Below are 57,671 nucleotides of genomic sequence, written 5' to 3' on the forward strand. Positions count from 1 at the left end.
GAAGATGCTTCGGCTGAGTTAACCGACCCTGATGATATCGATGCACTGATGGATTCAATGGCCGCCGCAGCGCCAAAACCTGAACCTGAGCCAGTAGAAGATGCTTCGGCTGAGTTAACCGACCCTGATGATATCGATGCACTGATGGATTCAATGGCCACCGCAGCGCCAAAATCTGAACCAGAGCCAGTAGAAGATGCTTCGGCTGAGTTAACCGACCCTGATGATATCGATGCACTGATGGATTCAATGGCCGCCGCAGCGCCAAAACCTGAACCTGAGCCAGTAGAAGATGCTTCGGCTGAGTTAACCGACCCCGATGATATCGATGCACTGATGGATTCAATGGCCACCGCAGCGCCAAAACCTGAGCCTGAGCCAGTAGAAGATGCTTCGGCTGAGCTAACCGACCCCGATGATATCGATGCACTGATGGATTCAATGGCCGCCGCAGCGCCAAAACCAGAGCCTGAGCTAGAACCAGAGCCAGTAGAGGATGCAACTGATAATAGCACTGCAGAGTTAACTGACCCAGACGACATCGACGCACTTATGGATTCAATGGTTAAAGAAAGTGCCGTTGCTGAATTAAATGAACAAGCTGAAAATTTTGAAATATCAGATCCTGATGACATCGACGCCTTGCTAGATTCAATGTCAGCCCCAGAGCAGATGACAAAACCTATCACTGCCGATGATATCATTGATCCTCTTGATGAAATGGCTGCTGATAACTTAGATGAAAATATAGCGTTAACTGACCCTGATGATATTGATAGTTTATTAGGTGATATTCAGGGTGATGAAACTGCAGATGACACTGAGACCACAGAAGATGAAAATAAAGCGCTTATCGATAATTTTACCAATGAATACGTAGCGCCATTTTTATCGGTAGATTTTAGTGAGCTACTTAAAGATGACACCGAAGAATTAGTTGATGATACTCATGCAAGTCATGACGAAAGTATAAACGAAAAAAATAGCAATAAAAATAATGACTTGTCAGATGATTTAGACATAGATGCACTTTTAGCTGAGGTGGCTGAGGGTGACAACTCAAACGCTGATGATTTAGATATTGGTGACGATATACTTATTGATGGACAAGTTAATGAACTAGCGGCAGAAGAAGCAACTGATTATACCGATAGTGATGTATTAGCTGATTTATTAGCCGATGAAAACACCTCTGACGATGATGACAATAGTGAGATTGATGAGATTGAAGCACTCGATAATGTTGACTTTGATGACTTATTGGCAAACATAGCAGAAGAAAATCAGACAACACTTTCAGATGATCTCGACTTTTCAACTGACTTCAATGCTGATGACATTGACTTAGACGCTACTGATACCGATGATGAGATTAACATTGAAGGCGACAGCGAAGATGATTTCGATGTTGACTTAGATGATGTGTTAGATATTGGTGATGACCTCGATAGTGATAATAATTTAAATGTTGATTTTGACAATGATGATGAAGATGATTTTGTCTCTGTTGACTCTTTATTATCAGATAGTTTAAGCGACACAGAAGACGAAGAGCCCTACAATAAAACTGACTTTAATGTCGGGCTTAATGAGTTCCCTGAGTTTTCTGGTGATAACGCCGCAGAAGAAGAAGATGATAACGGTATTGCAGCTAAATTAGATTTAGCGAAAGTTTATATTGAAATAGGAGATAACGAAAACGCCGAAGTAATATTACAAGACGTAGTAGCAAAGGGCGATGCCCAGCAACAATTTGATGCTCAGCAACTACTTGATAATATTAGCTAATCAAGAGACGTTATTTCATTCTATAAAAGCCACTATTGTGGCTTTTTTTATATAATAGAAATAGGCGCAATAATAGAAAACGCCGAAGTAATATTACAAGATGTAGTAGCAAAGGGCGATGCCCAGCAACAATTTGATGCTCAGCAACTACTTGATAATATTAGCTAATCGATAGACGTTATCTTCATTCTATAAAAGCCACTGTTGTGGCTTTTTTTATATAAAAGAATTTTTTATATAATAGAAATAGGCGCAATAATAGAAAACGCCGAAGTAATATTACAAGATGTAGTAGCAAAGGGCGATGCTCAGCAACTGCCCAATTATATGAGTTAATCAATCACAATTACTTTAGCTTTTATAAAAGCCATTATTGGGGTTTTTTTATATAATCAAAGAACCTGATTGGCATAAACCCTAAAATATTGGATAATGCGCGCATTATAATCGGGAGTTATTGATGCGTTACGCTTTAGGTATTGAATACGATGGAAGCCGTTATCACGGTTGGCAACGACAAAAAAATGCGGTCAGTGTTCAGCAAAATGTAGAAAAAGCTTTATCAAAAATTGCTGATGAAAAAATTGAAGTTATTTGTGCGGGCAGAACTGATACGGGTGTTAGTGCGACCAACCAAGTTATTCACTTTGAAACGGACAAAGTGCGTAAAGATGTTGCTTGGACACTGGGCGTAAATACCAATCTACCTAGTGATATTGCTGTGTCTTGGGTGAAGCAAGTTGACGACAGTTTTCATGCTCGATTTAGCGCCACAGCACGTCGTTATCGCTATGTTATTAATAACAATCGTTTAAGATCTGCAATTTTAAGCCAAGGAATAACCTGCTGTCATTATCCACTTGATGAAAAGTTAATGCATCAAGCGGCACAGTCTTTATTGGGTAAACATGACTTTACTTCCTTTCGCACCGTTCATTGTCAGTCGCATTCTCCGGTTAGAACATTGATTCATTGCAATGTTTCACGCCAAGGTGATTTTGTTATTATTGATGTTAAAGGCAATGCTTTTTTACATCATATGGTGAGAAATATTGCGGGTAGTTTAATGCGTATAGGCCAACAATTAGAAACAGTAGCGTGGTTGGGGGAAGTTCTTGAAGCTAAAAATCGTTGTGTAGCTGGCATGATGGCATCTGCTGCAGGTTTGTATTTTGTTGGTGTTGACTACCCACAAGAGTTCAATATTCCAAAACCTCCGCTGGGGCCACTGTTTTTACTTTAAGATAAATAGTGACAGAATGAGTAATTACAAACTGCTAATTCCAACAAAACAGACCAGTTTTTTGTATTCATAGTAGTGCTAAATGTGCTTTAATTGTCGGTTATAGTTAGATTAATTCAAAAAATTAACAATTTGCTGATAGGTTTGAAACCAATATTGGCAAGTTTTCCTATGTTCCCATGGACATATTAGGTAAAAGAAGGCAAAAATAAATTATGAGCTGGATAGAAAAAATTCTCCCAAAAGCAAAAACCACCCAAAAACGTAATATCCCTGAAGGCGTTTGGAGCAAGTGTACTTCTTGTAATGCAGTACTTTATAAAGCAGAACTCGATAGATTATTATCTGTTTGTCCAAAATGTGATCACCATATGCGTATCTCAGCACGCAAACGTATTGATTGCTTTTTAGATGCAAATAATCGCGCTGAATTAGGTGAAGAGTTTGAAGCACAGGATATTTTAAAGTTCAAAGATTCAAAACGTTATAAAGACCGCTTAAGCGCTGCACAAAAAAGTACCGGTGAAAAAGATGCACTGGTTGTGATGAAAGGTGAACTTAATGGTATGCCTATCGTTGCTGCTGCGTTTGAGTTTGCTTTTCTAGGTGGTTCAATGGCTTCAGTTGTTGGCGCTCGTTTTGTTAAAGGTGTTGAATACTGCCTTGAGCATAACCTACCACTTGTTTGTTTTTCTGCAAGTGGCGGAGCACGTATGCAAGAAGCATTATTTTCATTAATGCAAATGGCAAAAACGAGTGCAGCATTAGCAAAAATGAGCGAAAAAGGTTTACCTTACGTTTCGGTATTAACTGACCCTACGATGGGTGGCGTATCTGCAAGTTTAGCTATGCTCGGCGATATTAACGTTGCAGAGCCTAAAGCGTTAATTGGCTTTGCGGGTCCACGTGTTATTGAACAAACTGTTCGAGAAAAGTTACCTGAAGGTTTTCAGCGTAGTGAATTTTTAAAAGAAAAGGGTGCTATTGATATTATTGTTGACCGACGTGAAATGCGTAGCACGCTTTCTCGTATGTTAGCTAAATTCATGGGACATCCAAGCCTTAACGCTTCTTAACTAAAGCTTCACAACAACACTATGCCAACAAACAACAAAAGCCATTTTGCTAGTAAGTCGCTAGCTCAATGGCTTTCTTATTTAGAAACAATACATTTAACTGAGATCGACTTGGGGCTGACACGCATTTCGCATGTGGCTAAGCGATTAAATATTGATCTCAGTTTTGCCCAAGTGATCACGGTTGCAGGAACTAATGGTAAAGGCACGACCTGTGCTTTTATTGAAAATGCTTTGCTCGGTGATGATAAAACAGTGGCGGTTTATTCTTCACCACATATTGAAAAGTTCAATGAACGCTTACGTATTAATAATATTGACGTTGACAGTCAATCATTAATCAACGCCTTTGAGCAAATAGAGCAACAGCGTGGTGATATTTCACTAACCTATTATGAATACACAACATTAGCCGCATTTTTAGTTTTAATGGAAAGAAAACCTGCTTTTATTATTTTGGAAGTAGGTTTAGGTGGGCGTTTAGATGCCACAAACTTAATTGACGCTGATATTGCCGTCATAACCACGATAGACTTAGACCATCAAGCGTACCTAGGTGATAATCGCGAAAGTATTGGCTTTGAAAAAGCGGGTATCATGCGTGCGAATCAAAAAGTTGTTATTGGTGATACCGATTGTCCTATATCGGTACTTGCCCATGCTAAAAAACTTAAAGCCGTGGTCAGTCTGCGAGGCGATGATTTCTCTATTGAACAGCACAAAGTACCCACTTGTTACTCCTTGTGGTGTTGGACATTTGGCGAGTACCAAATCAATGGTTTAAATAAGCCTTTTATACCTCAAGATAATGTAGCAACGGCACTAACGGTATTGGCTTTACTTAATGATTGTTCTGTTGTTTTTAATACTGAAAGTGTAAATGCCTTAATAAACCAAACAAAAGTTGCCGGTCGAACTGAGCTTGTCAGTAAAAAATCGTTAAACAGTCCGGTGCTACTTGATGTTGGTCATAATCCTCAAGCAGCACGTTATTTAGTTGAGTATTTAAAGTCGCAAAAGTATGACAAGCTTTATGCGGTTACCGGTATGTTAAAAGACAAAGATATTGCTAACACCTTTGGACCATTATCTGCACTGGTTGATCAATGGTATTTAGGCAGTTTATCTATGCCTCGTGGAGCTACTGCAAAGGAATTAGCCGAAAAATTGTTATTAAATGAAGATTCAGCTAATTGTTTTGACAATATCACTGAGGCATTTAGAATGGCTAACAAAAATTCAACAGCAACAGATTTGATCTTAGTGTTTGGATCATTTTACACCGTAGCTGAAGTCCGACGTTTATTGCTGTAGTTTTTATTAACTGCAGCCTGGGAGTTCCATTTGTCTACACCTTTTCAAAACCGCTTAGTTGGCACCATTATTGTGGCTGCGGTTGCTATTATTATTTTGCCAGACTTACTAGACGGTAATAAAAAGACCTATCAAGATGAGTTTGAACAAATTCCACCTCCGCCTAAGGTCGAGTTTGTTAAGAGCACACCAAGCTTTCCTGAAGATAAAATTGTTATAAATACTGACGAAATACTGAGTGATGAAGCGGCATTAGATGACGATGTCTCTTCGACTGAACAAGCAATAAAAGATACGGCTGAAACAGAGAGTGACCCGGGTTTAAATAACGCTGTGGCGACGAAAGAAGACGATAAAGCGTTAACTGAGCAAGTAGTAGATAATATTTTGCCAGAAAAATCAGTGTTGCAACAAGCATGGGTAGTACAGCTGGGCAGTTTTCGTCATAAAAAAAATGTTGCACAATTATTACTCAAGCTTAAAGATAATGGCTATACCGCTTTCACAAAACCGATAAAAACAAAAAACGGCCCATTAATTAAAGTTTTCATTGGCCCTGAACTGATCAAAAACTCATTGATAAAAAAAATCCCAGCATTGAAAAAATTAACCGGTGTTGAAGGTAAAATTGCTCGTTTTTACCCAACAAAATAATAAGTTATAACCACTGCTCAATAATACGGTGTAAAAAGTAGTTAAGCACTTTCAATGGCAATGGCTATTTTAAATAAAACATTGGTAAAATAAGGGGCGTTTCTGTTAGAATGCGCGCCTTATTATGCTGGTAAATATTCATTGGTAACGATTAATTTATGGTTTGGATAGACTATGCCATTTTGGCAATTGTAGGCATTTCAACATTAATTAGCTTGGTTCGCGGCTTTGTCAAAGAAGCAGTTTCGCTAGTTATCTGGATCAGTGCCTTCTTTATTGCCAGCCACTTCTATGTAAATCTTGCTAGTTTATTGACAAACATTTCCGATCAAGTCCTACGTAATGCCGCGGCAATTGCTATTCTTTTTATTACCACGTTAATTCTTGGCGCTATGGTAAATTATCTTATTGGTCAATTGGTCAGTAAAACAGGCTTGTCTGGAACCGATCGCCTGCTAGGGCTAGTTTTTGGTGCATTACGTGGCGTGTTAGTTACCAGCGCATTATTATTCTTTATGGATGCATTTACGCCAGCGTCATCAACCGCATGGTGGGCAAGTTCTCAACTCATCCCCGAGTTTACACTCATTGTTGAATGGTTTTTCGAATACCTAAAGAATTCATCAAGCTTTTTGAAATAACGTTATTTTAGTGCCATGAAAATGGGGCTGATGTTCATTAGTATAATTTTTATTTACTTAGCGTTTATGTTATTAAAACGCCCTTAAACTTAGTTCTGTGGAGAATAAACGCATGTGTGGTATTGTTGGCATTGTTGGTAAAACATCGGTAGGTCAAGCATTATATGACGGATTAACTGTACTTCAACATCGTGGTCAAGACGCTGCTGGTATTGTGACTATTCACAACAATACCTTTAGACTACGTAAAGGAAATGGTTTAGTAAAAGACGTGTTTCATACGCGTCATATGTTGCGATTACAAGGTAACATGGGTATTGGTCATATTAGATACCCAACCGCAGGTACTTCAAGTTCTTCAGAAGCTCAGCCATTTTATGCCAATGCTCCTTTTGGTATTTCTCTTGCACACAATGGTAATTTAACCAACGCGATTGAATTAAAAGAGTGGTTATTTAATGTCGCACGTCGTCATGTAAATACCACATCTGATTCTGAATTGTTACTCAACATTCTCGGTCATGAATTACAATTGACTGAAAATTTGAAATTAACACCTGATGATATTTTTACTGCAATATCTAATGTACATGAGCGTATTCGTGGTGCCTATGCAACGGTTGCTTTGATTATTGGCCATGGCATGGTGGCGTTTCGTGATCCTAATGGCATCCGTCCTCTAGTATTTGGTAAGCGTGAAACGGCTACGGGTATCGAATATATGATTGCTTCTGAGTCGGTAGCGCTTGATGCAAACGACTTTGAATTTGTCCGTGATGTTGCACCTGGCGAAGCTATTTATTTCACTGAAGATGGACAAATTCATAGCCAGCAATGTGCAAAGAACCCAACATACAACCCGTGTATTTTTGAATATGTTTATTTTGCGCGTCCTGATTCAGCGATTGATAAAATTTCTGTTTACGGCTCTCGTGTTGAAATGGGCAAAAAATTGGGTGATAAAATAGCAAAAGAATGGGAAGACGTAGAGATCGACGTTGTTATCCCTATTCCAGAAACATCATGTGATACTGCTTTAGAAATTGCTCGACACCTTGGCATCCCATACCGTCAAGGTTTTGTGAAAAACCGCTATATTGGCCGTACCTTTATTATGCCGGGTCAAGAGCAGCGTAAGAAATCAGTTCGCCGTAAACTTAATGCGATAACAACAGAGTTTGCTGGTAAAAATGTATTGTTAGTCGATGACTCTATTGTAAGGGGTACTACTTCTGGACAAATCATTGAAATGGCTCGCTCTGCGGGGGCAAAAAATGTTTATTTTGCCTCAGCCGCTCCAGAAATTCGTTTTCCTAATGTTTATGGTATTGATATGCCAAGTGCCAATGAGCTCATTGCTCATGGCCGTGAATTAGACGATATTTGCCAATTAATTGGTGCAGATAAACTTATTTTTCAAACCTTGGAAGATTTAGTTAGTGCTGTGGGCAGTGTAAACCCTGAAATCAAACAATTCGAGACATCTGTGTTCGATGGTCAATATATAACTAAAGACATTACTCAGGGCTATTTAGAGCGTTTAGATGCGATGAGAAATAATGAAAATAAAGAAGACTCAGATAAAAATGCTGATTCAATTATCGATATGCACAATGAAGGTGCTGAATAGCGTCAGGCTTGTCTAAACGACAGTATAGAAAAATAAAGTAAAATAAAAGCCCGCTTAGTTTATCACTAAGCGGGCTTTTTTATCATCAAATGCTAAAGATACATATTTATAATAAATGACTTATCGACTTAAATTTATAATAAAAGCGTTAAGATATATGTTCAGAGCCAAAGCCCATACCTAACATAATAGCGCTAAATGCCATTAAAGAGACTAAAAGAACTAATCCGCAAGTAACTACAGAGCTTGAATAAATAAAGCCTTTTTCTTCTGGAATATTCATCATGATGGGTACGCCAGAGTAAAGTAAATAGACAGAATAACAAAGTGCGGCTAGTCCCGCTAAAGCAACAAACCATAAAACAGGAAATAATGCAGTTACGCCAACCATTAATAACGGTGTTGCTGTGTAAGCGGCTAATTCTAAAGACTGGGTAAAATCTGGCTTAGCATCAAAAGTTTTTGCCATCCATTGAATTAAAAAAGCTAAACCAATAACACCAAAGATTAAACCAAAATACATGCCGACAGACATGGTCATTGCGCTTGCCTGAGTTAATTTTATTGGATCACCTACGCCTATTGTCCAACCAATATGAGCGGCGGCAAAATAACTACAAATGGCAGGTATTAACGCTATGGTTAAAATATGAACCATGCTGTACATTAAGCTTTCGTGGCGCCTTTCAATTGTGTGCCACTCTTTCTTAGGGTCAGTATACAATCCCCATATATGATTTAATATCATAATAAAATCCTCTCGCTGTCCCCAAAATTACATTTATTGCTTTTTATTTTTTATTAATAAATGTCTGTGTCGATCAATGTTTTTATTATTGATAGCTTATTTATGTAAGATGGCGAAGCTTTCGTCAAGAGATGAATAGCAATTAAGCTAAATTAAATGCAAATAACTTCTTTTTATACCGAAAATAACAAATGTTTATATAGTGATATATTATTTTGTTCTTTCAAAGAAAAGTGTGGGCTATTAAAAATGTCAGTTTTAATGGAAAATCAGGCGACTTTTATTCTAACAATATTCATGACTTCTATCTCAAAGCCAGCAATCATTTCAGTGCTTGTGTAATAGGTCATATTCACTTGTTGTTTGCTAAGCGATTTATAAGCTTTTTTCCGCTTATATTTGAATGGAACATCACAGCCTTTTATCATTACCGTATTAATAAACCACTCATCTTGTTCGCGTTGAACATGAGAGACGACAGTAACATTTTCACTATGAACAAGTTTGTCATGTTTTTTTAAGAGACTGTTTACTGTTTTCTTTTTCATCTTTATTACCTTGAAGAGACGTTGTAATGCTCGGACCTAAAAGAGCAGCGCCATTGATATTGGCTTTTTATTAAGAAGACAAACTATTCTAAACTTTATTATATCTTTTCGCAAAATAGTCAATTAAGACAGTACATCATTAAAGTATTAGCCTAGTAAGGGGGGATATTAGCTAACTTATTAGGAGATTTTTTTTAAATTTAGCTATACTAGCTACTCTTAAGTTTGTATAACTCATCGTAATAGGGTGTTTGCAGTAATGAGCAAATCAATTCTTTTCCATACTATTTATCCACATAAAACCAGTAAAGTATGGGTTGTTTTTGTCCATGGTGCTGGCGGTAGTTCGGCAATTTGGTTTCGTCAGATCAGAGATTATCAAAAAACTTATAATGTGCTCTTACTTGATCTTCGTGGCCACGGAAAGTCCAGCCATCTGGTACAAACCTTTGTTGATAGTAATTACTCCTTTAATAAAGTCTCTGAAGATATCATCGATGTTTTAGATCACAACAATATTACATGTGCACATTTTGTTGGTATTTCTTTAGGAACTATTATCATTCGTAACATAGCTGAAATTGCGCCTCAATATGTATCAAGTATGGTTCTAGGTGGTGCTATCACTCGTTTTAATGCTCGTAGTAATATATTGGTTTATTTGGGAAATACCTTTAAGCATTTTCTACCATATATGTGGTTGTATCGTTTATTTGCTTTTATTATGATGCCGAAAAAGCGCCATAAGGAATCTCGACACTTATTTGTTCGTGAAGCTAAACGTTTGTGCCAGAAAGAATTTATTCGTTGGTTTAAGTTAGCAATGGACGTGAACCCCTTGATGCGTTATTTCAAAGAGAAAGAAATTGATATACCTATCCTTTATATTATGGGCAAGGAAGACCATATGTTTTTGGGACCGGTTATGGAAATGGTTAAGCAACATAAAAACAGTTTATTACACACCATTCATAAATGTGGTCATGTCTGCAATGTTGAGAACCCAGAACTCTTTAATCAACATTCGTTAGAGTTTATCGCTCAACAACACTAATTTTATAGATATATCACCCTTGAGAACAAAGTTATGTTTGTTCTTTTATCAATATTAGTCAATAGCGGTTAAATAAAGCTGGTTTGGTTACGACCGTTGTCCTTTGATTTATACATGGCTACATCTGCTCTTTTGAGAAATAAACCAACATCATCTGGCTTAGTTAATTGGGTGGCTCCCATGCTTACGGTGATCTTTACCTTTTTATTATCAATAATAAGAAAAGCATTATCAACAGCCGCGCGGATGCGCTCAGCAACAATTAAAGCGAAGTCGATGTTGGTAGCGGGAAGAATGAACGCAAACTCTTCGCCGCCAATTCGCCCCATCAGATCATTCTCTCTCAGTGCCAATTGGCTTACGTTGCAAATAATTTTTAAGACTTCATCGCCAACCGAATGACCATAGGTATCATTAAATACTTTAAAATAATCTACATCTAACATTAATAAACACAGTGGAAATTGATAACGATGGGATCGCTCTAATTCAAGCTGCAAAGATTTCATAAAGGCACGTCTGTTAGCAATGCCAACTAACTCATCCGTTGTCGCCATTTTTTTTAATTTATTAATGTCTTGTTCTATATGGTTAGCCATTTTATTTAAATTTTTGCTCAGTGAGCCAATTTCATTTTTTACGATGACCTTGCTACGTGCTTGGTAATTTCCTTCAGCTATATTTTGTGCATCGTGAACCAGTGAAAATATAGGCAGAACAATCTTATTTCTGACATAAAAAGTGATAATTAACGCCATAAGTGTTGAAATAACCAATAATAAAATGACGTACCATAAATATTTTTTTTGCTTAATGTTAAACTCATCAGCCTCGACAATTAACCTAGTCTCCACAGCATCGATAAATTTTTGAATAGGTTGCATAATGGCAATTTTTTCTTGCTGGTATTGATGTGAAAATAATAGCTTAATAGCAAAAGCCCTATCAGGCTCTCCTTTAAGGGTAAACGTACCTTTACCATCATTGTAGAGTCCTTTCATTAACGCAAAAGCCTGTTTTTCGATGCTCATTAAATTATCTGAGCGGTTTTGGGACTGTTGCAGTAGTAATAACTCACTTTCTGTAAAGCCCATATTTCCCATAAGAGTCTTTAATGGGACTTGTATGCCTAATTTATCTGAAGTAAACCGTTCTGGTGTAAGTGACGTATACCAGTAAGTGGGAGGGTATTTTTTTGGTCGAGGAGAATCTCCGTTACGTATTGCAATGATGTCAAAATAATACTCTTTATAAATCTCATCCCCGGTAACCACATAGGTGCGTGCCATACGTGTTAGGTCATCTGAACTTTGGCGTAGCTCATTAGCAATGGTTAACGAATATATATGGTGCTTTTCATCTTTAATTGCTTGCAGATCAAAAATACCAATAATATGAAAGAAAACATAACCCCACATGCTTAATATGACGATAAAGCATAAAAAACCGATTTTATTGCCAGTGGAAATATTCATCTACAACCTATTGGTTTGATATTAGCTATGCAATATCAAACAGTTGATAATATTTACTCATTTCATTCATTAACGTCTAACCATGAAATAAAAATTTTACAGACAGTTTTATTAAGTGTTGAGTTTACCCAAACGAGTATCCTTATAGATTTATAAATCTATAAGGTATGATATATGTGATATCGCTATTTTAAAGCTTACTTTGAGTATAGACACTTCTGATCATCTTGTGTAAATAAGTGATAATTCTTGATATAGCTATGATAAATAGACACTAATTTAGTACCCCTAGCTTAGTTATTTACGATATTTCGACCACAACACTATTAGCGCTTACCTTATTTTTTATAATGTAAAACACGAGGGATGAGTTAATGGAGCTGTAAAAAAATTATTTATATTGTTAATTACTCACTGAATGTCGGCTAAATGAAATTATTACTCATAATTATCTCGCTGAATGAAGAGGTGATTTTTAGGGGATTAAATACTTTTTTGGTGATTTTGTAGTGTTTTTACCATGATATTCTACGTAATAATAAGGAGTTACCGTGATTTGCGTGAAGGACTTATCTTTTAGCCGTAATGATGGCGGCAACAAACAAAATATTTTAAATAAACTCGATTTATTTGTACCTGCAGCACAGCACCTCGCGTTACTTGGTGATAGTGGTTCAGGTAAAACAACCTTTTTACATATTTTAGCGGGACTCTTGCAAGCAGATAGTGGCTCGGTAAGTATTAACAATCAAGAGCTTTCATCACTGAATGAAACAGAACTTGCGCTTTATCGTCGTAAAATAGGGCTAATATTTCAGCATTACCAATTGCTTGACTGTTTAACCGTAAAGCAAAATATTCTCTTTCAACACAAACTCAATTACCCCAAAAAACCAGCGGATGAATTTGACTATATCGTCAATAAACTAGGGCTCGAAAGTAAGCTCGATTCACTGCCAGAAAAACTCTCAGGTGGAGAACAACAAAGAGTTGGCATCGCAAGAGCGTTACTCAACAAACCTCAGATAATTTTTGCAGATGAACCAACAGGTAACTTAGATCGGCAGCGCTCGCACCAAGTCGTTAAACTTCTTACTGAGTTATGCAGTGAGCAAAAAATCAATTTGGTGATGGTGACTCACAGTCATCAATTAACCGATTACTTTGACCATGTAAAAGTACTTAGAGATGGTCATTTTGAATAATTTGACCAATGAAATTAAACTTATTATCGCCACTCATTTAGCCTTCTATCGAAGACATCCTTGGTTAATGGCGTTATTTTTTCTAGGTTTTAGTCTAGGTAGTGCACTATTAACCGCAATTTCTGGCCTTAATCAAGAGGCTAATACACGCTATCAAAATTCTTCCGCATTAATCAATAACCCCGTTACACATTTAATTAAGCCATTAACAGGAAAGTACTTTATTGATGGCAATATATGGCTCACTTTACGACAACATGGCTTTATCAATACTCAACCCGTTTTACGAGGTCAATTAAAAACCAACAACGGAGAAACACTTGCCATTCAGGGTGTGGATACTCTGCTGTGGTTAAACCGTGCGCAATACCAACAAAGTGATGAAAATGTTAATAAAACAGCTCAACGCTTTTCCCTTTCTACCTTATTAGTTGACTCGAAATTTGCAAATCGCATCGTGACAAAAACAGGTGAACCAATAAATTTTTCGCTGCAAAACGATCAGCATCAACCTGAAGTTGTATTAGCTGACAATATTGGACTTTGGGCGATCACCGATATCGCCAATGCTGATTATTTATTAGCAGCTAAAGGGCAACTCAGCTTTATTGAGCTCTCGCATGTTAGCGAGCAGCAATTAATAAAAATAGCACAGCTAATTGCTGGGCAAGCACAGTTGATTGATGCAGAGCAACAATCGTTCGATGTTTTATCTGAAGCCTTCTTTTTTAATCTGACCGCACTTGCCATGCTTGGTTATATTGTTGCGGCATTTTTGAGTTTTAATGCGATAAAACTGACGTTAACTGCGCGACAAAAATTAATAGAGCAAATGCAGCTATTAGGTTGCATTAAGTTAAGTGTTCAACTAAGTCTTGTCATTGAACTTATTATTGTTAGTGTTTGCACTGCTTTATTAGGTACATTAGGTGGTTATTTAATTGCTAATGCATTAGTGCTTGATGTTAACAGCACTTTAGTTGGCTTGTATCAACTCGATAAAGCGCTTGTGATCAATTGGCAATGGTCAAATGTCTTATTAGGCTTTACCCTTAATATTTCGGCTTTGGGGGTAATACTTTTGGCGCAAGCCAAGCAAGTTGCCCAAAAAAGTCAATTGATGTTCTATAGTTTGTTGGTCAGTACATTAGTGGCAGTCATAGGGTTACTCTATTATGCGACTAATGAGTATCAAGCCTTGCTGCTGTGTTTTGCGCTTTTAATGTTGTTTATTTTACTTGTGCCTAAAGTACTGTCTCTCTTGGTTTCATTACCGTTGACAATCACAAATCCATTAACACAATGGCTTCATGCCGATACCCGACTTCATGTAAAAGACCTTCATATTGCTATTATTGCAATTCTAGTGGCGCTTGGCAGTGCTATCGGCATGCAAATTATGGTAAAAAGCTTTAGCCATACGTTAAATGCCCATCTTGAAAAGCAATTAAGTGCAGATATTTATTTACGTTCAGATAAACTCGATAATACTTTAAGGCAAGCGCTCACTAACTTACCTGAAGTTGAGAAGTTGAGTATCTATATGCAAAGTGATGGTGATGTAAATAAAGTACCTGCGAATCTTGCAAGCTTTGGTAATAGCTTTGAACATTATCAACATATTTCGCTGACTTCTGGCTCAGCCATTAATGTAGAAAATTTTTATGGTCAAGGTTGCTTGGCTAACGAACAAAGTAAAATTAAGTTTAATTATTCATTAAATGACGTGATGGTATTTAAGCAAAATTCAACTAAATTTACTTGTCGTATAACAGGGTTCTTTTATGATTATGGTAACCCAAGAATATCGTTACTTACGTTAGAGGAACGCCAGAAAACAGCAGCACTAAACCGTGATGTTTTTGGTTATTCAATACGGCTAAAGAGTCGTACTTCCGTTGCTGTTTTTAGCGAGCGTTTAATGGGCGAATTTAAACAAGACAGTACAAAAATTTTAGCCAATAAAAGATTTAAAGAAATAGCTAATGCCTTGTTTGAAGATACGTTTGTAGTGACCAAAGCACTCAATAGTTTTATTCTCGCTATTGCATTGTTAAGTTTGTGTACCAGCCTATTAAGTTTAAGTGTTAATCAATTAAAGCAATTAACCATATTACGTAATTTAGGCGTAACACAAGGGCAATTATTAACCATGAAACTGCTACAAACAGCAGGCGTGGTTGTGTTTACTGCGTTGTTTGCTATTCCGCTTGGCTTCGCACTGGGCTTTGCGTTATTAAAGTTTGTCATGCCAATTGCCTTTGGCTGGACTATTCACTTTAGTTTAGATTTAAGCAGTTTATTAATAACGTGCTTAACGCTAGTTGGAGTCTCTGTTTTATGTGCCTATTTACCGATCCGAAAATTAACTAACTTAGCGACTAAGGAGTCATAATCGCGTGATAAAAAGACAAGCTTTGACCGGGGTATTATTGACTCCGTTTGTTTTTGTACGATGTACGCTTGTGCTGTTAATTTTTGTGCTGTCTGCGTGTCAACCGACTGAGCAAAAAACAGCATCATCTAAATTACAAGTGGCTATTGGCAAACCGGTAATACAGGGCACTCCTCTTATCTTTCCCGCTGATCATGGTATTCATGCTGGACAAGGTATTGAGTGGTGGTATGTAACGGCTAATTTGCAAAGTGACACTGGCGAGACTTTTGGGGTTCAATGGACATTATTTCGCACACTAATGCCAGGTAACCTTGAGTCACAATGGTGGGATAACAATCTTTACTTTGCTCATTTTGCCATACAACACCAACAAGATCATATTGCGTTTGAACGGTTTTCACGAGCAAGGCAAGCTAAGGTCATTAGCTCGCCGTTTGATGCCAGTATTGATGATTGGCAGTTGAGCAGTATCAACAACGAATTTTTGCCACTCAATTTAACAGCAGCACATGAAAACTATGAAATAGCATTAACACTAAGCGACAGCCCAATAGCCTTGCATGGCGACAAGGGCTATAGCCAAAAAACACAAAGTGGTCATGCGTCTTATTACTTTAGTTATCCCTTTTTAAAGGTAAAAGGCCGTCTAACTTTTGCGGGTAACACCTATAACGTTTCGGGGAATGCATGGTATGACAGAGAGTGGTCGGCGAGTTTACTCGACAAAAATCAACTCGGTTGGGATTGGTTCAGTATTGTTGACACTCAATCAGCCACTCAATCAGAGAAGCAAGGGCTCATGCTCTTTTGTATTCGAGGTAATGATAATAATTATGAGTATTGTAGTGGTACTGAGATAGCCCCCAATGGCGAAACAACACCGCTTTTTAAAGAAGATATTAAGCTGTCTGTTATTGAAACCGTGACATTAAATAACCACGATTATCCTAGTAAATGGCAAGTTGAATTAACGAATAGACCAATCATTATTATTGAAAGTATTACCAAAGATTCACGTAATCAATTAACAATCCCTTACTGGGAAGGACGCGTAAAAGCAACGGGTGGTTTTATTGGTATTGGCTATGCCGAAATTACTGGCCACTAATTATTCATTATTAAGTTGTTATTTTATTTTGCAAACCCTGGTCAAAATGACTAATAAAAGCAGTCATGCGTAAGTTATATGCAAAAATTGCCATCATCATTACCTGATAATATTACTTTTTTTACTCTCTAAAAGGGGACTGAGTGAGATAATGTGTTTCATAAAACCCCTTACTTTGTGGTCTTCGCGTTTAAATTAGCATAGACAATACTCAATTATTATTGGATCGTTAACTTTCTCTGAAAATAGCCGCGCAATTATTAATAAGGGTATGATAAAATTGATATCAATCTAGTGTATATAGTGAAGAATTTCACCAAATGTCGACTACAAAATTATTATCTCCAATATTGTCATTCTTAAAGTGTGAAACACCACAAGCATGGCTTGATGAAGCCGTTAAGCCTGAAAATTTACCCGTGCTATTAATTGATCACCTGGTGTGTGAATTAAAAGCAGCTCAGTCCGCTATGTTTTTGATCCGAAAATATGCAGTTGATAAAGAAAGCGGTGATGCTTTGTTGGCATGGCTGCAGCCATTCGAGCAATTAATCTATAAGAGGCAAGGGGATTGGCGCTCATTACCGTCGAAAAACAAGTTAACTAAAGCCATATTACCCAAGTCAGGTTCAGCACATGGGCAAGGCCTTATCGACAAAATGGTCTTACTGATCAAAGAAGAGCTACATCATTTTTACCAAGTATTAGAAATGATGGATGAGTATGGTATTGAATATCAAAGTATTACGCCGTGCCGATACGCGAAAGGCTTACTTCGTCATGTAAAATCTTTTGAACCTGATGCTATGGTTGATAAGTTAATTATCGGTGCCTTTATCGAAGCTAGGTCGTGTGAACGTTTTGCTAAAATAGCCCCTCATGTTGATAAGCGTCTGGGTGATTTTTATATATCATTACTACGCTCCGAAGCTCGCCATTATCAAGATTACTTATCATTAGCGACAGAGATTGCTGGAACCGATATTTCTGAACGAATAAAATATTTTGCTGATATCGAAGCGACGTTAATTATTAGTGCAGATGAAGACTTTAAGTTTCATAGTGGCTTACCTGCAGCGACTCTTTAAGCTTAGTTAGCTTTTTCAAGTTAAGCTGCAGTATTGGCGCTTGCTAATACACAACGATTTCTGCCTGAATTTTTTGCTTGGTACAACGCTTGGTCGGCATTATTAAATAATGTTGCCCATGTCATGTTATTGTGTAATTCGGCAACCCCAATAGATACAGTAATAGGCGGAAGCTGAGTATTACTTTGACGTTGCACTAATTTTAATTTCGCAATAGCCAAACGTATTTTTTCAGCCATCGTATGAGCAAATTGTTGCGACTTATTTGATAATACCACCACGAACTCTTCACCGCCGTAGCGCACAGGAATGTCATCAGGTGTGACGTGTTCTTTGATGATTTTTGCCACCAACTGAATCACTTTATCGCCAACACTGTGTCCAAAAGAATCATTCACTTTTTTGAAGTGATCAATATCGATAACTAATGATGAATGAATGTTATCAAGTGATAGTGCCTGTAATTTTTTATCACAGCCTCGACGGTTTAATAATCCTGTTAAGGTATCAATTAGGGCTTCTTGACGAGATTCTTCTAACTTCAGTTTTAACTGTGATACTTCTTCAGATGCTTTATATAGCTCAGTAGATAAAGACTCATGTTGAGCTGTCGATTGCCCTATAGCATTAAGTAAAAAAGTAGTAATGTTTTGGAGAGGCTTTTCTACACTTAGCTGACCAAGCGTTTTTTCTATTTTATTGAGATGACTTATTACTGCTTGTCCGCTTGAAACTTGGTTATCAAGTTGCGCTAAGGTACTGTTCAGTGTTTCGCCAAAAGGTGTAAAGATATTATCTTCAATATTTTGGCTGTTTGAAAGAAACTCACTAAACAATGCGTCGATAAAAATAGCGTCGAGTGGCTTTTTGCTGCTTAATTGCCCATCTATTTTTTTTATGAGTGACACGTTTTCTTTTGAAAAATAACAGTAGGCAACAGCGTAATGGCTCGGTATGGGCGCAATTAGATGCAAAAGCATAAATTCTTTAGCTTGTTCTGCGACTTTCATCGCTTGATCAAAACTTCCCTGCATCGTAATTCTCTTTATTATTTTTCTACATAATAACAGTTAATTAAAAGAAAACTCAATGGAAAATGCGACACAATAGCCGGTTTAATCATTTTTTTTGTCGTGATATTACTTATTTATAACAGCAGTATTTAATTTATTGAGAAAATAAGTTTAAGGCGTTTTAAAGGCTTGAGAAAGTAACTCTATACTGTCTTTTGTTACCTTTAACCATGCGCCTTGCTCATACCAATCACCCAAAACAATGCGCTGAGCAGGTAGGTTATTGGCTTGGATATGATGAATGTTAGGGCGGTGAGTATGTCCATGAATAAGTAACTGACAATGATGTAATTCAAGCTTGTCAACAACCTCTGTCTCGGTGACATCCATTATTTCTTGTGACTTCATTGCCGTTGCACTGGCGCTTTTTAAGCGATAATTTTCAGCAATATTCTTACGTACAAACAGTGGTAAGTTTTTAATCATCGTTTGCCACCACCAAGAACGAGATTTCTTTCTAAAGGCTTGGTAAGCGATATCACGTGTACATAAAGTGTCACCATGCATAATAACGACGGGTTTACCATAGAGATCAATAACATCCACTTCAGGTAATAACGTCATGCCACAAGCTTTGGCATAGCGCTTCCCTAAGAGAAAGTCTCGGTTACCATGAATATAATAAATACGAGTACCTAGCATGCTTAATGCTTTTAGCGCGAGGGCTACTTCGACGACAAAAGGATTTTTATCATCATCACCAATCCAGTATTCAAATAAGTCACCTAATATATATAGTGTTTCGGCGTTAGGGGCATCTTTTTCAAGGAATGACAAAAAACAGGCCGTTATATCGGGCCTGTTTTGCGCTAAATGCAAATCAGCAATAAAGTAGGTTACTGATTTGTTGTTTATTGCGTTAGTCACTAATTTTTATTATTCAACAATCGCTGATTCAATAATGATTTCTTCTGTTGGAACATCGTCATGAAAACCCATACGGCCAGTTTCAACCAGAGTCATTTTATCAACAATGTCCATGCCTTCAACAACTTCAGCAAATACACAATAACCCCAACCTTGCACAGATTCGTTTTTAAAATTTAAAAAATCGTTGTCGCTTAAGTTGATAAAAAACTGAGCTGAAGCTGAATGTGGCTCTTGTGTTCTTGCCATCGCTAAAGTGCCACGCTTATTTTCTAAGCCATTACTTGCTTCGTTTTGAATGGTTTCACGAGAATCTTTTTCTTCTAAGCCAGAAGCAAAACCACCGCCTTGTGCCATAAAACCTTTAATGACACGATGAAAAATAGTGCCGTTGTAAAAACCGTCTTCAACATACTGTTGAAAGTTTTTTGCTGTAAGAGGTGCTTTATCAAAATTTAATTCAATTTTGATATCGCCTAAGTTTGTTTTTAAAATGATCATTTTATTTACTCTTCAATTTCGATGTGGGAATTGTAAACGAAAGCACAGAACTGTAAAGCAAACTTATGGATAATGTGTAGGTAAATAATGACCCTAGCGCTTTGTTCGGGTACAATTATCGAAAATTGATATAATTTTTATTAACTATTAATTACCCCTATTTTAATCGTGATCGGAGCCAGAAAATCTTATGTTACAGATATACAATACATTGACCCGCCAGAAGGAAGTTTTTACCCCAATTGAAGCAGGTAAAGTCGGTTTGTATGTGTGTGGTTGTACGGTTTACGATTTATGTCATATCGGTCATGGACGTACTTATATTAGCTTTGACAACATTGCTAGATACCTAAGGTTTTCTGGTTATGACGTAAATTATGTCCGTAATATCACCGATGTTGAAGATAAAATAATTAAGCGGGCACAAGAAAATAACGAAACACCAGATGAGCTTACCGAGCGTACTATTGCATTAATGCATGAAGACTTTGATAGTTTGAATATTGAACGACCAGATATAGAACCAAGAGTAACGACGCACATGGACGAAATTATTGCCATGATCGTCACACTTGTCGAAAAAGAGCATGCCTATGTCGCCACTAGTGGCGATGTGTTGTTTGCTGTGTCGAGCTTTGCAGACTATGGCAAACTCAGCGGTCAAAATTTAGAGCAATTACAAGCCGGCTCTCGTGTAGAAGTCGATGAAAGTAAAAGGTCACCACTGGATTTTGTTTTGTGGAAGTCAGCTAAACCAGGCGATCCAAGTTGGGAATCACCTTGGGGAGCAGGGCGTCCTGGTTGGCATATTGAATGTTCAGCGATGAGCGCTAAAGAACTAGGTCATCATTTTGATATTCACGGTGGAGGCTCAGATTTACAGTTTCCACACCATGAGAATGAAGTAGCACAGAGTTGTTGTGCGCTTGATTCCCCTTACGTGAATTATTGGATCCATACTGGTATGGTGCAAGTTGACCAAGAAAAAATGTCAAAGTCACTCAATAATTTTTTCACTATTCGTGATGTGCTAAGCCAGTATGACTCAGAAACTGTTCGGTTCTTCTTAACCTCTGGACATTATCGTAGTCAGCTAAACTATTCTACAGATAATTTAGAACAGGCACGCTCTGCTCTAGAGCGTATTTACACGGCTTTGCGTGATGTTGAGGTGCTTGCTGATTTTTCACTAGATAAGGATGACACGTTTGTTGCTCAATTTATTAAAGTAATGAATGACGACTTTAATACACCACAAGCGTTAGCGGTATTATTTGATTTAGCCAAAGAGTTAAATGTCGCTAAAAATGAAAGCAGTGATAAGGCGCCCTATTTAGCCGCGACGCTTAAAGGTTTGGGAGAATTGATTGGTTTATTACAATTATCTCCAGCAAGTTTTTTACAAGGAAAAGGTGACAGCGATGAAGTCGCTGAAGTTGAAGCGTTAATAAAACAACGTAATGATGCGAGAGCAAGTAAAAACTGGTTATTAGCTGATGAAGCTCGAGATAAATTAGCGGCGATGAATATTATCGTTGAAGACAGTGCTGGCAAAACCACTTGGCGTAAAAGCTAATTTATAGACGGTTAACAGCCAGTTGATAAAAAATGACACCTCAATAACACATTGTTATTGAGGTTTTTTGTTTTAAAAGTCATGTTACTTTTTAAATTAGATGATCTACGAAATACAATAATGTGTTAATTACTGATTGTTTGCTGTCCAGCGTTTAATTATTTTAGCAATTTCGCCACTTTGTTTTAATTTGGTAATAGCTTTATTAATAAGATTAAGGGTTTCAATAGTGCAGGATTCACGGCTTAACATAATATGAATATTATCTTGGTATATTTTTAATGAGTGCATTTCAAACTCATCTTGCAAAAAATATTTTTCAGAGAACACTTTCATCGTTACAGGGTCGACCAAAAATCCGTCGATGTGACCTTTTAGCAATAGATTTACATTTTGCTCTAAGTCGATAACGTTATTAATATGGCTTTGAAAGTCTTTGGTTGTAATAAGTTTTTGAAATTCCTCACCATAAAAATATCCCCCTTCAACACCAATCATATAATTAGAATTAGCCAGATCAGCTAATGTCTCGAGCTTAATTTTATCAGCCATGCCTTTTTTGACAAAAAGATTAACTTTCTCAAGACGATAAGGTAGAGAGAAATAGGCGTTTTCTTCTCGTTCAAGCGTATAGGATGCACCCATCGCCATATCCATTTTGCCTGTTTTTATGTATTGTAAATGTCTTTTCCAAGGCAGTTCAGTGAAGGTTACCTTGAAATTAGTTTCTTTAATAATAGTATTGAAAATATCGAAATCTAAACCAACAAGTTCTTGTTTTTTATTGTGATATTGATAGGGATACCATAACTCCCAACCAACCGCATAATCTCTTGAAGGAGCAGTGTGAGCAGGACTATTTACAATCAATAATAGAACTAAGAGTATATATTTTTTCATTCTCTTTCTTCCATGCATCAGCTAATTAATGAATCGAGATCCTGATATTAAGGTTAACTTTATTTGCCTAGAAGTGGATTGTAGACAAATTTATATCATCATACTGCACTATCAATGGTACCAACAGCAACAATTTGTTACATCTACATTGACATAAGCTTAATTTAAAAGCAAAAAGTGCAGTTGCTGTCGATAAAAATAAATTAATATTGGCGTTGAAACTATTAATTATCCGCTAGATAAACAGTAATACGGCTAGATTTAGCTGGCCCTGTTGTTGTTCGCTGCTTAACAGCTAACGCGTTAACTTTATTATTGCTAAAGTGAATTTAGCTGAATATCACCGCCGTTTCCGTGGCGTTCTAACGCCTTATTATTTGATACTTTCCTATCAGTTACATAAACCGAAGATGTTGCACTTGCAATATCTCCGGTTTGCACTAATCTATCATTAACGATTAGTTTAACGATTAGTTTAACGATTAGTTTAACGATACTTGGAGATAGTTATGGCGTTAGTTGAGCCACTTACTGGCGATGAAAATGAAGACATTACTGAGCTTGCCCGTTTCTTTAATGAAACGTTAGGTTTTTGTCCGAATAGTGTACTGACCATGCAACGGCGCCCAGCTATAGCTAAGGCGTTTATTAGTTTAAATATTGCTGTAATGGCAAATGAAGGTAGAGTAACCGCTGAACAAAAACGTTTGGTGGGTTATATAACCAGTGCTAATACAGGTTGTCGCTATTGCGAGGCACATACAATTTTAGCGGCAGAGCGCTATGGTGGAACTGACCAAAGGTTAGCTGATATTTGGTCTTTTCGAACAAGTGATAGCTACAGTAAAGCAGAGAAAGCAGCGTTTGAATTTGCGCTTGCGGCTTCAAGTGTACCCAATGCCGTTGACGATAGTATATCTGGCGAACTACATAAATACTGGGATAACGGTGAAATTGTTGAAATCCTTAGCGTTATATCTTTATTTGGCTTTTTAAATCGTTGGAATGACTCTATGGGGACAACCATGGAAACAGGGGCTGTTGATGCAGGTAATCGACTATTGAACGAGTCAACATGGACTCAAGGTAAGCATACTTAAGGTTATTGGTGAAAACCAATAGTGATTTTCTATTGGTTTTCTATTAGGAAATGTCCCAAGCGACGGGTGTTTATCTTATGTTTTTGTCGTTGTAACTGTCTTTTTCTATGGGAACTTTGTACTTGTCGTCTAATTTTATTGTTCATTTTGACTCTCTTTGAAGTTATCTACTTACTTAGTATTGCTTAACTATGTTTCACTTTGATGACAACGTAAAAGTTATGGAGTGAAACAACAGCTAACTTCACATTAACACAGATTATCAACTTAAGTTATTCTATTATAGCGATGGCTTGCGTTTCCACCGGTTCAGGAAGAACATATTCTCTTGATTTATTATCCATCCAAGTCAAGGTATCGTAGTAACGTCTGATGTTTTCAACATAATTTACCGCTTCATCACCACGGGCATAACCGTATCGAGTTGGCTTGTAATATTTTTTTTGTTTAAGTAATGGTAAGCGATCTTTAACCTCTACCCAGCGGTCGGGATCGCCACCTTGTTTTTCTGTTATTTTTCGTGCGTCATTTAAATGGCCTAAACCAATATTATATGAGGCAAGTGCAAACCACAAACGATCGGGGAAAGGTACTCTATCGGGCATTCTATCGATCATTTGTTTAAAGTATTTAGCGCCACCACGAATACTTTGTTCAGCATCTAAGCGACTTTTAATACCCATTTGCTTAGCCGTTGGCAAAGTTAACATCATCATACCACGCACACCCGTATAAGAGCGGGCGTGAGGTTCCCAATGAGATTCTTGATAACTAATCGCGGCCAATAATCGCCAGTCAATCTCTTGGCTATACTTTTCAAAGAGCGGTTGGTATTGAGGCAGTTTACCTTCAACCGCTTTAATAAACATTCGGGTATCAACATAATTAAACTCTTCAACATGACCATAATATTTGTCATTAAGTGCTAATAATGTACCGTCGTGATGTACTTTGCCAAAAAATTCAACAAGACTGGCATAGATTGATTGGTCATTATTTTTTCTAACTGCCCAAGCCAAAGGTTGTGGTTTTTTTATGGTAAAGCCAATGCTGATTTCAGGATAATAGCGGCGATTAACTGCTAGGGTATTGCTGTCGATAATGGTGTAGTCAATTTCTTCTGATAATACTTTCAGTAATAATTCTTCGCTATCGAATTCATCACTGATTTGCCAAGTTAACTCACGATGGCTATTTTTTAATTGGATAAGATTTTCTTCATGGCTTGAATGCGCCATGATCAATAAATTCCCCGTTAAATCTTCTATGTCACGAGGTCGAATGCCGCCCTGTTTAAAAACGAGTTTTTGGCTGATATCATCATAACTAGGAGAGAAATTATATTTTTGACGTCTTTTATCGGTCACCGCTAAGCCTGCTGCTAATATATCAACTTGGCCGCTGTCTAATTTATCAAAAAGTTCTTCAAGGCTATAGCTAGGCACTACTTTTAATTCAACACCTAATGAGTCTGCATAATTTTTTACCAGCTCATATTCAAAACCTGCAGCGTCTTCAGCTTCTAGATAATAACTGGTTAAGCCATAAATAGTACCGACCTTAATATAGCCACGCTCAATTATTCGCTGCAAACTGGCATTATCTTCTGTTGGCTGACAGCCGAATAGCAAAAAAGTACTCAAGAAGAATATGCTTACAAACTTGCTGATTTTTTTAACTATTTTAAAATTTATCTTAATCATATAAGGTCATTGTGGCGTGATTCCAGCTTTATTCAAAGCACTTTTTATCAATTATCAAGATTAACTGTTTAAGTTAATCTTTTAACGCTTATCAAAACCCTTTATATAAACTATAATATGCGCGATTTTTCTTCCATTATTTTAACTGCGAAAACGCAACTAAAATAAAACTAAACTGGTGATTACGTTTATGACGATGTTGATGAAAACCCTTCGCGGCGCTCCTGCTCTTTCAGACTTTCGAGTTAAAAAGTTATTGGCTCAATGCGCTGAATTAGAACTTCCTGTGACAGATATTTATGCTGAATTCACACACTTTGCACATATTTCAGCTGATCTTAGCGACGAAGAGTTTCAAGTTTTACAGCAACTTCTTAAGTATGGACCAAACATTGAAGAACATGAACCTGTTGGTCAATTTTTATTAGTTACTCCGCGTCCGGGTACTATTTCTCCTTGGTCTTCAAAATCAACAGATATTGCTCATAATTGTGGTCTAGCGAAAGTTAACCGTTTAGAACGAGGTATTGCTTATTATATTACCAGCAAACCTTTGGATGCAAAGCTGCAGGCTCAACTCAATCATTTAATTTCAGATCGAATGATGGAAACGGTCTTTACTGAGATGTCAGCAACGACTGCGCTTTTTGCGACGGCTGAACCTAGTGAATTAACCGTTATAGATATTGAAAATGGTGGTAAAAACGCATTAATGGCTGCTAACGTCGAATTAGGCTTAGCGCTAGCAGAAGATGAAGTAAATTATTTATTCGAAAACTTTACCAAGTTAGGTAGAAACCCACACGACATCGAACTCTACATGTTTGCTCAAGCAAACTCTGAACATTGTCGTCATAAAATATTCAATGCTGACTGGACTATTGATGGTGTTAAACAGCCGAAGTCGCTGTTTAAAATGATCCGTAATACCCATGAAATAAACCCTGACTTTGTCTTAAGTGCCTATAAAGATAATGCTGCCGTTATGGTCGGTAATAAAGGTGGTCGTTTCTTCCCTAATCCAGCAACCAACGTTTATAGTTATCATCACGAAGACATTCAAATTTTAATGAAAGTTGAAACGCATAATCATCCAACAGCTATTTCTCCTTACCCTGGAGCAGCAACAGGCTCAGGTGGTGAAATTCGTGATGAAGGCGCGACAGGCATTGGTTCCAAGCCCAAAGCAGGTTTAGTGGGCTTTTCAGTATCAAATTTACGCATTCCTAATTTTGTTCAACCCTGGGAAACTGATTTTGGTAAACCAGATCGTATCGTTTCAGCATTAGACATTATGTTGGAAGGTCCTTTAGGCGGAGCGGCATTTAATAATGAATTTGGCCGTCCAGCTATTTTAGGTTATTTCCGTACTTACGAAGAAGAAGTTAACTCGTTTAATGGCTCAGAGGTTCGTGGTTACCATAAACCCATCATGCTAGCCGGTGGTTTGGGTAATATTCGTGACGAACACGTACAAAAGCGTGAAATTATTGTTGGTGCTCACTTAATCGCACTTGGTGGTCCGGCAATGAATATCGGTTTAGGTGGCGGAGCAGCATCATCAATGGCTTCTGGCCAATCAGCCGAGAACCTCGACTTTGCTTCTGTGCAACGTGAAAATCCTGAAATGGAACGTCGTTGCCAAGAAGTTATCGATAAGTGTTGGCAGCTTGGCGAAGACAACCCTATCGCTTTTATTCATGATGTTGGCGCAGGTGGTTTATCTAATGCATTCCCTGAATTAGTGTCTGATGGCGGTCGTGGCGGTGTTTTTGAACTGCGTAATGTTCCTAATGATGAACGCAGCATGGCTCCTCATGAAATCTGGTGTAACGAATCTCAAGAACGTTATGTTATTGCAGTATCAGACAAGAATTTAGCAACGTTTGAACAAATATGTCTTCGTGAACGCGCACCATTCTCAGTGGTAGGGCGTGCAACCGAAGAGGAACACTTAACGGTTACTGATGCACATTTTTCTGGTAATGCTAAATGCGATACCCCGATTGATTTGCCGCTTGAAGTCTTATTAGGCAAAACGCCTAAAATATTTAAAGATGTCGCCACAGCTAAAGCAGCGGGTGATGTGTTCTCTTTAACGGATATTACCTTAGCGGATGCCGCGGACCGCATATTGTCATTACCGACAGTTGCAGAAAAAACGTTCCTGATCACCATTGGCGATCGCTCGGTAACAGGTATGGTTAATCGTGATCAAATGGTTGGCCCTTGGCAAGTACCTGTCGCCGATTGTGGTGTAACCGCCTCTGCGCTTGACTCTTACCATGGCGAAGCGATGTCTTTGGGTGAACGTACACCGGTCGCATTATTAAACTTTGGCGCTTCTGCTCGTTTAGCGGTCGCTGAATCACTAACTAATATTGCCGGTACAGATATCGGTGATTTAAACCGTATTAAATTGTCTGCTAACTGGATGTCACCCGCAGGTCACCCAGGTGAAGATGCTGGTTTATACGAAGCGGTTAAAGCCATCGGCGAAGAACTTTGTCCTGCGCTTGGCTTAACTATTCCGGTTGGCAAAGACTCAATGTCAATGAAAACCAAATGGGAAGATAACGGCGAAGAAAAATCAGTCACTTCACCTATGTCATTAATCATTACTGCTTTTGGTGTTGTTGAAGATATTCGAAAAACAGTCACCCCTGAGTTAAGAATAGATCAAGGCGAGACTCGAATTCTAGCTATTGATTTATCAAAAGGTAAAAAGCGCTTAGGTGGCTCATGTTTAGCACAGGTTTATAAGCACTTGGGTAATGAAACCCCCGATGTAGATTGTCCTGAAACCTTAAAAGGCTTCTTTAATGCTATGCAAACCTTGGTTCGTGATGAAAAGCTTATTGCTTATCACGATATTTCTGATGGTGGTTTATTCACAACTGTCGTTGAAATGGCTTTTGCTGGTCACACCGGTGTTGATATTGATCTAACAAAATTAAGCTCAGTTTCAGGTAATGACATTGACGTATTGTTTAATGAAGAGCTCGGTGCTGTTATTCAAATTCGTGAAAGCGATGTCGCAGCGATTGATGCTATTTTAGCGGCTCATGGAATTTTAGATTGTTGTACTGATATCGGCCGCATTAATAACGAAGATACGCTTCGCTTTAGCCGTGATGGCAAGGTAGTACTTGAAAATTCTCGTACTTACTATCGTACCGTCTGGGCACAAACCACCTACAGAATGCAGTCACTGCGTGATAACCCTGAATGTGCTCAACAAGAACATGATGTTAAGTACGATACCGAAGACCCAGGTTTACATGCTGAGCTTACTTTTGATATTAATGAGGATATTGTTGCTAAGTTAATTGCACAAGATTCATTGCAGGGCACTAACCCTAAAATTGCGATATTGCGTGAGCAGGGCGTTAACTCTCATGTTGAAATGGCGGCCGCTTTTGACCGTGCTGGTTTTGTTGCCATTGACGTGCATATGTCTGATATTTTATCAGGGCGTGCCGATTTAGCTGACTTTAACGGTTTAGTCGCTTGTGGTGGTTTCTCTTACGGCGATGTATTAGGTGCTGGCGAAGGTTGGGCAAAATCTATCTTGTTTAACAAAGATGCTAAAGCCATGTTCAAAGCCTTTTTCGAACGCCAAGATACTTTTACTTTAGGTGTTTGTAATGGTTGTCAGATGTTATCTAACCTGAAAGAAATTATTCCAGGTTCAGCAGCGTGGCCACATTTTGTACAAAACAAATCTGAACGTTTTGAAGCACGTTTCTCATTAGTTGAAATTCAAGAAAGCCCTTCAGTATTATTTAAAGGCATGTCAGGTTCTCGTATGCCGATTGCTGTTTCTCATGGTGAAGGTCATGCAGAGTTTAGTTCTGAAGAAGCCATTGGCGCAGCCAATGATTCTGGCACGGTTTCAATGCGTTATGTTGATAACTATGGTCAAGTTACTGAAACTTACCCAGCTAACCCGAACGGCTCGCCAGACGGTATTACCGCCCTAACCACAACAGACGGCCGTGTTACTATTATGATGCCACACCCTGAGCGTGTTTTTAGAACGGTTGCAAACTCATGGCACCCAGATGAATGGCAAGAAGACTCACCTTGGGTACGCATGTTCCGTAATGCGCGTGCTTTTATTGGTTAATTTTTTTTAGTGTGTCTAGTTAAAAATAAAGCACTTAACCATTTAATACCGTTCACTTAAGGTGAACGGTATTTTTTTGTCTAAAATTATTTTAATCAGAAAATTATTTATAGGGTTGTTTTAATAAGAAAATAATTTTTGCTCAGTGGTGTGGTTTATTTGCATGGTTATTAGATTGCTTTAATGCTAACAAGTCACAATGTAAGTTATTTAAAACATAATCAAGCGTGTGACCTTTAATTCTAGATAACCATCCTTGGTGTTCCCCATATCCCATAACCACAACATTCGCATTATATTTATTTGCTAAAGATGGAATAATATCATCGGCTAATCCTTCCTCAACGTGTAAATTTTCACCTTTAAAATGATAGGGTTTAACGAATGATGTTAGATGATCTAAATGATTTTTAGATTGTTTCATTGACTTCATTGGCTGAAAGGAAACACTGCAACTTTCTAAATAACAATTAAACAAATGAATATCACTCATTAATAGTTTTGCTAAATCAGATGATTTTTCAATAATTTCATTATTAAATGTTTTATGCGTTACGGTATTTTCCTCTGTTTCAATAGCCGCTAGTACATTGCCATTATTTAACCATTGATGGTCACCAACGAATAAAACTGACGTATCTGAAACACGTAATAAATGCGTATACTCTGCTTGTTCAAACGTCCAAAGGTGTGGTGCTTTTTTTAGGTTTTCTGCTACCACCAAGTCATACTGATTTTCCTTTAGTTGCTTTTTTAGCGTGATAAATTGATCGCGCTCCTCGCGTATTTTATAGTTAATAGAAATACCTTCTTGTTTGGCAAGATGAATTAAGCTATTAATTTTTTCTTCATTATCTAACTCAGTCGTTGTTTTATGATTAAGCCAGCGTTGATAGCGAGAAGGTTTTTCTTTTGTTGCTAAAACAGTGACGCGAGCGTGATTATTTTTAGCCAAAAGTATCGATTTTTTTAGTGAAATTAAATCGCTCGTTCTAGGTTTAACTAGCGTTAATATATTTGAGAAGCTATCCATGGAAGTGTCTCCAGTTACTTTAAAAGCAAATAATTAAATATAGTTTATTTATGAAAATAGGTTATGTAGCCACAAGACTTATTTAAACTTAAAAAGGAAGGATTTATAATAAAATAATCATAAAAAGTAGAACATATATACAGATTTTAATTGTTGATTTTAGTTTATTGAAAATATTAGCGTTAATTGTAAAATTAATTATAAAGCGTAATTTTACTTAACTGCTTTGATTTCAATTTATTTAACTTATCGACAATAGTGTAAAAATATAGGTACGGAAAATAGCATGCTGACTATAATTGTTGTTGCACTTGCAATATCTGTACAGTGTTATATCCTGCTAGCTATTGGTATTAAATAAAATGGATAAATCTCGATGCAAGATCATGACTCAAGCCCGCTCACCGATTACATTGAATACCCTGTTGAAGAAATGCGCTTGCGTTCTGAAAACTTCTACTTGGATATAAAGCGTCGCCATAGCATTCGCAATTTTAGCGATCGCCCTGTGCCTAAAGAGATTATAGAAAACTGTATAAAAGCGGCTGCAACGGCGCCGAGTGGTGCTAATCATCAACCTTGGCACTTTGTCGCTGTACATAGTAGCGATATAAAAAAGAAAATTAGAGAACAGGCTGAATTTCATGAACGAGGCTTTTATGAAGGCCGAGCAGGTGAAGAGTGGCTAGGTGCTTTAAAAGCGCTCGGCACAGATGCTAATAAACCTTACTTAGAAAATGCACCATGGCTTATCGCCATATTCAGCCAAAAGAAAGGAGGCATAAGTTCAACAGAGAAAAACACTAACTATTATGTTCATGAATCTGTTGGGATCGCGACGGGCTTTTTAATTAATGCCTTACATACCTCTGGTTTAGTGACGCTAACCCATACACCAAAACCTATGTCTTTTTTAAGTAAAGTGTGTGGACGTCCAGAAAATGATCGCGCTTATATGTTACTTATTACCGGCTATCCAAGCGAAGATGCTACTGTGCCTGAGCATGCTTTAGTTAAAAAACCACTGAATGAAATTGCGACTTTTTTGTAGTCCTTATTTTAAAACCCCGAGGTACTCTCATTACTATATCTGCCAGAAATAAAGCGTTTAGACTAACGAAAGAAATAGCTGAACCCTTAGATTTAACCAAGCACTTACCGTTTAGAGTCGCGGTTGTTAGCAATTTACTCGCTTTAAATCGTGACTGGAAAATTCGTGAACTCTGTGATCTAGAACCCAGAGAAATGCGCGTTTTATTAAATATTGGCTCATACATGCCGATTAAATCAGCGGACATTGCTTATCAATCTCGTATTGATTCTTATAATGTTAGTCGTGCAGTAAAAGCATTAGATAAAAAAGGTTTAATCGACATTCGTCGAGATGAAAAAAGTAAAAACATTAAAATTTTAGCCCTAAATGACCAAGGTAAGGCATTATATCAACAGCTTACTACCGCGATGGAGTTGCGTTCAAAAGAGCTTGAAAGTGTTTTAACCGCTGATGAAACTAGTGCTTTTTATAATACGCTCAGTAAAATTGAAGATAAAGTTGAACAATTACTAGCGAAACAAGCACTCACTAAAATAGCACAAGGTGAAGATGCTCCTGGCGATCAAAAAGAATTAATTCGTTGGTACAAAAAAGGGCGAAGTGGTGATGTGGGTTAAATAGCGCTGATGTAAAATTTTTACCCGTTCAACATAAATTTCAGTTTCAGGGAAAGGGGGCACGCCGTTATACCTTTTAACAGCACCTTCGCCTGCGTTATAGGCCGCTGAAACTAACGTAATATTACCACCGTACTTTCTTATTAAACGTGCTAAATGTTTACTGCCTGCGCTAATATTTTGTTTAGCATCGAATGAATTCCTAACGCCTAACGCTTTAGCTGTTGCCGGCATTAACTGCATGAGCCCTTGTGCGCCAGTTTTAGACAAAGCTTGTGGGTCAAAGTGTGATTCGGCATGAATGACCGCAAGAATAAGGGCAGGGTCAATTTTATAAAGCTTTGCCTGTTGATTGATGGTTGATCTGAAGTGATCAATAAATAAACGCGTGTTATGCCAGTTAACCATAGCGTTAAGTTTACAGGCAAAGCAACCTATGCTGACCTGTTGATAACTTGAGGTACTAGGGGGAATATCAGAAAAAGAGCTGATGCCTTTTTCTGATTGATATTGGTAAACTCTCACACTATCTTCTGCAATGACATGATGAGTGAAGCACATAAATAGGAACAATAAGCCACAAGATAATTTCAATAAAACGCTCTAGATTGAAGTAACAATAATACTGAGTATAGCGCTTATTTTTGTACTAACTTCGCTTGCTGTTTTAGCGCTTTTTTCTCAGCTCGGCGGCGTTTAAAAAAAGCAGACAGTAATTGGCTACATTCTTCTGCCATTATGCCACAAGACAGCACAATTTGATGATTATGCTTTTCATCAGACAATAAATTAAAGGCACTACCTGCAGCGCCTGTTTTTAAGTCTGGCGTCGCGTACACCACGCGTTTAATTCGGCTATGTACCAATAAACCAGCACACATTGGGCAAGGCTCCAATGTTACATAGAGCGTACAGTCGAGCAGACGGTAGTTTTGTAAAGCTAAGCCAGCTCGGCGTATCGCAACCATTTCAGCGTGGGCTGATGGGTCGTTAAGTGTAATCGACTGATTGTAGCCTTCACTTATCACTTGATTATTAGCGACAACCACAGCACCAACGGGGATTTCGTTAATCGCTTCTGCTTGTTGGGCAAGCTCAAAAGCTCGTTGCATAAACACTTGGTCTAATGCTTGTTGTGCTTCACTATCCATCACTATAAAAACATCTCGAGTAAGTCATTTAAATAGCGATGACCTAATTTACTGACTTGCCAAGTGCCATCAGTGTTTTCTTGCATCAATTGTTTTTGTTTAGCGACTTGCAATGTCGGCAAGACAGTTTCAATTGATAAGCCTGTTCTTTGTTGATATTCCGTTAAGCTAAAACGTTCATGTAAGCGCAGTCTGTTCATCATATATTCAAAAGGTAATTCTTGTGCACTGACTTCAACTAAATGATCTAAGTGTGGACGACTCTCGTCTAAGTAACCTTTAGGGTGTTTTACTTTGATGGTACGGAAAATTTTACCATTAAGTGGATCTGTTATTTTGCCATGTGAGCCACAGCCAATGCCCAGATAATCACCAAACTGCCAGTAATTGATATTATGCTGACATTCAAAGCCGGGTTTACTGTAAGCCGATATTTCGTATTGCTGATAACCCGCGGCAGCTAATAAGGCGATACCTTGATCTTGAATATCCCAAAGTACTTCGTCTTCAGGCAACTTAGGCGGGCGAGAATGAAAAGCGGTATTGGGTTCTATTGTTAACTGATACCAAGATAAATGAGTTGGATTCAGTGAAATAGCGGTGGTTAAATCATCAAGGGCGTTAGCAATGTTTTGCTGTGGTAAGCCATGCATTAAGTCAAGATTAAAGGTTTTTATACCACAAGAATAAGCCAACTCGGCTGCTTTTTTTGCTTGGTTACTGTCATGAATTCGACCTAATTTTATTAGTTTGTCAGATTCAAAACTTTGTACACCAATCGATAGTCTTGAAACACCACCATTAAAGAAGCCAATAAACTTTTCAGCTTCAACGGTGCCTGGGTTCGCTTCTAACGTTATTTCAATGTCATCTTTATGTGAGAAGCGCGCAAGGACTTGGGTTAATAAACTTTCAATCGCCTGTGCAGAAAATAAGCTCGGTGTACCACCACCAATAAAAATAGTGTGTAATGGGCGATCACTTAGAGAGAACTTGGCGATATCTGCATCTAAATCATCAATAAGATGTTTTACATACTCTTCTTCTGGAACCGCTGATTTCAAAGCATGTGAGTTAAAATCACAATATGGGCATTTTTCAACACACCAAGGGATATGGATATATAAAGAAAGCGGGGGCGCTTGTAGCATTATTATTTAACACCAAAATGTTGTACAAGCTTAGCAAGTGCTTGGCCGCGGTGACTTAAACTATTTTTTAAATCGCGAGGCAATTGTGCTGAAGTTTGTTGCTGTAGCTCTTGCCAAAAAATAGGATCATAACCAAAACCTTGTTCGCCCAATTTTTCATGGGTAATTGTGCCTTCCCAAACGCCATGACAAATTATCGGCGTTGGATCGTGCTCGTGTTTCATATAAACCAGCACACAATGAAATCTAGCGGTACGTAGTTCATTAGGTATATTCTCTAATGCTTTTAACAGTTTATCAGTATTGTCACTATCACTAGCGTTTTCACCCGCGTAACGCGCCGAATAAACCCCCGGTGCGCCATTTAATGCATCAACCTCTAAACCTGAGTCGTCAGCGATTGCCGGTAAGCCCGTTATTTTAGCTGCATGACGCGCTTTAATGATGGCATTTTCAACAAAAGTAGTGCCTGTTTCTGCCACTTCACTGACATTAAATTCACTTTGGGGTTTTATTTCAATGTTATGTGCGGCTAATAAATGGCTAAGCTCTTTAACTTTACCTGGGTTGCCTGTGGCTAATACGATGGTTGACATTTTGTACCTTGAGCGTGTAGAAATGAAAAAGTAAAATCAGGTAAAACCTGATTTTATATATTAATTATTTGTATACAATTAGTGATTAATCAACATAAAATTTCTGTTTGAATTTAAGCTGGTGGGTTTCTTTGCCGTCACTAATGGTGATATCAAAGTAAAAGGTTTCTTCGTTGGTGTAATTAACTTGTGCTAAATAATAAATAGCATCACCTTCTTTTACTTCGTCAAATTCAAGGGTTTTGATTTGACCAATATCATTTCGAGCTTTTCCTTGAATAGTTACTGCTTTAGCTGGCGTTGACGGTTTAGTATCGTCTAAAACCGAAATATTAATTAAACCGTTAAAACGACTACGTTCAATATCATAAGCTTTTGCGACTTTTGGGGTTAAAAATGTGGCATTTATTGCCATATAATGAACTTGCATCGAACCCAATTTTTTCATGTTTTCAGCAAAAACGTTACTGACTAGGGTCAATGAAACTAAAATAATAAATAAACAGGTTTGAAAGATATTTTTCATAATGTGTTCCTTTTTGTTTTAATGATCCATACATTTAATAAGACAGGTTTTATAGCCAAATTATTACAAAACCTGTTTTATTGTTTCTACGTTATTATAGCATTGCCCAACCTGGAATGGCGCCAGATAGGAAAATATTAATTACGTTTAGTAATAAGAAAGCAATAAGTATAGATAAGTCTAAACCACCAATGCTGGGTACAATACGTTTTATCGGTTTTAAAAACGGTTCAGTTAACTGCTGGAAGATAGCTTGCGTAGGGTTATAACCCTGAACTACCCAGCTCATTAATGCCATAACGAGCATTAACATAAATAGCAATACACCCGTTTGTTTAATTAAATAAATAAGACCTAAGTATAGCGCCGAAATAATATTGATATCTCCACCATTAAGTAATGGGATAAGAATAAACTTTAACGCTGCTACGGCAAAAGCTAACAACAATGTTGATACATCAATACCACCAAAACCAGGTATAACGCGGCGAAGCGGAATAACGGCTGGGTTGGTAACTTTTACAATAAACTGGCTTAACGGGTTATAAAAATCAGCACGGACCAATTGTAACCATACACGTAAAACTAACAACATTAATAATGCGTCAAAGGCAAAGCTCAGCAAATAATTAATGGCTTCCATCTACTTCTCCAAAACTTAATAATTAATAAAATTCAAACGGTATTAAACGTTATTTTGCGCCATTTCTTTCGCGCGATGCAATGCACTGTTCATTGCATTTGTTACTATTTTATCCAAACCATCATCTATAAAAGAATTAATAGCAGCATTGGTTGTACCACCTTTTGAGGTGACCTTAGCGCGTAATTCACTGATTGGAATATCGTTGTTTACCACCATTTGCGCAGCACCTAAAGCGGTTTGCTGCACTAATTCACGGCTTTCTTTTGCTGAAAAACCTAACGCTATCGCTTGTTTTTCCATCGCTTCCATAAACAAAAAGAAATAGGCAGGCGCTGAGCCAGAAACCGCGATAATATTGTCAATTTCATCTTCAGTGGCTAACCACTTGATAATACCTACCGAACTCATTAGTTCTTCGGCAACCTGTTTTTGTTGAGTATTAACATTTTCGTCGGCATATAAACCAGTAACACCTAAACCAATCTGCGACGGGGTATTGGGCATAGTACGAATAATGCCACAAGGTTTGGCTAAGGCTTTTTGCATTTGTGCAACAGTGCAGCCAGCAGCAACGGAAATAAAGCACTTGTTGCTAATATCAATTTCTTGGCTGATTTTTTGGCAAACCTCAGCAATAAAGTGAGGTTTAACACCAAGTACAATAAAATCTGCAAAATTAGCCGCAACGATATTGTCTGCTGTTTCTTTAATACCAAGTTGCTCTTGTAAAGCCAGTCGCTTCTCAGGTGAAGGGTTTGATACGATAATATCTTGAGCGGCAAAGCCTGTGTTTACTAAGCCAGAAATAATTGCGCCATTCATGTTACCAGCGCCAATAAAAGCAATTTTTGTCATGAAATACCTATGATAAATAAGAATGTGAATATTTTAACTATTGTAACGAATTATACTTAAAGAAAGTGAAATAGATTGTATCCGAATATAACTATTTATCTTCTCTAGCGCCAAAAATGGCTGAGCCAACTCTGACCATAGTCGAACCTTTGGCAATAGCGTCACTCAAGTCACCTGACATGCCCATCGATAAAGTATCCATACTAGGATGTTCTTTTTTTAATTGCGTATAAAGTTGCTGCATTTTTTCAAAACTTTGTTCTGAGGAATTTTTCTCAGGGATAGCCATTAAGCCGCGAAGGGTTAAATGTGGGCAATGCTCAATACAATCAACTAACGCTTTAATATCTTTAACGGCTATGCCAGACTTGCTTTCTTCGCCACTAATATTGACTTGTAAACAAACGTTGAGGGGAGTATCTTGGCTAGACCTATGATCATTAAGGCGTTTTGCTACTTTAATGCGGTCAACACTATGTACCCAAGCAAAGTTATCGGCAATTAATCGTGTTTTGTTTGACTGTATAGGACCAATAAAATGCCAAGTAATGTCTGACAAACTTTGTAATTCTGCTATTTTTTCAACGGCTTCTTGAATATAGTTTTCACCAAATTCTCGTTGGCCCGCTAAATAAGCTTGTTCGATCATGGCACTAGTTTTGGTTTTACTTACCGCGAGTAAGGTCACCTGTGAAGATGGACGTTTTGCTAGCTCGCAAGCATTAAAAATTTGCAGATTTATCTTAGCAAGATTATCTTTAATGGGTGTCATATTGTTTTGTGTCAATTTAGTTTCAACTTACTTTATATTATAAAAAATAATTATTAAGAGGTCTTTTTATGGATATTACCGAATTACTTGCCTTTAGTGTGGAAAATAATGCATCTGATCTACATTTATCTGCAGGCACTCCGCCTTCAATTCGTGTTGACGGTGACGTACGTAAACTCAATATCCCAGCATTTGACGAGAAAGATGTTAATGCTCTGGTCTATGATATTATGAATGATCGTCAACGCAAAGAGTATGAAGAAAATTTAGAAGTCGATTTTTCTTTTGAAGTGCCAAATTTAGCACGTTTTCGTGTAAATGCTTTTAATCAAAATCGTGGCCCTGCAGCAGTATTTCGTACTATTCCAAGCAAAATTTTATCCTTAGATGATTTAGGCTGTCCTGATATCTTTCGTGAAATTTCTGATATACCTCGAGGCTTAGTTTTAGTCACAGGCCCAACAGGCTCAGGTAAATCAACCACTTTAGCGGCTATGGTCGATTATATTAATAACAACAAACACGATCATATTCTTACCATTGAAGATCCTATTGAGTTTGTTCACGAAAACAAAAAATGTTTAATAAACCAACGTGAGGTTCATCGCGATACACTAAGTTTTGAAGCTGCTCTGCGCAGTGCTTTACGTGAAGACCCTGATGTTATTCTTGTTGGTGAAATGCGCGACTTAGAAACCATTCGTTTAGCGATGACAGCGGCGGAAACCGGCCACTTAGTTTTTGGTACTTTACATACAACCTCTGCACCAAAAACCATCGACCGTATCATTGATGTTTTCCCCGGTGAAGAGAAATCTATGGTGCGTTCAATGTTGTCAGAATCACTTCGTGCGGTTATTTCACAAACCTTGATTAAAAAAGTGGGTGGGGGTCGTGTTGCCGCTCATGAGATAATGTTAGGTGTTCCTGCAATAAGAAATTTAATTCGTGAAGACAAAATAGCGCAGATGTACAGTGCCATTCAAACCGGTATGTCTCATGGTATGCAAACCATGGATCAGTGCTTGCAAGGTCTAGTGAATAGAGGCTTAATAACTAAGCAAGATGCGATGGAAAAAGCAGTGGATAAAAATCAATTTAGAGGCTTTTAAAGCACGCTAAAATCACTTTAGAGGTTTTTAAAACTAGCTCAAACCTTAGGTGTCTATTACTTCACATTACGGTTTAAAAGATAAGAGAAAGATCAATGAATTTTCATGACTTATTACAAAAGATGGTAAAAGAAGGTGCCTCTGATATGTTTGTTACCGCTAAGCTTGCGGTAAGCGCGAAAGTAAATGGCGAGTTACAAGCAATCGATGATCACCTTTTAACAAGCGATGAATCGTTAGCGCTTGTTCATAACGCAATGAACGATAAACAGAAAAAGCAATTTACTGAAGAGAAAGAATGTAACTTTGCCATTTCAATTGACGACATTGGCCGCTTCCGTATTTCAGCCTTTTGGCAACGCGATATGGCAGGTATGGTTGTCCGACGTATCGTCACAGAAATTCCTGATGCTGACGAACTCGGTTTACCGCCAATCTTAAAAGATGTAGTCATGTCAAAGCGCGGTTTAGTACTTTTTGTTGGTGGCACGGGTACGGGTAAATCAACATCAATGGCTTCATTGATTGGCTATCGTAATAAAAATTCGCGTGGCCATATTCTTACCATTGAAGACCCTGTTGAATTTGTTCATGAACATGCGCGTTGTATGGTAACGCAACGAGAGGTTGGCTTAGACACTGAAAGTTTCGATGCGGCCTTAAAAAGCTCATTACGCCAAGCACCCGATGTTATCTTAATTGGTGAGATCCGTAACCAAGAAACCATGGAACATGCGTTAAGCTTTGCTGAAACCGGGCACTTATGTATCGCAACCTTGCATGCAAATAATGCTAACCAAGCGATTGACCGTATTATGCATTTAGTGCCTGCGGATCAACATGGCAAGTTATTGTTTGATTTAGCGTTAAATTTACGCGGTATTATCGCTCAGCAACTGATCCCTACCTGCGACGGTAACGGGCGTGTTGCGGCGATTGAGATCTTACTTAACTCGCCTTATATCGCTGAACTTATTAAAAAAGGTGATATTGGTAGTATTAAAGAAGTGATGGAAAAGTCTAAAGAACTTGGCATGCAGACCTTTGATGGTGCTTTGTTTGAGTTGTATCAAAAAGGCTCAATAAACTATGCTGATGCATTGCATCATGCTGATTCACCTAATGATTTACGCTTGATGATTAAGTTGCGCAGTAATGAGCAAGGAGGCACCGGTGCATTAAGTGGCGTGACCATTGACGGTTTTGGCCCTAAAGATATTTAGTTAACAGATACTTATGAAACATTGCTAGGTGTTAAGCTAAGTTTCTTGAACAGTGTAACAATAGATAGTCAAACCACTTGACGCATGAGCTTTATGTGGTTTGACTATATTGCTATATTGCTATATTGCTATTTTCTAGTCGTAAAGCGTTTCAAAATAGCTTTCAATAATTAATCTTGCTGACTCAGCATCAATATTATCCTTTTTTAAATTACGATAGCCTCCTGCGGCAAATAAACGTTCTTTGGCATCTGCTGTGGTTAAACGTTCATCTTGAAATTCTACCTTCAGGGCGAATTTATTCGATAAGCGGTTACCAAATTTTTTGGCATCAAGGGTTAATTGTTGCTCACTACCATCCATATTTAAGGGTAATCCCACTACTAAATAGTCAGGTTGCCATTCTTTAATAAATTTTGTTAATTCCATCTCATTAGGAATACCTTCTTTAGCTCTAATCGAGCCTAAAGGAGAGGCACTTCCGGTCATTTCTTGGCCAACAGCAACGCCAATATATTTTTTACCAAAATCAAAACCTAAAACGGTGCGTTGGCCGACATCTTTTGACACTTATTATTCCTCAATGTTGTTAAGCATGGCCAATATCCGTAGATAAATGAGCCATATCAATACCTAGTTTTTCTGTGGCTTTTTTCCAGCGCTGCTCAATCGGTGTATTAAAAACAATATCACCATCAGCAGGGGTTAAAAGCCAGGCGTTAGTTTTTATTTCTTCTTCTAATTGACCCGGCCCCCAACCAGCATAACCTAAGGTAACCATATATTTTTCAGGCGCACCTTCTGTCCCTAACGCCATTAAAATATCTTTAGAGGTGGTGATCATGACCTCTTTACTTAGCGATAACGATTGTTTCCAGCAATCTTGTGGGCTATGTAGAACAAAACCTCGGTCTTGAGAAACAGGACCTCCGGTTAGCACTTGTTGACCTAACTCAGGTGCTTGTTCTTTTTTAGCATCTATCTGGATGAGCAATTCGTTTAAAGTCACGTTAACGGGTAAGTTAATAATAAGACCCATAGCGCCTTCTTCATTGTGCTCACAAATATAAGTTACAGTTTTATTAAAATAGGCATCGTCTAATGCAGGCATTGCAATTAATAGTTGATTTTCTAAGCTTTCCATACCATCACCTTTTACACTTTAAGTTTTAAAAAAACTCTATGTATCATTGTTTTTATAGAGGTATGGTGATCGTTTATTTTAAAGGATCACCGCTAGTAGAGACTCATAACTTTAAATGGTAAAAAATATAACTAAAATATTTATACTCTAGGACGAATATTTTCTTCTATTGCATCCATTAATTTTCCACTGATATTAATAGGATATGCAGCTTCAATTTCTCGGATACAGGTGGGACTGGTAACGTTAATTTCGGTAACTTTGTCACCAATAACATCTAACCCAACAAAGTATAGACCACGTTTCTTCAATTCTGGTGCAATAGTTTCAGCAATTAACCTATCGGTAGCACTAAGGGGTCTTGCTTCACCACGGCCACCGGCAGCTAGATTACCACGCGTTTCACCTTGTGCAGGGATACGTGCAAGGCAATAAGGCATAGGTTCACCGTTAACAATAAGAATACGTTTATCACCATCTTTAATTTCAGGCATGAATTCTTGCACCATGGCGTATTGATTACCGTGGTTGGTGAGTGTTTCTAATATAACACCAACATTAGCATCATTTTCTTTTATACGAAAAATTGACGCACCGCCCATGCCATCAAGTGGCTTAATAATAATGTCTTTTTCTTTTTGATGAAATTCACGAATTTTATCATTGTTACGTGTCACTAAGGTACGTGGTGTCAACTCTGCAAACCAAGCAGTGAAAAGTTTTTCGTTACAGTCACGCAAGCTTTGTGGTTTGTTTACAATTAATGTGCCTTCAACTTCTGCACGCTCAAGCATGTAGGTCGCGTAGATAAATTCGGTATCAAAAGGAGGATCTTTACGCATTAAAACCGCGTCAAGTTCTGAAACAGCTATGTCGTTTACTTCGTCTAGTTCATACCAATGTTGAGGATCGTCAAAAACCTTTAATTTTTGTGCTGTGGCACGGCATTGTCCTTGATCAAGGTATAAATCTTTCATTTCCATGTAATAAATTTCGTAACCGCGCTTTTGAGCTTCGAACATCATCGCCATAGATGAATCTTTCTTTACATTGACCTGTGAAATAGGGTCCATTACTACGCCAAGTTTAATTGTCATCTTTATTTCCTAATGTGTTCGTTACTAATTAATGTCGCCAAAGCGGCATTGCAATGCGGTAATTGCCGTTAATGCTGCCGTTTCTGTTCTTAATATTCTTGGTCCTAATAAAACATCAACAAAAGAGGCTTGATTGGCTCGTTTAATTTCATCATCACTTAAACCGCCTTCTGGACCAATAAGTAAACGCACTCGCTGATTTGAATCATTGATGTTTTTTTCAGGCAAATTCATTATTGAGTATTGCGCTTTTGGGTGTAAATTTAGTTTTAATGAAGCAGTTTGTTGAGTTAGCCATTCATCTAAATAAACAGCAGGCATAACAATAGGGACCGAACAACGGCCACTTTGTTCACAAGCACTGACCACTATTTTTTGCCATTGGTCTATTTTTTTCTGTAAGCGATCGCCGTTTAGCTTTACTCCGCAACGTTCGGTAAATAGCGGGGTAATGGTGTTAACACCCAGCTCAACCGATTTTTGTAAAGTAAAGTCCATTCGGTCGCCACGTGAAATACCTTGCCCTAAATGAATATTTAATGGTGATTCAACATTTTTTTCGCTGAACGATTTTATAATGACTTGGGCATTTTTTTTACTAACGTCGGTTATTTCAGCTTGATAATCGCCAAGTACACCTTGGTTTAATTCGCCATTAAAAAGGGTTAAATCATCACCACTTTTTAAACGCAGAACTCTTATGGTATGGCCAAAGGCATCTTCACTTAAAGTAATAGTGTCGCCAACAGAAAATGATTGTTGCTGAAAAATTCTAGGATTGCTCATTTTTATTAATATTTTTTATTATCTTATCAAGAAATATAAGGGCGACTTGCTCATATTTCAATTATGATTTTATAAAATAGCGTAAAAACGGCTATTTAAAAAAAGCAGAAGGCGTTTTCAATGTTTAAATACATTTTCAGACTGAATTAACTATCATCACATGTAATAATATATTTTTTAGCAATTTATTCTTAATAGTGGTTTTGTCACGTGCTGTTAGCACTAAACGGAGAACATAGATGTTCACAAAATATCAGCAAGCTTTTCAACCTATTTTATTTCGCGTTAGTCTTTTATCAGTGATGACTTTTACAGTGATAAGTTGTGGACAAGTAGAACAAGTTAAAATAGCAGCTCCTGCTCCTGCTGTTTCTGTTTATCAAATAAAGGTCAATGAAATTGGTAGTTACCGTGAATTTGTTGCTCGTTCAGTTGCGTCAAAAGAAGTTGACTTACGCGCTAGGGTTGAAGGTGAGTTAATCGATCGTAACTTTAGTGAAGGCTCTATTGTTGAAAAATCTCAAGTGTTACTTAATATTGATCCCGCGGCTTATCAAGTTTCTTTAGAGTCAGCAAAAGCCGATTTAGCCAGTAAAGTCGCTGGTGCTAATGGTGCTGCAAGAGACTTAAAACGTGGGCGTGAAGTCGCAGGGCAAGGTTATATTTCTCAATCTGATCTCGATAAATTAATAACTAATGATTCACAAGCAAGGGCATCAGTGCAGGTCGCCCAATCAACATTAGAAAACGCTGAGTTGAATTTAAGTTACACCGTTATTAAAGCGCCATTTTCAGGACGTATTGGCAAAGTAAATTATAGTATTGGCACGATTATCAGCCCAAGTAGTAACACACTGGCGACATTAACAGCAACAGATCCTATGTATGTCAGTTTTCAAGTAGAAGAAAGCGAATATGTTTCTTATTTACAAAAACATAAAAACACTCAAAAGCCTGAAGATTTATCGATTGATATTTCCTTACTTTTACCTAATAACACTCAATATAGTGAAAAGGGCCTGTTAACGTTTGCCGGAACAAAAATAGATCAAGGCATGGGAACGGTTGAATTACGCGCAATATTTAATAACCCTGATGGTATTATTGTGCCCGGTTTATTTCTTACTTTAATTATAGAAGGTAAGAAAAAAGAACAAATGGCCTTAGTGCCTCAGGTCGCTGTACAGGAAAGCCAACAAGGAAAATTTGTCCTTGTTGTTGGCGAAGATAATAAAGTTTCACAGCGTCTGGTTACTTTAGGGCGAAGAATTAATGCAATGTGGGTGGTTGAATCAGGTATTAACGCCAACGAGCAGGTTATTGTCGAAGGTTTACAAAAAGTCAGAAATGGTGTTGAAGTTAAACCCGTAGCTAAAAGTATTGATCCATTTACCGGTATTATTTCTGACTTTTTAGCCCAATAAGGGGACTGCTATGATCAGTAAAACGTTTATTCATCGCCCCAAGTTTGCCTTTGTTATTTCAATTGTTATCACCTTAGCAGGCCTCATTGCTATGGGCTTATTACCCGTTAATATGTACCCACAAATAACACCACCACAAGTGCAAATTACTGCGGTGTATCCAGGTGCGAGTGCGCAAGTTGTCGAAGAGTCAGTTATTCGTCCCATTGAAGAAAAAATCAATGGTGTCGAAGATATGATGTACATCGAATCAACCGCTTCAAATAATGGCTCAGCAACCATTACCGTGTTTTTTAAAGTCGGTATCGATGACAATATGGCACAGGTCAATGTGCAAAATCGTGTCGCATTGGCTCAAAGTGCATTGCCTTCAGAAGTAACACGCTTGGGGGTTACGGTTAAGAAAAAGTCTAGCTCGATGTTAATGGCGATCAATTTATTTTCAAAACAAGCTGAAATCGACCAATTGTTTTTAAGTAACTATGCGACTAATTCACTAACTGAACCGTTAGGACGTATCCCTGGCGTTGCTGAAGCCAGTGTGATGGGTGAAATGACTTACAGCATGCGTGCATGGTTAAGACCCGACCGTATGGCATCATTAGGGGTTACCGTTACCGAGGTAAAACAAGCCCTTCAAGAACAAAATTTAATTGTTGCTGCTGGCAAGTTAGGTGCAAGCCCGGCATTGCCTAACCAACAATTTGAGTACTCCATTCAAGCAAGAGGGCGCTTAAAAACGGTTGAAGAGTTCGGGCAAACCATTGTTCGTGCTCGCACAAACGGTAATTTTGTCCGTTTGTCCGATATTGCACGCTTAGAACTAGGATCGCAAAACTATGGTGTTCAAGCACGCTTAAATGGCAACGAAACTGCATTCTTAGTTATTTATCAATTACCTGGTGCAAATGCAACAGAAGTTGCTCGTTTGGTTAAACTGGAAATGGAAAAACTATCAACACGTTTTCCTGCAGGGCTTGAATACGCTATCCCTTACGATACCACTGAGTTTATCTTACGCTCTATTGACGAAGTGAAAGTGACTTTATTTCAGGCGATAGTCTTAGTAGTTTTAGTAGTGTTCTTATTTTTACAAAATTGGCGAGCAACACTTATTCCGACCATCGCGATACCTGTGTCATTAATAGGTACTTTTGCCTTTATGTTGGCCATGGGCTATTCGATTAACACTATCACTCTTTTTGGCTTAGTGCTGGCGATAGGTATAGTCGTTGACGATGCGATTATCGTTATTGAAAACGTAGAACGAATCCTTAAAGAAGAGCAACTTGAAATAAAAGCCGCTGTCACTAAGGCAATGGAACAAGTCTCAGGTCCTATTATAGCGACTACTTTGGTGTTACTAGCAGTATTTATTCCTGTGGCCTTTATGCCAGGTATTACCGGAGAACTGTACAAACAATTCTCGGTTACTATTTCATTTGCCGTTATCATTTCTTCTGTTAATGCCTTAACACTTAGCCCTGCACTTTGTACGGTGTTATTAAGTAAAGACAATATGAAGCCAATAAAATGGTTAATCCCCTTTGAACGGGGTATTAAGAAGATGACTGGAGGCTATACCACAGCGGTAAATTTTTTATTAAAACGCGCAGCTCGTGTTGGTATTATTGTTGGTGTTTTATTTATGGCAACAGGTTGGTTAACAACGTCGGTACCTTCGGGGTTTGTGCCAAGTGAAGACCAAGGTTATGTTTTTCTTAATATTCAATTACCAGATGCTGCATCGAGTAATAGAACACAAGCACTTATTGATAAAATAACGCCGATAATAAAAGCTGATCCTGCGGTGACTGATGTTATTACTGTTGCTGGTTTTTCATTATTAGGAGGAGCGGGTTCTAATAATGGTTTAGGCATTATTATGCTAAAAGATTGGGAGGACAGAACTGAACCAGAATTAGCGTTACGTGCTGTTATTCAACGTTTAATGGGGCAACTTTGGACCATACCAGACGCGCAAATCATGATATTTAATCCGCCGCCTATTCCTGGGCTAGGGTCAAGTTCGGGGTTTGAATTTAAATTACAAGATAGTGAAGGCAGAAGCCCAAGTGATTTGGCGCAAGTGATGAATGGTCTTATTTATGAAGCTAATCAGCGTCCTGAATTAAATCAAGTTTTTAGTACTTACCGCGCTAATGTTCCGCAATATTTTTTAGAGGTCGATCGAAATAAAGCCAAAGCCCAAGGTGTCGCTTTGTCTGATATTTTTATTACTTTACAAGCCCAACTTGGCTCAATGTATATTAACGATTTTAGCCAGTTTGGTCGTACTTATAGAGTAACTGTTCAAGCAGAAAAAGAGTTCCGCAAAGACCCGTCTGACTTACGTCACTATTTTGTCCGTAATCAAGAGGGTGAAATGGTGCCATTAACGACACTGGCTAAGTTAGAACCTATTTTAGGACCAACAAGTATCGGACACTTTAATTTATATCGTAGTGCTAACATTACTGGGCAAGCAGCGAGTGGTCATTCATCAGGTGAGGCAATAGCTATTATGGAAGAATTAGCTGGAAACTTACCTCAGGGCTATATTTTCGAATGGGCCGGGCAGTCTAAACAAGAAATTGAGGCAGGTAATTTAGCACCTGTTCTATTTGGCTTAGCATTGTTGTTTGTTTACTTATTTTTAGTGGCGCAATATGAAAGCTGGACCATACCATTCTCGGTTATCGCAGCGGTTCCCTTGGCATTGTTTGGTTCAATGTTAACGCTGTATATCTTGGGCATGGAGAATAACATTTATGCTCAGGTGGGGTTAGTGCTACTCATCGGCTTATCGACTAAAACCGCGATTCTTATTGTTGAATTTGCCATGGAACTTAGAGCCGCAGGTAAAAGTATTATGGAAGCCGCGCTTGATGCCGCAAAATTAAGATTTAGAGCCGTATTAATGACTGCACTCTCTTTTGTGTTAGGTGTAATTCCTTTGGTTATGTCTTCGGGGGCAGGCGCTAGTAGCCGGATATTCTTGGGCGTTACCGTACTATCAGGTATGTTAGCTGCTACTATATTGGGTACTTTACTTGTGCCATATTTCTATATGATTATTCAAAGGTTGCGCGAAAAACTTAAAGGCTCACCGAGTTAACGAGTTTTTATTGAAATACTTTGCCTTTTAAAAGACTTTTCACTGTGGTGTTAAGTCTTTTTTTAGCTCTAAATAATACGATAAACAACAACTTTATAATTAAGGCGAGCGACAGGGTACTTTATCTAAATAAGCGCTTTTGATAGAATGCGCATCTTTCGACTAACATCGCTAGTAGCAGGTGTTGGTTTTATATTAATCTACAGCTCCGGATTTACGTTCTGGCTGGCTCAATGGGTATTATTACTATGCAAAATATTACTGTCTGTGCACTTTATAAATTTGTGCGCTTAGAAAACTTCGAACAACTTAAATCACCTTTATTAAGCGTTATGTTAGAAAACGAGATCAAAGGTACGTTATTACTCGCTAACGAAGGTATTAACGGTACGGTTGCAGGTACAAAAGCCAGTATCGATCTGCTTTTAGCTCATTTAGAGACGGATGAACGTTTAATTAATGTTTCTCATAAATATTCATATGCTGATGAAAACCCTTTTCAACGTAGCAAAGTAAAATTAAAAAAAGAAATTGTTACTATGGGTGTTGAAGGCATTGACCCATTATTAACCGTTGGTACTTATGTGAAACCAAAAGACTGGAATGCGCTTATTTCAGATCCAGAAGTTTTATTGATTGATACGCGTAACGATTATGAAATTGAAATTGGTACCTTTAAAAACGCCGTTAACCCTAAGACTGAAACGTTCCGTGAATTTCCAGAATATGTTGCCCAACATTTAGATAAAAATAAGCACAAAAAAGTGGCTATGTATTGTACTGGTGGTATTCGTTGCGAAAAATCAACAGCTTACTTGAAAGAGCAAGGCTTCGAAGACGTTTACCACCTTGAGGGAGGTGTGCTTAAATATTTAGAAGAAGTTGAACAAGAGAATTCAATGTGGGAAGGCGAATGTTTTGTTTTTGATGGCCGTGTTGCCGTTGGACATGGTTTAGAGCAAGGCCAGTACGACCAATGTTTTGCTTGTCGTTACCCGATAACAAGCGAAGAAATGCAAAGCGAACACTATGTTAAAGGTGTGAGTTGTCATCGTTGTTATGACAAGTATACCGACGAGCAGCGTAGTGGTTTCGCTGAGCGTGAGCGTCAAATAAATTTAGCGAACCAACGAGGTGAAAAGCATATTGGTGGCAATGTTCAAGATGTTATCGAACAGCGACGAAAAGATAAAGTTGCCAGCAAAAAAGCACAGTCGACTAAGTCGTGATGAGCTAGGTTGCTATTTACCCTTTGAACATAAAAAAAGCGACTTATTAAGTCGCTTTTTTATTAGGAGCCTTGATGTTTAGTCGTTAAAACTAAAAACCAGCAGCTTTTCTAAGTGCGTCAGCTTTATCAGTTCTTTCCCACGTAAATGCAGTAAAAGTATCATCACCAACAGTGACTTCAACAGGTTCACGACCAAAATGTCCGTAAGCTGCTGTCATCTGATACATAGGGTGCAACAAATCAAGCATCTTAGTAATGCCGTAAGGTCGTAAATCAAAATGTGCTCTTACCAATTCAATTAATTTTGCTTCAGAGACTTTACCGGTACCAAAGGTTTCAATTGAAATTGACGTTGGCTCAGCAATACCAATGGCATAAGAAATTTGAATTTCACAACGGTCAGCTAAACCAGCCGCAACGATGTTTTTTGCTACATAACGACCAGCATAAGCAGCACTGCGATCAACTTTTGATGGATCTTTTCCTGAGAAAGCACCACCACCATGACGAGCCATGCCGCCATAGGTATCAACAATAATTTTACGACCCGTTAAACCACAATCACCTACCGGACCACCAATAACAAAACGGCCAGTAGGATTAATAAAATATTTAGTATCTTTAGTTAATAACTCGGCAGGTAACACAGCTTTGATAATATTTTCCATCACAGCTTCGTGCAAATCTTCTTGAGAAATCTCTGGATTATGTTGAGTTGATAAAACAACCGCGTCAATCGCTACTGGCTTATTATCTTCATAAATAAAAGTGACTTGAGATTTAGCATCAGGACGCAACCAAGGTAAGACCCCTGATTTACGGACTTCAGCTTGACGCTCTACTAAACGATGAGAATAAAATATTGGCGCAGGCATTAACGTTTCAGTTTCATTGGTCGCATAACCAAACATTAATCCCTGGTCACCAGCACCTTGATCTTCAGGGTTTGCTCGGTCAACACCTTGGGCAATCTCAGGTGATTGCTGGCCAATTAAATTCATAATGCCACAAGTTTCACCATCAAAACCAACGTCAGACGAAGTATAGCCAATATTACTGATAACATTACGGGTAATCGCTTCTAGATCAACCCATGCCGTGGTAGAAACTTCACCTGAAATAATAGCTACACCAGTTTTCACCATAGTTTCACAAGCGACACGAGCATTCTTATCTTTAGCGATAATAGCATCAAGTACCGCATCAGAAATTTGATCGGCGATTTTATCCGGATGACCTTCAGAAACTGATTCAGAAGTGAAAAATTGAGTAGACATATAACCTCAGAAAAATGTAATAGTTTAAAATATTTTCGAATTGGAGTTATTCTAACTGCAAGATTAACTATTTTCTAGTTTTTTTACGCCTAGATGGCTAAACGGCTAAAAATAATTATTAATTGTTCATTTATAGAGCAGGAAATTGCTGAAGGGTAACATTCTGACCAAAAAGTACTGACATCAATTTGGCTTGTTGCTGAGATACCTTAGAGCTAAAAAAGTGTTGTTGTGAAATAGATTGAGTACTTGCCAATAATCCTTGGTTTGCCAGTTGCCGAGTAAGTTGATCCGTTACGGGCTGAGCGGTTTCCATGATGGTAATTTTATCACCAACAATTCTTTGTATAAGCGAACGAACAAAGGGGTAATGTGTACAACCTAAGACTAAGGTATCTATATTACTTTGCACAAGAGGTTGCAAAAAAGTATGCAGTATTTCAAGGCACTGTTCACTTTCATGAAGGCCTTGCTCGATAAGCTCTACTAAGCCAGGGCATGGCTGAATATAAATTTCAGCGCCATTTTTATGCTTATTCACTAAAGACAGAAACCGAGTATTTATTGCGGTTGCCCCTGTTACTAACAAGGCTACCTTCTTTGTTTTACTGTGCAACGCAGCGGGTTTTATTGCTGGTTCAACGCCAATAATTGGAATTGAAACCCTTAAACGCAGTTGATCGATAGCGCTAACTGTTGCGGTATTACAGGCAACAACAATGGCTTTTACCTGTTGGCTAATCAACCAGTCAGCAATTTTATTTACCCGTTCAATAATTTCTGCTGACGACTTATCGCCATAAGGTGCAAATTGACTATCAGCCACATAAATAAGATTTTCATTGGGTAAATGCTGATGGATACACTTAGCAATCGACAAACCACCAATGCCAGAGTCAAAAATACCGATCGCTGGTGTGTCAGCATAAACTTGCCCTTGTGGTTTTTTTGATTTGTTGGCTAGATGATTTTGGGTCATGTTGTCTATTGTTATTAACTAACTGATAAAATTCGTCTTTGTTATATTGATTTTTTAGATAAAAGTAAAGCGCACTAGTCATTATTTACTAAGTATGTAGCGTTTACTGCACTTGCCACTTATTTCTCAGTTTGTCTAAAGTGCCATTTTTCTCTATTATTTTATAAGCGTTGGTATATTTAGTGACAATCTTTTTATCGCTATTTAGACTAAAAGCAAAATATAAGTCATGATTAACGACTGAGAGAGGTATAATTTTTTTTAGTCTACTTACCTCTAAATTTAATTTACTCGCTCGCGCCACTAAGGTGCTCTTTGTCCCCGTTATAAAATCAACTCTATTAAGGTAGAGCATCTGTAAGCTTTGCTCTGGTGAAACGACAGTATAAATAAAGGGGTAGTCTTCTTGCTGAAAATATTGAGCGGTACTTGACGAATTAGTGACCGCCAATTTATATTTTTTAAGTTGCTCTATATCAGTGACGGGTGTTTTAAATTTTTCTTGTAAACACCAAGCATAAATATCTTCTCTCATTAATTTACCGCCCCAAATAAATAGATTTTCTCGAACTTTGGTGCGAGATAGTGAAAAGATAAGAGTATTGGGTTGGTTAAGTGCTGTTTTATAAGCTCGAGCCCAAGGGAATACTTGTAAATCAATTTCATCACCGGTAATTTTGAATATTTCCTGCATGACTTCTACGGAGAATCCACTTAGCGCAGTATTCTCTTGATAGAATTGGTAGGGCGGTAATATCTCAGTAACAACAAGTTGCTTAGCGATACTTGATGAAGTATTCAGCATTAGCAACAGCATTACACAGAGGTATTTTATAGGCATATAAACAAGTAAGCTAATTAATAATAATAAGTGTATTAAGTATATAGTAACTTAGCCTTTTATTCTTTATTTTACCCTTAACATTATGACTAATATTTGATAAGTCGGGTGTTGTTAGATGCTGCGCGGAGGTATCAGGTCTAAGCCTAATATGTTTAAACCTAATATGTCTAATATGATTATAAAAAGGATGCTTCGAAGGTGCTGCAGTCGACTTTAGTCCTGAATACTGGGTGTTGTTAGGTGCTGCGCGGAGGTATCAGGTTTAAGCCTAATATGTTTAAACCTGCTATGTCTAATATGATTTTAAAAAGGATGCTTCCAAGGTGCCGCAGTCGACTTTAGTCCTGAACACCGGGTGTTCAGGGCGGAGGTATCATTTCAACCGTAGGCTTCCCGATACGAGCCGGGCTTGCACAATAGTTAATAATCAACTTCCTTAGTTAAAACTTATCGGCTCAGGGACATAGTTAACATACAAACACCCCAGAAGACGAAATTAGTATAGCTAATTTTTCAAAGCGATTTAAGTGTTTTTTTGTAACTTAAGTTTGTTTGTTTTTTTAGTGAACAGAGGTTGCTGAAAAATCAGGCTTTCTTGAGGTATTCGGAAATTACAGCTTGTTTGATAGTCGCTTGTAGTAAATCAATTTTACTTTGCATCGCAGCACGTTCATCGATAATTTCTTTACGAGCAGCTAATAAATCATTAGATAAGTTAAGTGCAGTCATTACTAGTGATTGTTCAGGTGTCTTTATAGAACAAGTTTTACTGTCTATTAGCAAACGTTGGTTTAACTCTTCAGCGGCTAATAGTAAAGACGACTCTTGCCCGCTAGGACATGAAATCTTCAGTCTTCTATTAGCAACTTCAATGGTAACCGAGTGTTGACTCATAACAGGCTTATTCTCACAAAAACATCTTAATTAATAGTAATATATACATATCTGAGCACTATAGCGATGAGCAGTACACTATGCAAGCGTTCTCTAGGGTTTTCTCCTTTTAATCTCTAGCATCATAAAAGCGTGAATGTTACGATACCTTGCATTAACTCACGCATTTTATTGATGATTAAAACATGTCCAACGAAACCTCTTTAGACTTTGCCTCAGTGCAAGCAATTCTTACAACAGAAAGTATTACCGTCCATGGCGCTGAATTACATGGGGTATTAACTGGCTTAGTTTGTGCCGGTTTTACCTTTGAAAGTGAGGACTATATCGTGATGATTAATGACTTGTTTAACAACGGCGAAGGTTTACCTCGTGCCGTTAAGTCGTTGGTCAAATCAATGTTTGCAAAAGTTTGGCATGACATTATTGATGACTCTTATGGTTTTCAATTAACGTTACCAGATGATGACGATAGTATAGTTGAACGTGGCCATGCCTTAAGTGTTTGGGTACAAGGCTTCAATTTAGGATTCGGCCTACAACAAAAAAACAAAGCGGTATTATCAGAAGACGTTAAAGAAGTCCTTATTGATTTTGCTGAAATCTCTAATTTGTCTGACGAAATGGAAGAAGACGAAGATACCGAGCAAGCCTATTTTGAAATAGCTGAATATGTCAGAATTTCTGCTTTATTGTGTTTTACTGAGCTCGGCTCACCGCCAGAAAGTAAAAGCGCAGAAGATACTGTCCACTAAAAAAAGATCAAGTCATGAATACATCAACTTTAGTTAAAAATACTTTATTACCTTTGGCCGAATTCATCCAACGTCGTGCTCAATTTTTTGCTTCGATGCCAGAAAATTCTATTGCGATATTTTCCGCTGCACAAGAAGTCACGCGTAGCAACGATACCGAATATGCTTTTTGCCAAGATAAAAGTTTTTATTATCTAACGGGATATAACGAACCTGATGCTGTTTTAGTGCTGACTAAATCTGCTGATAAGGGAGAAGAAAATCAACAAAGTATTTTATTTAACCTTGAGAAAGATGCCCTTCAAGAAGTCTGGCACGGTAGGCGTGTAGGACAAACGTTAGCGGTAGAGCATTATGGTGTAGATGAATGTTTTCCACTAACCGAAATAGATCAATACCTCCCTGATTATATTGCGGATAAAAGTCACTTGTTGTTTTGCCAAGGAAAAAGTACCCGCTTAGATAGCCAAATATATGCATGGTTGTCAGCGGTTAAAGCGCAAAGCCGCCTTGGCGTAAAAGCACCGACACTATTGGTTGATTGTCGAAATATTATTGAAGAAATGCGTTTAATCAAAAGTGCCGGCGAACTCGATATTATGCGTCAAGTAAATATTATTAGCGGTGAGGCTCATGCCAGAGCGATGAAGCAGTCAGCGATTGGTAAATTTGAATACCAATTAGAAGCGGAAATATTGCATGAATTTGCCAGTAATGGTGCAAGGCACCCAGCTTATGGCAGTATCGTTGCCTGTGGTGATAATGGCAATATTTTACATTACACTAACAATGATGACGTACTGAAAAATAATGAATTGGTGTTGATTGACGCCGGTGGTGAACTTAGCGGCTATGCGGCTGACATTACTCGCACCTTTCCTGCAAATGGCAAGTTCACATTAGCACAACGAGAAGTCTATCAACTCGTGCTAGATGCACAGAACTTAGCGATTGATGCAATAAAGCCACACGCAACCTTTGCCGAGCTTAATGTTTTAGTGAATAACTTCCTAACTTCAGGTTTACATCGTTTAGGTATATTGTCTGGGAATTTAGCTCTGTTAATCGAGGACAAAGCCTGTAAAAAGTATTTTATTCATGGTTTAGGGCACTGGTTGGGTTTAGATGTTCATGACGTTGGTGATTATCAGTCAAATGATAAACGCGAGCAATGTCGAGCGTTTGAACAAGGTATGGTGATGACCATAGAGCCGGGCATTTATATTCCACTTGATGATTATAGTGTTGATAAAAAATGGCGCGGTATAGCAATAAGAATTGAAGATAATATAGCAGTAACTGATCAAGGTCATGAAAACTTAACGGTAAATGCGCCAAAATCAATTGCTGAAATTGAACAACTAATGACTGCGAATAATTAACTGACTTTTTTATCGTCAATTCACATTGCCATATGAACTTGTCATCATAGATTTACGTATTTAAATTCAGGCAGCAATCATTAATCAATGTTTTATTTCACAGTTCAATGATGAATTGGCAATGAACTTAGCATTTCACTTTAACGCTTTATCTTAAGCGACTGTATTAAATAGCTAAAAAAAGTAACTATGAAAAAAGAATTCGATATCGTAATTTCTGGTGGTGGTTTATCTGGTGCATTAATGGCACTGAGTTTGATCGACTGCAAAAAACAACAGGGTCAGCCACTGTCTATTGCCATTGTTGAAGCTAATCCGGTATTAGAAGATCCAAGATTAACTTTTGACGATCGTGTGTTAGCGCTTTCACATGGCACAGCAACCTATTTAGAACGTTTAGGCGTTTGGCAACAATTAAAGCATCTAGCCGAGCCTATTAAAAATATTCATATCTCTGATCGAGGCTTCTACGGTAAAGCTCGACTTTATGCTGAGCATCATCAAGTTAATGCACTCGGCTTTGTTGTTGAAATGTCATTGCTTGGGCAAGCATTATTAAGCAGTTTAAAAGAGAAAAACAAAATAACAGGTAATATCACTTGGTTCACTCCCGATAAAATAACCGATATTACTTGGCAAAAAGAGCAGGTTGAACTGACGCTTAATTCAACAGCAAAGCTTAGCGCGAAATTACTATTAGCCTGTGATGGTGTTCATTCAGCCTGTCGAAAATTTGCTAACATTGCTGTGCAAGAGTCTCACTACGGTCAATCGGCACTTATTACCAATGTAAGTACGGCGATTGCCCACAACAATTTGGCTTTTGAACGCTTTACTGATACTGGTCCTATTGCGATGTTACCACTGTCAAAACAGGGGAGCGCAACAAGTGATAGTCGTTGTTCTTTGGTATGGACATTACCGCCTGAACAAGCAGATAAAATGCTAGCACTTAGCGATAAACAATTCCAAGATGAACTTGAAAATGCTTTTGGTAGTTGGCTTGGCGCAATAACCCAAGTGGGTAAGCGCGATGTTTATTCGCTTAAATTATTAATGGCAGATGAACAGGTTTTTCATCGGATGGCACTTATTGGTAATGCTTCTCACACTATTCACCCTATTGCCGGACAAGGTTTTAATTTGGGTGTAAGAGATGTTAAGCAAATGGTGGAGCTGATCAAAGTAGCCTTAAATAACAATCAAGACATTGGACAATTTTCTCTGTTAAGTCATTATGCCTCGCAACGAAAGTTAGATCATCAGCAAGTCATTGGTTTAACCGATTCGTTAGTGACACTTTTTTCAAATAAATTGCCCCCTTTAGTTATAGGTCGTAATGTTGGTTTGAAAGTCATGAATTATTTATCACCATTAAAAAGTCGCCTCGTTAGAAAAACGATGGGTTATTAAGGGTGAAACCAAGGTAACTAAAAATACCCAGTTAACCTAACGTAAAGCCATTTTAAAATTAAGAAGAATAACATGCAAAAATTTGATGTATTAATTGTTGGCGGCGGCATGGTGGGCTTAACCTTAGCTTTAGCGCTACGTCAGCAAACACAGTTAACCGTTGCTATTGTTGACACTTCACCGCCGGATGAATTACCAGAACAGCCTGATGTTCGAGTTAGTGCGCTTAATGTCGCCAGTAAACAAATTTTTGATAATCTTGATGTTTGGCCATTAATTCAACAAAAACGTATTCAAGCTTATACTGATATGCATGTTTGGGATAAAGCTGGCTTTGGCAAGTTACTTTTTTCTTGTGACGATTTAGCCGATACCTCAGCCAATGAACAGCTAGGTTGGATCGTTGAAAATAGCGTTATACGTCAGAGCCTTTGGCAAAAAGCACAAGCAGATCAAGGTATAATTTTTTATACTGAAAATACCTTAAGTAATATAAGTATTGGTGAGAGTGAAGCTTTTGTTAGTTTTACATCAACTAACGGTAATCCTATGCCAATAACCGCTAAATTAGTGGTTGGTGCCGATGGCGCAAATTCTTGGGTTAGACGTCAAATGGCGTTCCCCTTAACTTTTCGTGATTATGATCATCACGCTATTGTTGCTACGGTAAAATGTTCACAAGGACACCAAAATACCGCATGGCAAGTTTTTCTAGAAACTGGCCCTCTAGCGCTACTGCCACTTAACGACGCTCTTGGAACGCAAGACTTAT

Annotated in this window: 51 protein-coding genes and 1 other RNA gene (1 of these 52 running past the window's edge); 26 read left to right on the forward strand and 26 right to left on the reverse strand. The window is 37.9% G+C overall.

The window, feature by feature from the left end:
- From H4J75_RS11220 to purF, 7 genes are all read left to right on the forward strand, one after another.
- On the forward strand, positions 1 to 1,788 hold a 1,788-nt coding region (locus H4J75_RS11220; protein WP_310733788.1), incomplete at its 5' end, for a FimV/HubP family polar landmark protein.
- A gap of 460 nt (positions 1,789 to 2,248) precedes the next feature.
- The gene (gene truA / locus H4J75_RS11225; RefSeq protein ID WP_070374283.1) at positions 2,249 to 3,031 is read left to right on the forward strand and encodes a tRNA pseudouridine(38-40) synthase TruA; all 783 of its coding nucleotides are present in this window, start codon (positions 2,249 to 2,251) and stop codon (positions 3,029 to 3,031) included.
- A gap of 215 nt (positions 3,032 to 3,246) precedes the next feature.
- Complete coding sequence (gene accD, locus H4J75_RS11230) at positions 3,247 to 4,107, forward strand: acetyl-CoA carboxylase, carboxyltransferase subunit beta (RefSeq protein WP_182213995.1); 861 nt, start codon at positions 3,247 to 3,249, stop codon at positions 4,105 to 4,107.
- 21 nt (positions 4,108 to 4,128) lie between these two features.
- Entirely contained in the window at positions 4,129 to 5,421 is a 1,293-nt protein-coding gene (gene folC / locus H4J75_RS11235) for a bifunctional tetrahydrofolate synthase/dihydrofolate synthase (RefSeq protein ID WP_182222179.1), read from the forward strand.
- 30 nt (positions 5,422 to 5,451) lie between these two features.
- On the forward strand, positions 5,452 to 6,075 hold the full coding sequence (locus H4J75_RS11240; RefSeq protein WP_182213991.1) for an SPOR domain-containing protein: 624 nt from the start codon (positions 5,452 to 5,454) through the stop codon (positions 6,073 to 6,075).
- Between the two features lie 158 nt (positions 6,076 to 6,233).
- The gene (locus H4J75_RS11245) at positions 6,234 to 6,716 is read left to right on the forward strand and encodes a CvpA family protein (RefSeq protein WP_182213989.1); all 483 of its coding nucleotides are present in this window, start codon (positions 6,234 to 6,236) and stop codon (positions 6,714 to 6,716) included.
- A 112-nt stretch (positions 6,717 to 6,828) separates the two neighbouring features.
- Positions 6,829 to 8,346 (forward strand): amidophosphoribosyltransferase, encoded by a 1,518-nt coding sequence (gene purF / locus H4J75_RS11250; protein ID WP_182213987.1) that lies wholly within the window; start codon positions 6,829 to 6,831, stop codon positions 8,344 to 8,346.
- A 148-nt stretch (positions 8,347 to 8,494) separates the two neighbouring features.
- Here purF and H4J75_RS11255 read toward each other — a convergent pair whose 3' ends face one another.
- Together H4J75_RS11255 and H4J75_RS11260 are read right to left on the reverse strand one after the other, a co-directional pair.
- The gene (locus tag H4J75_RS11255; protein WP_182176549.1) at positions 8,495 to 9,094 is read right to left on the reverse strand and encodes a Yip1 family protein; all 600 of its coding nucleotides are present in this window, start codon (positions 9,092 to 9,094) and stop codon (positions 8,495 to 8,497) included.
- Positions 9,095 to 9,363: 269 nt separating this feature from the next.
- Positions 9,364 to 9,642: a hypothetical protein gene (locus H4J75_RS11260; protein ID WP_182222180.1), complete on the reverse strand. Its 279-nt coding sequence runs from the start codon at positions 9,640 to 9,642 to the stop codon at positions 9,364 to 9,366.
- Between the two features lie 259 nt (positions 9,643 to 9,901).
- Between H4J75_RS11260 and H4J75_RS11265 the strand changes: the two genes are divergently transcribed.
- A complete protein-coding gene (locus H4J75_RS11265) occupies positions 9,902 to 10,696 on the forward strand; it encodes an alpha/beta fold hydrolase (protein ID WP_182213984.1) in 795 nt (264 codons plus the stop codon).
- Positions 10,697 to 10,764: 68 nt separating this feature from the next.
- On the opposite strand, the gene H4J75_RS11270 is transcribed toward H4J75_RS11265, so the two are convergent.
- On the reverse strand, positions 10,765 to 12,171 hold the full coding sequence (locus H4J75_RS11270) for a diguanylate cyclase (RefSeq protein ID WP_182222181.1): 1,407 nt from the start codon (positions 12,169 to 12,171) through the stop codon (positions 10,765 to 10,767).
- Positions 12,172 to 12,722: 551 nt separating this feature from the next.
- Here H4J75_RS11270 and H4J75_RS11275 point away from each other — a divergent pair.
- The 4 genes from H4J75_RS11275 (at position 12,723) to miaE (ending at position 17,970) form a co-directional block, all read left to right on the forward strand.
- On the forward strand, positions 12,723 to 13,376 hold the full coding sequence (locus H4J75_RS11275) for an ABC transporter ATP-binding protein (protein WP_182222182.1): 654 nt from the start codon (positions 12,723 to 12,725) through the stop codon (positions 13,374 to 13,376).
- On the forward strand, positions 13,360 to 15,771 hold the full coding sequence (locus tag H4J75_RS11280) for an ABC transporter permease (RefSeq protein WP_182222183.1): 2,412 nt from the start codon (positions 13,360 to 13,362) through the stop codon (positions 15,769 to 15,771). Before H4J75_RS11275 ends, H4J75_RS11280 begins: the two co-directional genes overlap by 17 nt.
- A gap of 7 nt (positions 15,772 to 15,778) precedes the next feature.
- Positions 15,779 to 16,882, forward strand: coding sequence for a lipocalin-like domain-containing protein (locus H4J75_RS11285; RefSeq protein WP_182222229.1), 1,104 nt, complete (start codon positions 15,779 to 15,781; stop codon positions 16,880 to 16,882).
- Positions 16,883 to 17,202: 320 nt separating this feature from the next.
- A complete protein-coding gene (gene miaE, locus H4J75_RS11290; RefSeq protein WP_182222184.1) occupies positions 17,203 to 17,970 on the forward strand; it encodes a tRNA isopentenyl-2-thiomethyl-A-37 hydroxylase MiaE in 768 nt (255 codons plus the stop codon).
- A 20-nt stretch (positions 17,971 to 17,990) separates the two neighbouring features.
- Here miaE and H4J75_RS11295 read toward each other — a convergent pair whose 3' ends face one another.
- The 3 genes from H4J75_RS11295 to H4J75_RS11305 all read right to left on the reverse strand — a co-directional run bounded on the left by H4J75_RS11295 (position 17,991) and on the right by H4J75_RS11305 (position 20,411).
- Positions 17,991 to 19,004, reverse strand: coding sequence for a GGDEF domain-containing protein (locus H4J75_RS11295; protein WP_182222185.1), 1,014 nt, complete (start codon positions 19,002 to 19,004; stop codon positions 17,991 to 17,993).
- Between the two features lie 150 nt (positions 19,005 to 19,154).
- Positions 19,155 to 19,910 carry a UDP-2,3-diacylglucosamine diphosphatase gene (locus H4J75_RS11300; RefSeq protein ID WP_310733770.1) on the reverse strand — a complete coding sequence of 252 codons (756 nt, stop codon included), beginning with the start codon at positions 19,908 to 19,910 and terminating at the stop codon, positions 19,155 to 19,157.
- A gap of 9 nt (positions 19,911 to 19,919) precedes the next feature.
- Complete coding sequence (locus H4J75_RS11305; RefSeq protein WP_070374269.1) at positions 19,920 to 20,411, reverse strand: peptidylprolyl isomerase; 492 nt, start codon at positions 20,409 to 20,411, stop codon at positions 19,920 to 19,922.
- Between the two features lie 190 nt (positions 20,412 to 20,601).
- Here H4J75_RS11305 and cysS point away from each other — a divergent pair, with 190 nt between their 5' ends.
- Positions 20,602 to 21,987 carry a cysteine--tRNA ligase gene (gene cysS / locus H4J75_RS11310; RefSeq protein WP_182222186.1) on the forward strand — a complete coding sequence of 462 codons (1,386 nt, stop codon included), beginning with the start codon at positions 20,602 to 20,604 and terminating at the stop codon, positions 21,985 to 21,987.
- Positions 21,988 to 22,116: 129 nt separating this feature from the next.
- Here the strand turns inward: cysS and H4J75_RS11315 are convergent, their stop codons facing one another.
- Positions 22,117 to 22,887, reverse strand: coding sequence for an ABC transporter substrate-binding protein (locus tag H4J75_RS11315; protein ID WP_182222187.1), 771 nt, complete (start codon positions 22,885 to 22,887; stop codon positions 22,117 to 22,119).
- 509 nt (positions 22,888 to 23,396) lie between these two features.
- On the opposite strand from H4J75_RS11315, the gene H4J75_RS11320 reads away from it, so the two are divergent.
- Positions 23,397 to 23,987, forward strand: a complete 591-nt coding sequence (locus H4J75_RS11320; protein WP_182222188.1) for a carboxymuconolactone decarboxylase family protein — start codon at positions 23,397 to 23,399, stop codon at positions 23,985 to 23,987.
- A gap of 272 nt (positions 23,988 to 24,259) precedes the next feature.
- On the opposite strand, the gene mltF is transcribed toward H4J75_RS11320, so the two are convergent.
- Positions 24,260 to 25,630 (reverse strand): membrane-bound lytic murein transglycosylase MltF, encoded by a 1,371-nt coding sequence (gene mltF, locus H4J75_RS11325; RefSeq protein WP_259366376.1) that lies wholly within the window; start codon positions 25,628 to 25,630, stop codon positions 24,260 to 24,262.
- A gap of 262 nt (positions 25,631 to 25,892) precedes the next feature.
- Here mltF and purL point away from each other — a divergent pair, with 262 nt between their 5' ends.
- On the forward strand, positions 25,893 to 29,819 hold the full coding sequence (purL, locus tag H4J75_RS11330) for a phosphoribosylformylglycinamidine synthase (RefSeq protein WP_182222231.1): 3,927 nt from the start codon (positions 25,893 to 25,895) through the stop codon (positions 29,817 to 29,819).
- A gap of 142 nt (positions 29,820 to 29,961) precedes the next feature.
- Here the strand turns inward: purL and H4J75_RS11335 are convergent, their stop codons facing one another.
- Entirely contained in the window at positions 29,962 to 30,852 is an 891-nt protein-coding gene (locus H4J75_RS11335; RefSeq protein ID WP_182222190.1) for a universal stress protein, read from the reverse strand.
- A gap of 376 nt (positions 30,853 to 31,228) precedes the next feature.
- Here H4J75_RS11335 and H4J75_RS11340 point away from each other — a divergent pair, with 376 nt between their 5' ends.
- The gene (locus tag H4J75_RS11340; protein ID WP_182222191.1) at positions 31,229 to 31,903 is read left to right on the forward strand and encodes a nitroreductase family protein; all 675 of its coding nucleotides are present in this window, start codon (positions 31,229 to 31,231) and stop codon (positions 31,901 to 31,903) included.
- A gap of 161 nt (positions 31,904 to 32,064) precedes the next feature.
- A complete protein-coding gene (locus H4J75_RS11345) occupies positions 32,065 to 32,523 on the forward strand; it encodes a MarR family winged helix-turn-helix transcriptional regulator (protein WP_269447188.1) in 459 nt (152 codons plus the stop codon).
- Here H4J75_RS11345 and H4J75_RS11350 read toward each other — a convergent pair.
- The 8 genes from H4J75_RS11350 to H4J75_RS11385 all read right to left on the reverse strand — a co-directional run bounded on the left by H4J75_RS11350 (position 32,479) and on the right by H4J75_RS11385 (position 38,220).
- Complete coding sequence (locus H4J75_RS11350; RefSeq protein ID WP_182213963.1) at positions 32,479 to 33,117, reverse strand: lytic transglycosylase domain-containing protein; 639 nt, start codon at positions 33,115 to 33,117, stop codon at positions 32,479 to 32,481. The two genes, H4J75_RS11345 and H4J75_RS11350, sit on opposite strands and share 45 nt — an antisense overlap.
- A 44-nt stretch (positions 33,118 to 33,161) precedes the next feature.
- Positions 33,162 to 33,674 carry a tRNA adenosine(34) deaminase TadA gene (gene tadA, locus H4J75_RS11355; protein WP_182213961.1) on the reverse strand — a complete coding sequence of 171 codons (513 nt, stop codon included), beginning with the start codon at positions 33,672 to 33,674 and terminating at the stop codon, positions 33,162 to 33,164.
- A 2-nt stretch (positions 33,675 to 33,676) separates the two neighbouring features.
- On the reverse strand, positions 33,677 to 34,825 hold the full coding sequence (gene hemW / locus H4J75_RS11360; RefSeq protein WP_182222192.1) for a radical SAM family heme chaperone HemW: 1,149 nt from the start codon (positions 34,823 to 34,825) through the stop codon (positions 33,677 to 33,679).
- 2 nt (positions 34,826 to 34,827) lie between these two features.
- Positions 34,828 to 35,421 carry an XTP/dITP diphosphatase gene (locus H4J75_RS11365; RefSeq protein ID WP_182222193.1) on the reverse strand — a complete coding sequence of 198 codons (594 nt, stop codon included), beginning with the start codon at positions 35,419 to 35,421 and terminating at the stop codon, positions 34,828 to 34,830.
- 85 nt (positions 35,422 to 35,506) lie between these two features.
- Entirely contained in the window at positions 35,507 to 35,947 is a 441-nt protein-coding gene (locus tag H4J75_RS11370; RefSeq protein ID WP_070374257.1) for a DUF4426 domain-containing protein, read from the reverse strand.
- 94 nt (positions 35,948 to 36,041) lie between these two features.
- Positions 36,042 to 36,590, reverse strand: a complete 549-nt coding sequence (locus tag H4J75_RS11375) for a YggT family protein (protein ID WP_070374256.1) — start codon at positions 36,588 to 36,590, stop codon at positions 36,042 to 36,044.
- A 42-nt stretch (positions 36,591 to 36,632) separates the two neighbouring features.
- The gene (proC, locus tag H4J75_RS11380; RefSeq protein WP_070374255.1) at positions 36,633 to 37,448 is read right to left on the reverse strand and encodes a pyrroline-5-carboxylate reductase; all 816 of its coding nucleotides are present in this window, start codon (positions 37,446 to 37,448) and stop codon (positions 36,633 to 36,635) included.
- 91 nt (positions 37,449 to 37,539) lie between these two features.
- A complete protein-coding gene (locus H4J75_RS11385; RefSeq protein ID WP_182222233.1) occupies positions 37,540 to 38,220 on the reverse strand; it encodes a YggS family pyridoxal phosphate-dependent enzyme in 681 nt (226 codons plus the stop codon).
- A gap of 68 nt (positions 38,221 to 38,288) precedes the next feature.
- Here H4J75_RS11385 and H4J75_RS11390 point away from each other — a divergent pair, with 68 nt between their 5' ends.
- Both H4J75_RS11390 and H4J75_RS11395 read left to right on the forward strand, forming a co-directional pair.
- Positions 38,289 to 39,332 carry a type IV pilus twitching motility protein PilT gene (locus H4J75_RS11390; protein ID WP_070374253.1) on the forward strand — a complete coding sequence of 348 codons (1,044 nt, stop codon included), beginning with the start codon at positions 38,289 to 38,291 and terminating at the stop codon, positions 39,330 to 39,332.
- A gap of 95 nt (positions 39,333 to 39,427) precedes the next feature.
- Entirely contained in the window at positions 39,428 to 40,555 is a 1,128-nt protein-coding gene (locus tag H4J75_RS11395) for a PilT/PilU family type 4a pilus ATPase (protein ID WP_182213955.1), read from the forward strand.
- 135 nt (positions 40,556 to 40,690) lie between these two features.
- Here the strand turns inward: H4J75_RS11395 and ruvX are convergent, their stop codons facing one another.
- From ruvX to rsmE, 4 genes are all read right to left on the reverse strand, one after another.
- The gene (ruvX, locus tag H4J75_RS11400; protein WP_070374251.1) at positions 40,691 to 41,125 is read right to left on the reverse strand and encodes a Holliday junction resolvase RuvX; all 435 of its coding nucleotides are present in this window, start codon (positions 41,123 to 41,125) and stop codon (positions 40,691 to 40,693) included.
- Between the two features lie 19 nt (positions 41,126 to 41,144).
- Positions 41,145 to 41,699, reverse strand: coding sequence for a YqgE/AlgH family protein (locus H4J75_RS11405; RefSeq protein WP_070374250.1), 555 nt, complete (start codon positions 41,697 to 41,699; stop codon positions 41,145 to 41,147).
- 140 nt (positions 41,700 to 41,839) lie between these two features.
- A complete protein-coding gene (gshB, locus tag H4J75_RS11410; RefSeq protein WP_070374249.1) occupies positions 41,840 to 42,796 on the reverse strand; it encodes a glutathione synthase in 957 nt (318 codons plus the stop codon).
- A 24-nt stretch (positions 42,797 to 42,820) separates the two neighbouring features.
- Entirely contained in the window at positions 42,821 to 43,582 is a 762-nt protein-coding gene (gene rsmE / locus H4J75_RS11415; RefSeq protein WP_182213953.1) for a 16S rRNA (uracil(1498)-N(3))-methyltransferase, read from the reverse strand.
- Positions 43,583 to 43,821: 239 nt separating this feature from the next.
- On the opposite strand from rsmE, the gene H4J75_RS11420 reads away from it, so the two are divergent.
- The 3 genes from H4J75_RS11420 (at position 43,822) to H4J75_RS11430 (ending at position 49,353) form a co-directional block, all read left to right on the forward strand.
- Positions 43,822 to 45,006 carry an efflux RND transporter periplasmic adaptor subunit gene (locus H4J75_RS11420; protein WP_182222194.1) on the forward strand — a complete coding sequence of 395 codons (1,185 nt, stop codon included), beginning with the start codon at positions 43,822 to 43,824 and terminating at the stop codon, positions 45,004 to 45,006.
- Between the two features lie 10 nt (positions 45,007 to 45,016).
- Positions 45,017 to 48,124, forward strand: coding sequence for an efflux RND transporter permease subunit (locus tag H4J75_RS11425; protein WP_182222195.1), 3,108 nt, complete (start codon positions 45,017 to 45,019; stop codon positions 48,122 to 48,124).
- 248 nt (positions 48,125 to 48,372) lie between these two features.
- A complete protein-coding gene (locus H4J75_RS11430; RefSeq protein ID WP_182213947.1) occupies positions 48,373 to 49,353 on the forward strand; it encodes a rhodanese-related sulfurtransferase in 981 nt (326 codons plus the stop codon).
- Positions 49,354 to 49,444: 91 nt separating this feature from the next.
- Here the strand turns inward: H4J75_RS11430 and metK are convergent, their stop codons facing one another.
- The 5 genes from metK to zapA form a co-directional block, all read right to left on the reverse strand.
- Entirely contained in the window at positions 49,445 to 50,632 is a 1,188-nt protein-coding gene (metK, locus tag H4J75_RS11435) for a methionine adenosyltransferase (RefSeq protein WP_182213945.1), read from the reverse strand.
- A gap of 130 nt (positions 50,633 to 50,762) precedes the next feature.
- A complete protein-coding gene (murI, locus tag H4J75_RS11440; RefSeq protein ID WP_220465299.1) occupies positions 50,763 to 51,611 on the reverse strand; it encodes a glutamate racemase in 849 nt (282 codons plus the stop codon).
- A gap of 103 nt (positions 51,612 to 51,714) precedes the next feature.
- Positions 51,715 to 52,416 carry an ABC transporter substrate-binding protein gene (locus H4J75_RS11445; protein ID WP_182222196.1) on the reverse strand — a complete coding sequence of 234 codons (702 nt, stop codon included), beginning with the start codon at positions 52,414 to 52,416 and terminating at the stop codon, positions 51,715 to 51,717.
- Positions 52,417 to 52,766: 350 nt separating this feature from the next.
- Positions 52,767 to 52,948: non-coding RNA, 6S RNA (ssrS, locus tag H4J75_RS11450), on the reverse strand.
- Between the two features lie 92 nt (positions 52,949 to 53,040).
- Positions 53,041 to 53,349 carry a cell division protein ZapA gene (gene zapA / locus H4J75_RS11455; protein ID WP_182222197.1) on the reverse strand — a complete coding sequence of 103 codons (309 nt, stop codon included), beginning with the start codon at positions 53,347 to 53,349 and terminating at the stop codon, positions 53,041 to 53,043.
- A gap of 185 nt (positions 53,350 to 53,534) precedes the next feature.
- Between zapA and H4J75_RS11460 the strand changes: the two genes are divergently transcribed.
- From H4J75_RS11460 to H4J75_RS11475, 4 genes are all read left to right on the forward strand, one after another.
- On the forward strand, positions 53,535 to 54,104 hold the full coding sequence (locus H4J75_RS11460) for a UPF0149 family protein (RefSeq protein ID WP_070374244.1): 570 nt from the start codon (positions 53,535 to 53,537) through the stop codon (positions 54,102 to 54,104).
- Positions 54,105 to 54,118: 14 nt separating this feature from the next.
- Positions 54,119 to 55,486 carry a Xaa-Pro aminopeptidase gene (pepP, locus tag H4J75_RS11465; RefSeq protein WP_182222198.1) on the forward strand — a complete coding sequence of 456 codons (1,368 nt, stop codon included), beginning with the start codon at positions 54,119 to 54,121 and terminating at the stop codon, positions 55,484 to 55,486.
- Positions 55,487 to 55,675: 189 nt separating this feature from the next.
- Positions 55,676 to 56,899, forward strand: a complete 1,224-nt coding sequence (gene ubiH / locus H4J75_RS11470; protein ID WP_182222199.1) for a 2-octaprenyl-6-methoxyphenyl hydroxylase — start codon at positions 55,676 to 55,678, stop codon at positions 56,897 to 56,899.
- A 72-nt stretch (positions 56,900 to 56,971) separates the two neighbouring features.
- Positions 56,972 to 57,671 carry the 5' portion of a UbiH/UbiF/VisC/COQ6 family ubiquinone biosynthesis hydroxylase gene (locus H4J75_RS11475; RefSeq protein ID WP_182222200.1) on the forward strand. 569 nt of this gene lie beyond the right edge of the window, so only the first 700 of its 1,269 coding nucleotides appear in the window; its start codon is at positions 56,972 to 56,974; its stop codon lies beyond the right edge, outside the window.

The organism is Colwellia sp. BRX10-1 (assembly GCF_014077545.1).
Taxonomy (GTDB): Bacteria; Pseudomonadota; Gammaproteobacteria; order Enterobacterales; family Alteromonadaceae; genus Colwellia_A.

What these genes read in the sequence shown, in the direction of transcription:
- tadA (WP_182213961.1), bottom strand. Translation starts at nt 33,674, where the DNA reads ATGGATAGTGAAGCACAACAAGCATTAGACCAAGTGTTTATGCAACGA.
- H4J75_RS11305 (WP_070374269.1), bottom strand. Translation starts at nt 20,411, where the DNA reads ATGATCATTTTAAAAACAAACTTAGGCGATATCAAAATTGAATTAAAT.
- proC (WP_070374255.1), bottom strand. Translation starts at nt 37,448, where the DNA reads ATGACAAAAATTGCTTTTATTGGCGCTGGTAACATGAATGGCGCAATT.
- gshB (WP_070374249.1), bottom strand. Translation starts at nt 42,796, where the DNA reads ATGACAATTAAACTTGGCGTAGTAATGGACCCTATTTCACAGGTCAAT.
- H4J75_RS11295 (WP_182222185.1), bottom strand. Translation starts at nt 19,004, where the DNA reads ATGCAGGGAAGTTTTGATCAAGCGATGAAAGTCGCAGAACAAGCTAAA.
- H4J75_RS11280 (WP_182222183.1), top strand. Translation starts at nt 13,360, where the DNA reads ATGGTCATTTTGAATAATTTGACCAATGAAATTAAACTTATTATCGCC.
- H4J75_RS11395 (WP_182213955.1), top strand. Translation starts at nt 39,428, where the DNA reads ATGAATTTTCATGACTTATTACAAAAGATGGTAAAAGAAGGTGCCTCT.
- H4J75_RS11260 (WP_182222180.1), bottom strand. Translation starts at nt 9,642, where the DNA reads ATGAAAAAGAAAACAGTAAACAGTCTCTTAAAAAAACATGACAAACTT.
- H4J75_RS11390 (WP_070374253.1), top strand. Translation starts at nt 38,289, where the DNA reads ATGGATATTACCGAATTACTTGCCTTTAGTGTGGAAAATAATGCATCT.
- H4J75_RS11340 (WP_182222191.1), top strand. Translation starts at nt 31,229, where the DNA reads ATGCAAGATCATGACTCAAGCCCGCTCACCGATTACATTGAATACCCT.
- folC (WP_182222179.1), top strand. Translation starts at nt 4,129, where the DNA reads ATGCCAACAAACAACAAAAGCCATTTTGCTAGTAAGTCGCTAGCTCAA.
- murI (WP_220465299.1), bottom strand. Translation starts at nt 51,611, where the DNA reads ATGACCCAAAATCATCTAGCCAACAAATCAAAAAAACCACAAGGGCAA.
- H4J75_RS11315 (WP_182222187.1), bottom strand. Translation starts at nt 22,887, where the DNA reads ATGAAAAAATATATACTCTTAGTTCTATTATTGATTGTAAATAGTCCT.
- H4J75_RS11335 (WP_182222190.1), bottom strand. Translation starts at nt 30,852, where the DNA reads ATGGATAGCTTCTCAAATATATTAACGCTAGTTAAACCTAGAACGAGC.
- H4J75_RS11255 (WP_182176549.1), bottom strand. Translation starts at nt 9,094, where the DNA reads ATGATATTAAATCATATATGGGGATTGTATACTGACCCTAAGAAAGAG.
- rsmE (WP_182213953.1), bottom strand. Translation starts at nt 43,582, where the DNA reads ATGAGCAATCCTAGAATTTTTCAGCAACAATCATTTTCTGTTGGCGAC.
- ubiH (WP_182222199.1), top strand. Translation starts at nt 55,676, where the DNA reads ATGAAAAAAGAATTCGATATCGTAATTTCTGGTGGTGGTTTATCTGGT.
- miaE (WP_182222184.1), top strand. Translation starts at nt 17,203, where the DNA reads ATGTCGACTACAAAATTATTATCTCCAATATTGTCATTCTTAAAGTGT.
- H4J75_RS11265 (WP_182213984.1), top strand. Translation starts at nt 9,902, where the DNA reads ATGAGCAAATCAATTCTTTTCCATACTATTTATCCACATAAAACCAGT.
- purF (WP_182213987.1), top strand. Translation starts at nt 6,829, where the DNA reads ATGTGTGGTATTGTTGGCATTGTTGGTAAAACATCGGTAGGTCAAGCA.
- truA (WP_070374283.1), top strand. Translation starts at nt 2,249, where the DNA reads ATGCGTTACGCTTTAGGTATTGAATACGATGGAAGCCGTTATCACGGT.
- H4J75_RS11370 (WP_070374257.1), bottom strand. Translation starts at nt 35,947, where the DNA reads ATGAAAAATATCTTTCAAACCTGTTTATTTATTATTTTAGTTTCATTG.
- zapA (WP_182222197.1), bottom strand. Translation starts at nt 53,349, where the DNA reads ATGAGTCAACACTCGGTTACCATTGAAGTTGCTAATAGAAGACTGAAG.
- H4J75_RS11365 (WP_182222193.1), bottom strand. Translation starts at nt 35,421, where the DNA reads ATGTCAACCATCGTATTAGCCACAGGCAACCCAGGTAAAGTTAAAGAG.
- cysS (WP_182222186.1), top strand. Translation starts at nt 20,602, where the DNA reads ATGTTACAGATATACAATACATTGACCCGCCAGAAGGAAGTTTTTACC.
- H4J75_RS11385 (WP_182222233.1), bottom strand. Translation starts at nt 38,220, where the DNA reads ATGACACCCATTAAAGATAATCTTGCTAAGATAAATCTGCAAATTTTT.
- purL (WP_182222231.1), top strand. Translation starts at nt 25,893, where the DNA reads ATGAAAACCCTTCGCGGCGCTCCTGCTCTTTCAGACTTTCGAGTTAAA.
- H4J75_RS11270 (WP_182222181.1), bottom strand. Translation starts at nt 12,171, where the DNA reads ATGAATATTTCCACTGGCAATAAAATCGGTTTTTTATGCTTTATCGTC.
- H4J75_RS11320 (WP_182222188.1), top strand. Translation starts at nt 23,397, where the DNA reads ATGGCGTTAGTTGAGCCACTTACTGGCGATGAAAATGAAGACATTACT.
- hemW (WP_182222192.1), bottom strand. Translation starts at nt 34,825, where the DNA reads ATGCTACAAGCGCCCCCGCTTTCTTTATATATCCATATCCCTTGGTGT.
- H4J75_RS11420 (WP_182222194.1), top strand. Translation starts at nt 43,822, where the DNA reads ATGTTCACAAAATATCAGCAAGCTTTTCAACCTATTTTATTTCGCGTT.
- accD (WP_182213995.1), top strand. Translation starts at nt 3,247, where the DNA reads ATGAGCTGGATAGAAAAAATTCTCCCAAAAGCAAAAACCACCCAAAAA.
- H4J75_RS11375 (WP_070374256.1), bottom strand. Translation starts at nt 36,590, where the DNA reads ATGGAAGCCATTAATTATTTGCTGAGCTTTGCCTTTGACGCATTATTA.
- H4J75_RS11425 (WP_182222195.1), top strand. Translation starts at nt 45,017, where the DNA reads ATGATCAGTAAAACGTTTATTCATCGCCCCAAGTTTGCCTTTGTTATT.
- H4J75_RS11245 (WP_182213989.1), top strand. Translation starts at nt 6,234, where the DNA reads ATGGTTTGGATAGACTATGCCATTTTGGCAATTGTAGGCATTTCAACA.
- metK (WP_182213945.1), bottom strand. Translation starts at nt 50,632, where the DNA reads ATGTCTACTCAATTTTTCACTTCTGAATCAGTTTCTGAAGGTCATCCG.
- H4J75_RS11430 (WP_182213947.1), top strand. Translation starts at nt 48,373, where the DNA reads ATGCAAAATATTACTGTCTGTGCACTTTATAAATTTGTGCGCTTAGAA.
- H4J75_RS11405 (WP_070374250.1), bottom strand. Translation starts at nt 41,699, where the DNA reads ATGGAAAGCTTAGAAAATCAACTATTAATTGCAATGCCTGCATTAGAC.
- H4J75_RS11460 (WP_070374244.1), top strand. Translation starts at nt 53,535, where the DNA reads ATGTCCAACGAAACCTCTTTAGACTTTGCCTCAGTGCAAGCAATTCTT.
- pepP (WP_182222198.1), top strand. Translation starts at nt 54,119, where the DNA reads ATGAATACATCAACTTTAGTTAAAAATACTTTATTACCTTTGGCCGAA.
- H4J75_RS11445 (WP_182222196.1), bottom strand. Translation starts at nt 52,416, where the DNA reads ATGCTGAATACTTCATCAAGTATCGCTAAGCAACTTGTTGTTACTGAG.